Source organism: Streptomyces sp. NPDC053426 (assembly GCF_055585405.1).
In genome coordinates this window covers 393075-449043 of the sequence record NZ_JBVJKE010000004.1, presented here as the reverse complement: position 1 = coordinate 449043, position 55969 = coordinate 393075, and the positions used below count along the sequence as shown (strand labels likewise).

Below are 55969 nucleotides of genomic sequence, written 5' to 3'. Positions count from 1 at the left end.
TATGACGAACAGCACGGACTTCTCGGTGCGCAGGATGAGCCCGGTCGTGGAGTGGATGCGGTCCTTGGGGACGACCAGGTGGATGCCCTTCGAGGCCCGCACGTGGAACTGTCCGCGTTCGCCGACCATCGCCTGGGTGTCGTCGGTCCACACCCCGGTGGCGTTGACGACCTGCTTGGCGTGGATCTCGTACTCGCCGCCGCCCTCGACGTCCTGCACCCGGGCGCCCACGACGCGTTCGCCCTCGCGCAGGAACCCCGTGACCCGAGCGCGGTTGGCGGCTTTCGCGCCGTACGCCGCCGCCGTGCGCACCAGCGTCGCCACGAAGCGGGCGTCGTCCATCTGGGCGTCGTAGTACTGCAGGGCTCCGACCAGCGCGTCCTTCTTCAGACAGGGTGCCACCCGCAGCGCGTGACGGCGGCTCAGGTGGCGGTGTACGGGCAGGCCGCGCCCGTGTCCCCGGGCCATCGCCATGGTGTCGTACAGCGCGACGCCCGATCCGGCGTACCACCGCTCCCAGCCCTTGTGCCGCAGCGGGTACAGGAACGGCACCGGGCGCACCAGATGCGGAGCGAGCCGCTCCAGCAGCAGGCCGCGCTCCTTCAACGCCTCCCGTACGAGCACGAAGTCGAGCATCTCCAGATAGCGCAGGCCACCGTGGATCAGCTTGCTGGACCGGCTGGAGGTGCCCGACGCCCAGTCACGCGCCTCGACCAGGCCCGTGGACAGGCCGCGCGTCGCGGCGTCGAGCGCCGTACCCGCGCCGACCACGCCGCCGCCCACCACCAGCACGTCCAGCTCGTGCTCGGCCATGGACGCGAGTGATTCGGCGCGCTGCGCCGGCCCCAGTGTCGCTGTCCTCACCGCTGCCTCCCGCTCATCGGTCGCATCGGCCGCACCCGTCGGGCGAAGCCCGGTCCCCCACCCTCATGCCCAAATTCTGACCGGCTTGCCCGACTCCGGCCACCACGGACCCCGGCCTGTGGACAACCCTGCGGAACGACTCACCGAAACTCAGCCGACCAATCCCGCATATCGGTCATATTTACTCCTAGTCTGACATTGCGCTCGCCTGTCCAGTCCACAGGGCTTGCGCACCTGTCGCACTCCGGTTATCGGGAAGGACGGCCCACCCATGCCCGCAGATCTCGCCGTCATCGGACTCGGCCCGTACGGCCTGCCCCTGGCCCAGGCCGCCGTCGCCGCCGGCATCTCCACCATCGGTTACCGGACCGGCCCCGAGCCGGGCTCCCTCAGCGCCGCCGAACAGCGCCGCATGCTCGCGCAGGGCTTCCGCACGACCGCCAACGCCGCCGAGCTCGGCCGGGTGCGCACCGCCGTCATCTGCGCGCCCACTCCGCGCGGTGCGGACGGCGGGCTGGATCTGGGCCAGGTGGAGACGGCCGCCCGCACCCTCGCCGCGCGGCTGCGCCCGCACACCACGGTGATCCTCGAGTCCCCGGTGCCCCCCGGGACGACGGAGGGGCCCCTGCTGCGCCTGCTCGAATCGGGTTCGGGCCTGCGCGCGGGGCACGATTTCCACCTCGCCTACTCCCCGAGCCGGGTCGACCCCGGCAACCGCGACCACACCCCCGCCAACACCCCGAAGGTCATCGGCGGCCTCACCTCCGCCTGCACGGAGTCGGCCGCCGCCTTCTACGGACGCATCACCGACAAGGTGGTACGCGCGCGTGGCCTGCGCGAGGCGGAGACCGTGCAGCTCCTGGAGACCAACTTCCGGCACGTCAACATCGCCCTCGTCAACGAGATGGCCGCCCTCTGCCACGACCTGGGCATCGACCTGTGGGACGTCCTCAGATGCGCGGAGACCAAGCCCTTCGGCTTCCAGGCGTTCCGCCCCGGCCCCGGCGTCGGCGGCCACGCCGTCCCCCAGGACCTGACCGCCCACGCGGGCCGCACCCTGCGCATGGCGGAACTGGCCGGGGAGGTCAACGGCCGTATGCCGCGCTACGTCGTGCAGCGCGCCGCCGCGCTCCTCAACGAGCACGGCAAGTCCGCGCGCGGCGCGCGCGTGCTGCTTCTCGGCGTCACCTACAAGCCCGATCTCGCCGACCAGCAGGGTTCCCCGGCCCAGGAGATCGCGGCCCGGCTGATGGAGCTGGGCGCCTCCGTCAGCTACCACGACCCGCACGTACCGTCCTGGAACGTCCTCGACCACCCCGTCCCCCGCGCGGACTCCCTCTACGAGGCCGCCGCCGACGCCGACCTGACGATCCTGCTCCAGCAGCACCGCACGTACGACCTCCAGGGCCTGTCGGTGAAGGCCCAGCTGATGCTGGACACGCGGGGGGCCACACCTACGGGGGCGGCGCATCGGTTGTGAGAGGGGGCGCGCGGGCACCGTCCGTGCCACAGGGGTTGGTGGTGGGCGGGCTGCCGCGTGGGTACGGTAGAAACAGGGTGGAGCCCACCGCAGAGGGCACTGCGGCAGGCTCCTGAGAAGTGAACGGAGTGTCCACCCCTACTTCTCTTAGGGGTGGCCGCTCACTTCCCGTAAATCCACAAGATGCACCTCCTCCGGAACTTCACCATCCGCAGACGGATCCGGTCCCAGGCGGTGGGCTTGCGGTGACGGCCCATGGCGCGCCCCCTTCCACGATGCCGCCATTAGCCCGGTAGGCGGTCCGTCTGGAATTCGGGCCGGGCCCCGAGGGCCGGGGTCCGGAGACGATCTCCTTGGAAGGGGGCGCCCCAGAGAACTGGGTCGCCGGGCACAGACATTACCGACCCGGAACCGCCCCGCCGGCGCAGATTCGCCCCGATGACAACCGCGCGCCCCCTGAGCACCACGCGCGCCCTGCCTGGACACGCAAAAGGCCGGTCACCCCCGTCAGGGTGACCGGCCTCCTCAATGCCGTCGAACGGCTACCGCCGGTGCTGCGAGTCCGCCACCGTCACCTCGACGCGCTGGAACTCCTTCAGCTCGCTGTAGCCGGTCGTGGCCATCGCGCGGCGCAGGGCGCCGAAGAGGTTCATCGAGCCGTCGGGGGTGTGGGACGGGCCGGTGAGGATCTCCTCCAGCGTGCCCACCGTGCCGAGGTCGACCTTCTGGCCGCGCGGCAGCTCCTCGTTGACGGCCTCCATGCCCCAGTGGTTGCCCTTGCCCGGACCGTCCGTCGCGCGGGCCAGGGGGGAGCCCATCATCACGGAGTCGGCGCCGCAGGCGATCGCCTTGGGCAGGTCGCCGGACCAGCCGACGCCGCCGTCCGCGATGACGTGCACGTACCGGCCGCCGGACTCGTCCATGTAGTCGCGGCGGGCGGCGGCCACGTCGGCGACCGCGGTGGCCATGGGCACCTGGATGCCGAGCACGTTGCGCGTGGTGTGCGCGGCGCCGCCGCCGAAGCCGACGAGGACGCCCGCCGCGCCGGTGCGCATCAGGTGCAGGGCGGCCGTGTACGTGGCACAGCCGCCGACGATCACCGGGACGTCGAGCTCGTAGATGAACTGCTTCAGGTTCAGCGGCTCGTGCGCGCCGGAGACGTGCTCCGCCGACACCGTCGTACCGCGGATGACGAAGATGTCCACGCCCGCGTCGACGACGGCCTTGGAGAACTGGGCGGTGCGCTGCGGGGAGAGCGCGGCGGCGGTGACCACGCCCGAGTCGCGCACCTCCTTGATGCGCTGCCCGATCAGCTCCTCCTTGATGGGGGCGGCGTAGATCTCCTGGAGGCGGCGGGTGGCCGTCTCGGCGGGCAGGCCGACGATCTCGTCCAGCAGCGGCTGCGGGTCCTCGTAGCGCGTCCACAGGCCCTCGAGGTTCAGCACGCCGAGGCCGCCGAGCTCGCCGATGCGGATCGCGGTGGCCGGGGAGACGACCGAGTCCATGGGAGCGGCCAGGAACGGCAGCTCGAAGCGGTAGGCGTCGATCTGCCAGGCGATCGAGACCTCCTTCGGGTCCCGCGTACGGCGGCTGGGGACGACGGCGATGTCGTCGAAGGCGTACGCCCGGCGGCCGCGCTTGCCGCGCCCGATCTCGATCTCAGTCACGTCTGTGGCCTTTCCCTGATGCGTTGCAGCGCCTTCCAGTATCCCCGACGGACACGCCGAGGGCGGCCCCGGATGCTCCGGGACCGCCCTGGAAGGCCTTCTGTCTACTTGCGGCTGTAGTTCGGTGCCTCGACCGTCATCTGGATGTCGTGCGGGTGGCTCTCCTTGAGGCCCGCGGAGGTGATCCGCACGAAGCGGCCGTTGTCCTGGAGCTCGGGCACGGTGCGGCCGCCGACGTAGAACATCGACTGGCGCAGGCCGCCGACCAGCTGGTGGACGACCGAGGAGAGCGGGCCGCGGTAGGGCACCTGGCCCTCGATGCCCTCGGGCACGAGCTGCTCGTCGGAGGCGACGCCCTCCTGGAAGTAGCGGTCCTTGGAGAACGACTTGCGGTCGCCGCGCGTCTGCATGGCGCCCAGCGAGCCCATGCCGCGGTACGACTTGAACTGCTTGCCGTTGATGAACAGCAGCTCGCCCGGGGACTCCTCGCAGCCCGCGAGCAGCGAGCCCAGCATCACCGTGTCGGCGCCCGCGACGAGGGCCTTGGCGATGTCGCCGGAGTACTGCAGACCGCCGTCGCCGATGACCGGGACACCGGCCTCCTTGGCGGCGAGCGCGGCCTCGTAGATCGCCGTGACCTGCGGGACGCCGACGCCGGCGACGACACGCGTGGTGCAGATGGAACCGGGGCCGACACCGACCTTGATGCCGTCGCAGCCCGCGTCGACGAGGGCCTTGGCGCCGTCGCGCGTGGCGATGTTGCCGCCGATGACGTCGACGCCGGAGGAGTTCGACTTGATCTTGGCGACCATGTCGCCGACCAGGCGGGAGTGGCCGTGCGCGGTGTCGACGACGATGAAGTCGACGCCGGCCTCGATCAGGCCCTGGGCGCGCTCGAAGGCGTCACCGGCGACACCGACCGCGGCACCGACCAGCAGGCGGCCCTCGGCGTCCTTGGCGGCGTTGGGGTACTTCTCGGCCTTCACGAAGTCCTTGACCGTGATCAGGCCCTTGAGGACGCCACTGTCGTCGACCAGCGGAAGCTTCTCGATCTTGTGGCGGCGCAGCAGCTCCATGGCGTCCGGGCCGGAGATGCCGACCTTGCCGGTGACCAGCGGCATCGGCGTCATGACCTCGCGCACCTGACGGGAGCGGTCGGTCTCGAAGGCCATGTCGCGGTTGGTGACGATGCCGAGCAGCTTCTTGTTGCCGTCGGTGACCGGGACGCCGCTGATGCGGAACTTGGCGCACAAGGCGTCGGCCTCGGCGAGCGTGGCGTCCGGGTGGATGGTGATCGGGTCGGTCACCATGCCGGACTCGGAGCGCTTCACCAGGTCGACCTGGTTGGCCTGGTCCTCGATGGACAGGTTGCGGTGCAGGACGCCGACGCCGCCCTGGCGGGCCATCGCGATCGCCATGCGCGACTCGGTGACCTTGTCCATGGCGGCGGACAGCAGCGGGATGTTGACCCGCACGTTCTTGGAGACGTACGAGGCGGTGTCGATCTGGTCGGGCGCCATGTCCGACGCGCCCGGCAGCAGCAGCACGTCGTCGTAGGTCAGCCCGAGTGTCGCGAATTTACCGGGCACTCCGTCGACGTTTGCAGTCATGACACCTTCCCCAAATGGCCTTGATCGGTGCGGATGTCCATGCTAACGGGAAGCGCGGGTGTCTCATTCCACGGTTTCGCACGGCTCCAGGCTTCGTATGTTCGTACGGGAACGGCTGATCTTCCGTTCATATTCCGTTCGTGTGCCGAAGGGGCGGCGCGGTGGCGGGGGTTACTGCTCCGCCAGGGCGCGCAGCCGGCTCAGCGCGCGGTGCTGGGCCACCCGGACGGCGCCGGGTGACATTCCCAACATCTGTCCAGTCTCCTCCGCCGTGAGGCCCACGGCGATCCGCAGCAGGAGCAGCTCGCGCTGGTTCTCGGGCAGGTTGGCCAGCAGTTTCTTGGCCCATTCCGCGTCGCTGCTGAGCAGGGCGCGCTCCTCCGGGCCGAGGGAGTCGTCGGGGCGTTCGGGCATCTCGTCGGAGGGCACGGCCGTCGAACCGGGGTGCCGCATCGCCGCGCGCTGCAGGTCTGCGACCTTGTGGGAGGCGATGGCGAAGATGAACGCCTCGAAGGGCCGGCCGGTGTCCTTGTAGCGGGGCAGCGCGAGGAGCACCGCGACGCAGACTTCCTGGGCGAGGTCCTCGACGAAGTGCCGGGCGTCGCCGGGCAGCCGCGACAGACGGGTGCGGCAGTAGCGCAGTGCCAGGGGGTGGACATGGGCGAGCAGATCGTGTGTGGCCTGCTCGTCTCCGTCGACCGCGCGATGGACGAGCGCACCGATCGCCCCTTGGGCAGTGCCCGCCTCGTCGTCGCGCATCGGTCCATGGTGCCTTGCGGACGTCTGGTCCGCGGCACCGTGTCCCTGGTTGTGCACCGAAGCGTTATGAGCAGGTGCGCCGGAACTCATCCCTTGCGCCCTCCCCTTCCGCTCGACCGACTCGTCCCCGAGGAACTCCACACCTCAAGGATGCGGCATCCGCGGCGAAACGAGCAGTGGGCACCGGGCGGCTGCCGCCGAGGCACTGGTGGGCGGGGGTTTTCGCACCCCGGGCGCGGCGGACGACGGGGTTTCCGCACCCCGGGCGCGGCGGACGACGGGGTTTCCGCACCCCGGGCGCGGTGGACTGCGGGGCTTCTCCACGCCCCGCGCGACGGACGACGGGCAAGCCCGCACCCGAGCGCAGCCGACGGCGGAGGCCCCCGCACCCCAGGCCCGGCGATCACAGGGTTCCCACACCCCGCACGACGGGCAACGGGCAAGCCCACACCCCGAGCACGACCGACGACGGAGCCCCCGCACCCCAGGCCCGGCGACCACGGGGTTCCCACACCCCGCACGACGGACAACGGGCAAGCCCACACCCCGAGCACGACCGACGACGAAGGCCCCGGGCCCGGCGGATCCAGCCGACTGTGTCGACTTGGCGTGCTCCGGGGCCGGCGCGGCCTGCCCCGGGGTCCGCCCGGTCGGCCCCATGGTCTGCCGTGCGGTTCGGTTCGGGTCCACGAGGCCGCGTTGCGCCGCGCAGCCGCAGGCTCCGTGCCCGCCGGAACCACGTCCCACCAGTGCACGGGACCTCGCGGCCGGCTGGTTTCGCTCGGGCCCGGTGCGCGCGCGGCCCGTCGCACGGGTGCGTTGTGCCGGTCCCCGTGGCCGGGGACCGGGCAGGGGCGTTCACAGGCGCCGCTCGGCAAGGCGGGCCGGTCCGGGCGGAAGGGGCCCAGGGCCTCTCGTTCGGACCGTGTCGAACCCGGGGCTCCCGGTTCCACGTCGGCCGCGCCCCGGCCGCCCCGCCGATCCACGTCGCCGGGCACGTGGCCCCGGATCCCCGCCAGGCCGCACACGCCCGGGCACCAGGGCCCACCGCCGTCCCGCGGCGCAGGGCCCGGGGCCCTGCTCGCCACCCGGCGTGATCCCGACGCGAGGCCGCCCTAGCGCACCAGGCCCCACCGGAAGCCGAGCGCCACCGCGTGAGCCCGGTCCGACGCGCCGAGCTTCTTGAAGAGCCGCCGCGCGTGCGTCTTGACGGTGTCCTCGGAGAGGAACAGCTCGCGGCCGATCTCGGCGTTGGAGCGGCCGTGGCTCATGCCTTCGAGGACCTGGATCTCCCGCGCGGTGAGCGTGGGCGCCGCGCCCATCTCGGCGGAGCGCAGCCGACGCGGGGCGAGCCGCCAGGTCGGGTCGGCGAGCGCCTGCGTGACCGTGGCCCGCAGTTCCGCGCGGGAGGCGTCCTTGTGCAGATAGCCACGCGCGCCGGCCGCCACCGCGAGCGCCACACCGTCGAGGTCCTCGGCGACCGTGAGCATGATGATGCGCGCTCCGGGGTCGGCGGACAGCAGTCGCCGGACCGTCTCGACGCCGCCCAGTCCGGGCATGCGTACGTCCATCAGAATCAGGTCCGAGCGGTCGGCACCCCAGCGGCGGAGGACTTCCTCGCCGTTGGCAGCCGTCGTCACGCGCTCGACGCCGGGCACGGTCGCAACCGCGCGGCGGAGCGCCTCTCGGGCAAGCGGGGAGTCGTCGCAGACGAGGACGGAAGTCATGGCCGCCCTCCGCAGCTGATGCGCGTCACCTTGAGCCTCCAGGCTGGTACGAAATCGTCACCTGTGCGGTCGACCGTCTCGGACGCCCGCCCGAGCGCTTGTCCCTTCAACCGCCTCGCACTCTCAACGACGGTCACTCGAAAGAGTTACGGGGCCGTCTGCCACCTTCGGCACTCTACGTGAGGAGGCGGACACGATGGAGATACGCGCGACGGACCTCCGAACTTTCATCACAAGCCGTGCCCCATTCAGCCCCTTTTCTTCCCCTTTGTTGGTGTCCGGGGCTAGATTCGCAATGAGTCATATTTTCATCTCCTTGGATCGTAGTTGTACGGTCGTGGACACCGGATCCGCCCAGAACGGCTACAAGGGGTCACGTAATGGCAGATTTCTCCCGCCTTCCCGGACCGAACGCGGACCTGTGGGACTGGCAACTCCTGGCTGCCTGCCGCGGGGTGGACAGCTCGCTCTTCTTCCACCCGGAGGGCGAGCGTGGTGCGGCTCGAAGCGCTCGCGAGAACTCGGCCAAAGAGGTCTGCATGAGGTGCCCGGTGCGCGCCGAGTGCGCCGCACACGCGCTGGCGGTACGCGAACCGTACGGCGTGTGGGGCGGACTGACCGAGGACGAGCGCGAAGAGCTGATGGGGCGGGCGCGCAACCGGCTGGTGTCGGCATCGGCCGCCGGCGGGCACGCCGCTTCGAACAACTGAAGGAACGTTTCTCCAAGAACATCGGGAACGCCGAGAACACCGAGCACGCACGCGTGCCCCCGCTTCGTCACTGGGGGTGATCAACCACTCCTCACGCACGGTGACCACGCATCCGGATGCTCCCCTTACCGGGCGGCCGCCCCGGCCAGCTTCTCCAGCGTCGCGGTGACCGCCGGCACCTGGGCGAGGTCCGGGAGGGTGAGCGCGACGATCTCCCGGCGCACGGCGGGCTCCAGCGCCACGGTGCGCACCCCCCTGGGCCGTACCGACTCGATGGCGAGCTGGGGCAGCACCGCCACCCCGAGTCCGGCGCCGACCAGTCCGGCGACGGCCGGGTAGTCGTCGGTCGCGAAGTCGATGCGCGGGGTGAAGCCGGCCGTCTCGCACACCTCGACCAGCTGGCCCCGGCAGCGCGGGCAGCCGGCGATCCAGGGCTCGTCGGCGAGTTCGCCGATGGCGACGGACTCCGCGCGGGCGAGCCGGTGCCGTTCGGGCACGAGCCCCACCAGCCGGTCCGACAGCAGCGGCCGTACGACGAGGTCGTCCCACTCCTCGGCGCCCGCCGCCCCCTCGTACCGGAAGGCGAGGGCCACGTCGCAGTCGCCCTCGCGCAGCATCTCCACGGAGCGGGGCGGTTCGGCCTCCTCCAGGGAGACCCGGGTGCCGGGGTGGGCGGCGCGCAGGGCGGCGAGGGCCGTGGGGACGAGTGTGGAGCTGCCGCTGGGGAAGGAGACGAGCCGGACCCGGCCCGCGCGGAGCCCGGCGATGGCGGCGACCTCCTCCTCTGCGGCGGTCAGTCCGGCGATGATCCCGGCCGCGTGCCGCACCAGCGCCTCCCCGGCCTGCGTCAGGCGCATCTCACGGCCGCTGCGTATGAGCAGGGGCGTCCCCACGGACGCCTCCAGGGCCTTCATCTGCTGGCTGACGGCGGGCTGGGTGCAGCCCAGTTCGCGGGCCGCCGCGGAGAAGGAACCGGAGGTGGCCACGGCGCGCAGTACACGGAGATGACGGGCTTCGATCACACCTCAAGGATAAGCCGACCTTTGACACGGCGCCGGATAATGCGTCGACGCTTTGACGTTCATCGCTTACCGTGCGACTCATGAAGCTTCTGTCTGTGAACCTGGGGCGACCCAAGGCCGTGCCCTACACGGACCACCGCGAGGGCGTGACCGGTATCGACAAGCAGCCCGTGGACGGGCCGGTGCGGGTGGCCGCGCCGGGGCCGAAGGGGATCGGCGCGAGCGGCCTGGCCGGGGACGCCGTGTGCGAGACCCGGCATCACGGCGGGGACGACCAGGCGGTGTACGCCATGGCCCGCGAGGACCTCGACGAGTGGGAGCGCACGCTGGGGCGCCCGCTGACGAACGGCATGTTCGGCGAGAACCTCACCACCGAGGGGATCGACGTGTCCGGCGCCCTGATCGGTGAGCGCTGGGCCGTCGGTCCCGAGGTGGTGCTGGAGGTCACCTCCGGGCGTATCCCCTGCCGCACCTTCCAGGGCCATCTGGGTGAGACGGGCTGGGTGAAGCGGTTCACGCGGCGGGGCGCGCCGGGGGCGTACTTCCGGGTGATCCGGCCCGGCGAGATACGCGCGGGTGACGCCGTACGGATCGTGCACCGGCCGGAGCACGAGGTGACGGTCGCGCTGCAGTTCCGCGCGGTGACGACCGAGCGGACGCTGCTGCCCCGGCTGCTGGCGGCGGGCGAAGCGCTGCATCCGGAGGCGCTGGCGACGGCGCGGACGTACGTGGAGAAGTACGGGACGGAGCCGACGGCCTGACGGCATGTCCATGGAATGACACGAAGCGGACGCCCCTCCTCCGGGTAACTACTCTTGCGCCATGACAACGGCTCTGATTACGGGATCGACGGCTGGGATCGGTGCCGCGTTCGCGCGGCGGCTGGCGGCCGACGGACACGATCTGGTGCTGGTCGCCCGCGACACCGTCCGGCTGCGCGAACAGGCGACCGAGCTGCACGACCGCCACGGCATCGAGGCGGAGGTGCTGACCGCCGACCTGGCCGAGGACAAGGGCATCGAGGCGGTGGCCGACCGTCTCGGCGACCGCAAGAACCCCGTCGACCTGCTGGTCAACAACGCCGGCTTCGGCCACCGGGGCCGTTACCTCGAGGTCCCCATGGCCGACGAGCTGATGATGCTCAAGGTGCACTGCGAGGCGGTGCTCCGGCTGACGTCGGCGGCGGCGGAGGCGATGCGCGAGCGCGGACGCGGAGGTGTCGTGAACGTCGCCTCGACCGCCGCGTTCGTGCCGCGCGGGACCTACGGGGCGTCCAAAGCGTGGGTCGTGCAGTTCACCCAGGGCGCGGCGCAGGACCTGGCGGGCCACGGCGTGCGGCTGATGGCGCTGTGCCCCGGTTTCGTGCGCACCGAGTTCCACGCGCGGGCCGGGATGGGCACGGACAACATCCCGAACTGGATGTGGCTGGACGCGGACAAGGTCGCCGCGGCGGCGCTCGCGGACCTGGCCCGGGGCAAGACGCTGTCGATCCCGGATCCGCGCTACAAGGCGCTGATGGGGGCGGCGAAACTGGTCCCGCGCGGGCTGCTGGGCGGGCTCTCGTCGCGGACGGGACGGAAGTACGGGCCCCGGTAGGCCCCCGGCAGGCCTCGGTACGGATGTACGGGTGACCCGACGGCCACTCCGCCACGGCGGGACGGAGCCCGCTCCCCGGGAGAAAATGGGTGCTGACGGAACCGACCCGGACGCAGGGGGGACCGGAGGCGAGAGCCATGACCTTCCTACAGCTCATCGACTGCAGGACCAGCCGGCTCGAGGAGATGGACCGGCTCCTGGACCAGTGGGCCGAGCAGACCAGGGGGAAGCGGACGGCGACGCACGCGGTGGTCGGCAAGGACCGCGCGGACACGTCGCACGTCGTCGAGATCGTGGAGTTCCCGTCGTACGAGGAGGCGATGCGGAACTCCAAGCTGCCGGAGACCGACCGGATCTTCCGGGAGATGGTGGCCCTGTGTGACGGCATGCCGACCTTCACGGACCTGGACGTGGTGCGCGACGCGCGGCTGAACACGGACTCCGCGCGGCGCTTCTTCGAGATCCTGGCCACCGAGGACGACCTCTCCCCGATGACGGGCCTGATCGAGGAGCACTACCACGACCACGATCCGGCCAACGAGCAGGACGTCATCGGCCTCGACCACTTCCGGCGCGAGATGGACGTGTGGCGCGGCGGCTTCGACTTCGCGTTCCGGATCGAGGACCAGCTCGCCGAGGGGGACCGGGTGTGCACCCGGTGGAGCTGGGAGGGCACCCACAAGGGCGACTTCCTCGGCATCCCGGCGACGGGGAGGAAGGCCGCCATGACGGGCACGACCATCTTCCGCTTCGGCGACAACGGGAAGATCGTCGAGGGCTGGTGGCAGTACGACCGGCTGGGGCTGATGGCGCGGCTGGGGGCGCTGGAGCCGACGGATCTCTGAACCGACGCCGCCCCGCCGCATGCAGCCCGTCGACGAACGAGCCGGCGTCGCCGGAAGGCCCGCCGCCCGACCCGGTAAAGAAACGTAGCCACCTGTTGATCACTCCAGGCGCCGCTCGGCAGGGAAAACAGCACGAATCACGCGCCTCCGAGAGTTCCTTCCGCCGCCGCGCCGGGCATCGTTCCCCGTCGCCGTCTTCGCCTGGTGCCCATGGACCACGCACCCGTCCGGGCCTGGTCCGTACGCACCAGGCCGACGCGTACACGGTCGTCCTACCGACGTAGCGGCCCGGGCGACAAGAAACTCCAGGTCATACAGCTGACCTGGAGTTTCGGTGGAGTCGCCCGTCGAGTCCGGGGCCGGTTACGGAGTCATCGGCTTCCGGCGATCGCACCACCGCGCTGCAGGGCCCGGAAATCCTCGATCCACGCGTAGCCGCGTCCGGTGGTGCCGTTGCGCCACGGCTGGACGGTGCGCGGGGCGAAGACGGCGTTGAGCAGCCACGGCGGCTTGGCCGGGCCCCAGTTCCGGATCATCGACTCCCCTTGGCGGTAGCCGTACGTGGCGACGGCCAGGCGGCCGGTCGCCCGGAACTTCTCCACCTGATCGCGCAGGAAGTGCCGCTGGCTCTCGTACCAGGGGCTCGACGAGAGGAAGTCGTCCCACTGCCTCTGGGGGAAGGGCCGTTCGATCGCGGCCTGGATCACTTCCCAGACGAAGCTGGTCGGGGCGAACCCGTAGCGGTCGGCGAACTCCGCCGGAATACGGTCGTCCATGTGGGCCTGCCAGTACCAGACGAGTGAGAACTCGGTGGCCAGGAAGGTCTGTTCGGGTCGCATCCGCGGCAGGATGTAGTCAAGGAAAGGCTGTACGGCGTCCGGTGAGGGAACGTGCGGATGGATGTCCACGCCGTCGATCTCGGGGGTCTGCCGGACGAACGTCATCCAGCGTTCGGTGGCCGCGGTCCGTCGGCCCGGGAGGTCCAGCCGGTTGAGCGCGCCCATGTAGAGGCGGGTGCGGCAGCGACGTCCGTGGTGCACGCGTCGGTACGTGATCACATGACGTGCGACGGTCTCGTAGAAGGCGTTCAGTGTGTCGCCGCGTTCCTCCGGCAGGCTCTCGATGAAGGGCTCGTTGCCTATCTGAAGAATGTCGACGCGGTCCAGAACCTCCGCCAGAACCTTGTCCACTTGGACGAGCAGGGTCTCCATCGCCGGGCTGCCCGGCGTCGGCATGGCCGAGTCGCCGTAGGGGAATTTCAGGGTCAGGAGGGTCCGGTAGCCGCGAGCGCCGACACCCAGGATCGTACGCAGGGTGACGTTGTCGGCGAGCTCGCCCTGACCGGCCTCCGGCATCGGGAAGAAGCACCGGACCCACTCGGTCCCCCCGATCTGGAGCTCGCGGATGTCCAGATCGGCCACGTACTCGTTGTAGTTCGCCCCGAGGGCACCATGGGCTCCGGCTCGCGTGTACGGGGTGGCCGCCCGGTCCCGGCCGGGTTCGGCCTCCGCGGCGAGCGCCGCGCCCGGTGACCCGAGAACCGCGGACATGCCGGCCACGCCCGCCGCCCCGACGAAGCGGCGCCGTGATGTTCTGCGCATGTCAGTCATCTTCCCTCTTCCCGTGGACATGGTGAGGCGCGGCGTTCGCACCGCGTCTCGAGTCGAGAGTGTTCTGTCGTTAAGTGGGGCACGTCAAGGGAATGCGCGACGTATTCTGTTGCTTTCTGTTTGGCATGGGTTCCTTTTGCCGCGTTCACCATCCTTTGGGCATGTGGATTGTTGAGCGGCCTGCCGTCCGGTTTCCGGTGGCGCCGTGATGCCGCGCATGCCCGCCTCGATGCCGGGTACGACCCCTCCCGTACGGGGTGTCGCGGAAGCGGCCGAAGAGCGAGGGGCGCCGGAAGTGATTCGAAAGCTGCAGATGGTCGCGCTGGACTGCGCCGATCCGGTACGGCTCGCGCAGTTCTACGCGGAGCTGCTCGGTGGCCGGGTGGTCGCGGACCCGGACACTCCCGAGTGGGTCGAGGTGCACGGGTTCGAGGGAATTCCGCTGGCCTGCCAGCGGGCCGACGGCTACCGGCCGCCCGAATGGCCCGGCCAGGACCGTCCGCAGCAGCTCCACCTGGACTTCGACGTGGACGACCTCGACGGAGAGGAGGAGCGGGCGCTCTCCCTCGGCGCGACCGTGCTGGAGCGGACGGACCAGCTCCGCCCGGAGGCCAACTGGCGGGTCTACGCGGACCCGGCCGGCCATCCGTTCTGCCTCTGCCTCCACTGAGCCGAGCACGTCCCGGCCTTCGCCGGCGCCCTCGTCCGCTGCCGCCGCCACACCAACACCGTTCGGGCCAGGCTCCACGACGACGTGGGCAACGCCTCGCGGGCCGAAAGCGGGCCGTGGCGGCCGATCACGCCAGGGCCGGCGAACAGTCCAAGTGGTGCGGCGCGTCAGCCTGTGGCCAGGCCGGCGAAGATCGCGGTCAACTCCTGTACGCGCGCCGCGTAATCGGGCTGATCGTCCACATGCGCGTACCTCAGCATGAGAAGCACGGTCCCGGTGCGCACCACCGAGACCGCGGTGGTGTTGTCCTCGGCGGACTTGTAGTAGACGAGCGCAGTGCTCTCGTCGCCGAAGCGCGGCATGGAGATCGCGTTCGTCTCGTCGTAACCCTGCTGCTGACGGATCAGCTCCTCATAACCGGTACCGGCCGAGTCGACACCGGGGCAGGCGTAGACGGTGAATTCCGCAACCAGGAACCCGACGTCCGGCTCCGTCGATTCGTACTCCACCCGGCCCTGGTGGCACTGTCCGGGCTCTTCCGCCGGGGCGACGCCCGCGTCTCCGTACGGCGTCCAGTTCGGCGGCATGTCCTGCAGGGTGGGCAGTATCTGCCCGGCCTCGCCCGCCGACAGGGATCTGCTCGTGTCCACCGTCGTGTCACCGCCCCGGTCGGGCGGGCTCTCGCCGTCCTCAGCCGGTCGGGGGTCGCTCCGAGCCGTCCCCCGTGGCGTTGCCCCCGGAGAGTCGTCGGCTCCGAACAACTGGACCCCGCCGTAGGCGGCAAGGACGACGAGCGCCACGAGCAGGGCCGCCGCAGCGGCGAACCACCCCCGTGCCTGAAGCGTGTTGTTGATCGTCAGCGGACCGATCGCGATCGGGCTGCGGGTGACCCGGCTGCCCGTGATCACCACGGAGGAGTGCGCCGTGGTCCCGGACAGGTGCTGCTCCAAGCGGTTCCGGAGCTCGGCATCCGCCTCGATCTCCTCGCGCAGAACGCCCGCGGCCTCGGACCGGGCCGGCGCGGCATTCGCATCCGCGTCGAGACCTTCCAGGGCCCGCTGCCCTCGCTCCGTCGACGCGAGGCGGGCGCGAACCACCTCGACGACCGCCGTGCCCGCCCCTTCCCCGACGCCGGTGGCCGCCCCGGCCGCCACCGCGGCCACCACGCCTACGGCTAAGCCCGCCAATTCTCCTGTGTCCACGCAGAGCCCCCCGTGCCCGGATACATCAACGGTTCATTGTTCCCCTCGCGGCACAGGGGGACAACCCGGCGGAGCGGCCGAGCCGTCGACGCGGTTCGTCACCTCGTCCCCGGGTCCGCCCGGGTCCAGCGGTGGAGCGTCTCGCTCTCGTCGTCGTACGTGAGCCAGGTCCCGTCGCCGAGCGGGCATACGTAGCTGTCGACGGGGCCCGTCGGGTACGTGACCACCCCGCGTATACGCAGGGTGCGGGCGTCGAGCAGCCAGTGGCGGGCCTGCTCCAGATCCTCGTCGGCGTCGACCGTCGAGGCGATGACGGTGTCGGCGTCGACGAAGCCGCAGCCGTAGTCCCAGTAGGCCTCGTCGTCGTCCTCGTCGTCGGCCGGCTCGGGCTCCTGCTCGGCGATCACCGTGCCGTCCAGGGCGTGCAGGCGCAGGTCCGCCCCGTAGTGCTCGACCGTCAGGAAGCCGGGGTGTCCCGGGTGGACGTCCGTCAGGATGCGGTCCAGTCCCTCGTTCACCTCCCAGCCGGTCGGCTTCTCGCCGTCCCAGCGCGCCCAGTGCAGCAGGATGCCGTCCTGGCCCATGCCGATGCCCAGCCCCATGTGGACACCGTCCGGGTGGGAGAGGTGGTTCGATCCGGCTGCCGCGCTGTCCAGCGGCAGCCACCCCAACTCCCGTCCGTTGCGAGCGTCCAGGACCACCCAGCGCTCCTGCCAGTCGCCCTGCTCCGGTCCGGCCACGACATGGGCCCACACGAGCCGGCCGTCGTCCGAGACCCGGCAGGAGCCGTGCTCCAGGCCCCGGCACACCTCCTGCTCGTCACCCGTGTGCGGGTGATCCAGCTCGGGGCCCCAGCAGCCGTGCCGGTACTCCCACAGCGTCTTCCCGTCCGTCCCCATGGCCCGTACCGCGCGCTGCCCCGAGAAGACCGCGAACGTGCCGTCCGGGCTCACCGAATGGACGCCGTACTCCCACCGGGGCCAGGGAAAGGGGAAGACGGCCGTCGGCGCGCGCTCCCCCGCGAACAGCTCCCGGAGGTCGTAGACCTCCAGCTCGTGCCCGTTCCGGAGCAGGGCACGGCGGGGACCGTCCCTACGGCTTTCCAGCGCGAAGCCGTTGACCAGTGCGCGCCCACCCGGCAGCCTCACCGAGTCGCGCAGTTGTGCGGTGATCGACATGGCCCGAAGGTAACGGGCCCCACTGACAGGACGGACCGCCCTTCGCGCTCACCGAGGACCGTGGTGTGTCCCGCGGCTCCGCATCACCTTCACAACCCTCTTGCCTCGGAGCTCGGTTCATGAAATCTTGCGGCCGATGCCTCCATGATCCCGTGGAGGCGAGTACCGATCTCCCTGCACGAGGTGTAAGGGGGTCTTCGTTCCACAGGAGGCCCTTGTGCACGCCATCGGCGCACCCGGCACGCCCCGTAACTGGGATCTCTACCGGACGGCGGTCGTCGACATCCGGTTCGGGGAGCGGGCCGTGCGAGTCGCACCACGTCCTCGGGACACGGCCGAGGGTTTCTTCCCAGTACCGGCCGGCAGCGGCGCCACCGTCCATGTGATCACCGCCTGGAACCCCCGTGGCCGTACCGCGTCGGACGACGCCAACGCCCGTGACCAGCGTCTGCTGCTCGACGAGGTCCGTCGCCGTGGTCTCACCTCGTGGCCCGCGGTGGGTGGCGACGTGAGCGGTACGCACCGGGAGGAGAGTGTCGCCGTCGTCGGACTGGGCGATGCGGCGGCGCGTGCCCTGGGGCGCCGCTTCGGCCAGGACGCGGTGTTCGCCTGGTCCCCCGACGCCTGGCGGGTCCTGGCATGCGGAAGCGGCGCCGTGGCGGTGAGCGGATGGGCGGCGTCCGGACGGGCGTCGGCGTAGGCAGGAGCAGAGCGATGGGCATGTATCCCATGCGTACCCCGGATCGCTGTCCGCGCTGCGGCAGGCGTCTCTCCGATCCGCCGGCCGAGCGGGTCGCGGTCGACGGCTTCCCGGCCGAGGTGACCTACGCGACGGACCCCGTGTGCGGTGCGCGCTGGCACGTGTGGGACAGGACGTCTCCGCTGCGCCGCCTGGCCCGCCCTCATGTGGACGGCACGGGATGACGTCACCACCGGGGTGCCACGGGCGGAACGGTGCCGAGGCCGTTCCGGGCGAGGACTGACGGCCTTCCGCGCCCACGGTTCTCGTCCTGTGGTGGCTCCGTCAGCCCGGGCCCGGGGGGCTGGCCTGGGTCCGGGAGCCGACCTGGGCCCGGGTGTTCCGCCGTTCCGCGGTGGACGGTCGCTCAGTCGTTCTTCAACGGCCGCCGCACGGGTCGCCGCCCTCGGGCACCGGCTCGGTGTCGGCCGCCAGGCAGGAGGAGTACACCCGCGGCGGTGTGGGCGACGGCTCCGGTTCCGCTGTGGCGCTCACGGCAATGATCGCCACGGCACCGACGCAGATCAGTCCTGCCGTCGCGGCGAGCCGTGCACCGCGGCTCACCGATCACCCCGGAGGTGGTCGCGAAGCTCGTCGCGGCAGTCGTCCCCGGTGCCGGCCTGGACCCGGGAGAAGGCCAGCACTCCGTCTCCCTCGCCTTCCTGCTCGGCCTTGGCCTCGGCCAACTGCGTCTCGATGTCCGCGACGTACTCGGCGCACTCGGCGCTGACGGACCTCTCGGGCTGCGGGTCCGGTGCCGAGGAGGCGTTCAGTCCGGCGGTGGCGGCGAGACCGGCCGCGCACAGCACCACCCACGCGGCACCCCACGCACGGCGGCTCGTCCGTATCGGCTTGGGCATCCAGGCATCCTACGAGCGCCACGGCAGGCTGTCGCCGAATCGCGGCTTCCTTGTCGACGAGGCCGGCGCCTCGAGCTCCGTCATGCTCCTGGTGATCACCGGGGTGTCGGCGGCCTTGTCCGCGGCGACGGCCGCCATGAGGTGGGCGACGTCGGCCGGCGAACGCGGCAGGTAGACGGTCTCCTGCCAGGAACGGAAGTCGTCGGCCGACATCAGTACGGCGTTGCCGCCCCTGGAGGTGATCTCCACCGGCTCATGGTCGTCGTTGACCTGCTGGATCAGCGGGAAAGCCTGGCCCGAGCCTCGTTGGCGGTGATGGACACAACCCCTCCTCCAACAGAACCGGTACAGGGAAGCCGTACCGGTTCGACGGTACGGGGATCCGGTACGAGTCGCATGGCCCACCGGCAGGAAGGGCTCCCCGTGAGGAAGCGGACACACCCTGTCCTGTACGTCACCGAGACTCGTGCCCCCGGCGGTTGCAAGGACCGCTCGTTGCGCAAGGAGCCCGCGCGTGTTCTCCGTTCTCGCCGACATCAACTGGGCGGCCGTCGCCGTCGCGGCCGTCGCCTCGGTCCTGCTGGCCGGTGTGTGGTTCGCGGTCGTGATCGCCAAGCCGTACGCCGTGGCCCTCGGCCGCGAGGGCGCGCCGGCGCCCGCGCAGACGGCGGTCACCATGGCGGGGCCGCCGGTGTGTCTCCTCGTCACCGTCCTGACCAGCGCCGTGCTCGTCGAGACGCTCGACATCACCGGCATGGGTGACGCCGTGATATTCGGGCTCCTCGTCGGCGTCGGTTATCTCGGCGCGATGACCTTCCAGATCGCCATCAACCCGAACTTCCCGCGCCCGCTGTACTACGGCGTCCTCAACGCGCCGTTCTTCGTGATCACGAGTGTGCTCAACAGCGTCGTCCTGGTCGCGATGCGCTGAGTCCCCGCCGGTCAGTCGCCGCCTCCGCCTCCGCCTCCGCCCCCGTCACCACCACCGCCGTCACCACCACCGCCGTCGCCGCCGTCTCCTCCGTCGCTGCCCCAGCCGTCGCCGCCGCCGGGTTCGTTGTCGTCGCGGCCGGTGCCGAGGTTGCTGAACCAGGGGAGGTCCCAGGTGCCGGCTTCCGCCTCTCCTCGGGAGCGGGGGCGGAACCTGGCCAGGCCCGTCGTGTCCCCGAGGCCGAAGGACACGGCGACCGCGTGGGCCATGACGGCGTCCAGGGGGTCGGGGCTCTCGTGGTGCACGGCGGCCAGCGGCAGCAGCACCGTGCCTGGTACGGGGTCCGGCCGGCGTGGCGGACGGGTCAGCAGCGCGACCCGGCGGTCGTCGCGCAGCAGCCACGAGCTCCCGGCGTTCTCGCGCCGCAGTGTCCAGTGCCGGTCGGGCAGGCGTATCTCCACGCTGCTCCTGGACTTGCGGAACTTCTTCTGGAGGACGAGCCGGGCCGTTGTGTCACCGACGGTCATGACCAGGCCGCCGTCCGGGACGGTGGAGTCGCCGCGGAAGCCGTACGGTGCCCGCAGCCGTACGGCCGGGGCGTGCGGGCCCCACACGTCCACGCGGACCAGGCGCCGGTCCACGGCGACGGTGACCGGTCCGGCGGGGCCGTGCGCGTGGCGCCGCGCGATCCACAGCGGTACGCCCTCCGCGTGCGCCCGCGCGGCGAGCGCGGCCACCTGGTCCGCCCCGCCGCACCTGTGGACCGCCCATGTGCCCAGGGCGCGGGCGAAGTCGGCGGCTCGGCGCACCTTCAGGAGCGTGGTCGTCCCGGTCACGCGGGTGACCGGGACGGCGCCGGGGCCCTGCGCCAGCGAGGCCAGGGGGCGTTCCGTGCCGGCGCCGCCGAGCCAGCACCCCCGTAGAAACGCTTCCGCCATGGCGCCGAGGTTCAACTCGGCCGGCGGTGTCGTCCGGCCGCCTCTGCGCAGCCCGTCCTCGGTGAGTTCCACGGTCCGCGCCAGCGGGTTCCGGGACCGTTCCCCGTAGAGCACCTGGCTCATCACATCCCCCTCCTGCTTCCCGGCCTCACGCGCCGGGCCGTCGTCAAAAAAATATCGCGGACGTGCGGCAACCCCCTGACGTGCGGCGGCGACTACAGGGCGGTGGACAACGAGGGCCATCGCACATCGAACGAAAGCCGTGACATGCGCAGTACTGGTAACACCGCCCCGCACACGGGGCACCGGAGAAGGAACGGCCGGCGCCGCACCGTCCTGATCGGCGCTCTCACCACGTCGCTCGTGGGCGGCGCCGTGGTCGGCGGCGTACTGATGTCGGCGTCCGCGGCGGAACCGGGCGCGGGTACCTACCGCCTGGTGAACGCGGCGAGCGACACCTGTCTGGAGGTTCCGTCGGGAAGCACGGGCGCCGGTGCGCAGCTGGCCCTGGCGGACTGTGACGGGGGCGCGGACCAGAGCTGGGAACTGGCCGACTCCGGCGACGGTTTCACCGTGACGTCGTCCGCCACCGGGCTGTGCGCGGGCGTCAAGGGCGACTCGACCTCCGCCGGGAAGGCCGTGCAGCAGCAGGACTGCGGCGAGGGCTCCTCCCAGGTGTGGAAGGTGAGCGCCGTCGGTGACGCCTACCACCTGGTCAACGCGCACAGCGAGAAGTGCCTGAACCCCAAGAACGGCCTGGTGCAGCAGAACTCCTGCGACAACGCCGCCGGCAAGACCTGGACCCTGCGGGAGGCGGACGGATCGACGCCCCCGCCGTCCACTCCGACGGCGAGCGCCCCCGCCTCCCCCTCCCCCTCCCCCTCCCCCTCCGCCGACGACGAGCCGGCCGGTGACACCGCGTTCGCCTCCTGGCCCACCGCCACCGACGAGCAGCCCGTCTCCTCGACCATCGAGGTGAGCGGCGTGTACGACGGTTCCCTGAAGCGCTTCCACGGCTCGGGCGACCTCGGCGGCAGCGGTCAGGACGAGGGCCAGGACCCGATGTTCAAGCTCGCCGACGGCGCGACGCTGAAGAACGTGATCCTGGGTTCGCCCGCCGCCGACGGAGTGCACTGCTCGGGCAGCTGCACCCTGGTCAACGTGTGGTGGGAGGACGTCGGCGAGGACGCCGCCAGCTTCAAGGGCAAGTCCGCCTCGGCGGCCTACGTCGTCGACGGCGGCGGTGCCCGCAAGGCCGACGACAAGGTCTTCCAGCACAACGGCGCCGGCACCCTGACCGTCAAGAACTTCCAGGTGTCCGACTTCGGCAAGCTCTACCGCTCCTGCGGCAACTGCGGGACCCAGTACGAGCGCCACGTCGTGATCGACAACGTCCTGGTCACGAGCCCCGGCAAGGTCATCGCCGGTGTCAACGCCAACTACGGTGACACCGCGACCCTCTCCGACGTGACGATCGTCGGCGACGGCAAGAAGAAGATCGTCGTCTGCGAGCGCTTCGAGGGCAACGACAGCGGCGACGAGCCGACCGCGCTCGGCAGCGGTCCCGACGGCAAGTCCTGCGTCTACGAGCCCTCCGAGGTCACGTACGAGTAGGGCACACCGCACGGGGCGAGGGCCCGGCACCGCCGAACTGCGGCGGTACCGGGCCCTCGTGGCGTTCTGCGAGCGGGTCGCTCAGTGGGCGTGGCCGTGGCCGTGACCACCGGCGGCGGCCGGCTCTTCCTCTTCCTTCTTCTCGACGACCAGGGTCTCGGTCGTCAGGAGCAGGGAGGCGATGGAGGCGGCGTTCTCCAGGGCGGAGCGGGTCACCTTGACCGGGTCGATGACGCCGGCCTTGACCAGGTCGCCGTACTCGCCGGTGGCGGCGTTGTAGCCGCTGCCCTTCTCCAGCTCGGCGACCTTGGAGACGATGACGTAGCCCTCGAGGCCGGCGTTCTCGGCGATCCAGCGCAGCGGCTCGACGGCGGCCTTGCGGACCACGGAGACACCGGTGGCCTCGTCGCCGGTCTTGTCGAGGTTGCCCTCGAGGACCTTGACGGCGTGGACCAGCGCGGAGCCACCACCGGAGACGATGCCCTCCTCGACCGCGGCGCGGGTCGCGGAGATGGCGTCCTCCAGACGGTGCTTCTTCTCCTTCAGCTCCACCTCGGTGGCGGCGCCGACCTTGATGACGCACACGCCGCCGGCGAGCTTCGCGAGGCGCTCCTGGAGCTTCTCGCGGTCCCAGTCGGAGTCGGTGGTCTCGATCTCGGCCTTGATCTGGCCGACGCGACCGGTCACGTCCTCCTTGTTGCCGCCGCCGTCGACGATCGTGGTGTCGTCCTTGGTGACGGTGACGCGGCGGGCGGAGCCCAGCACGTCCAGGCCGACCTGGTCGAGCTTGAGGCCGACCTCCTCGGAGACGACCGTGGCGCCGGTGAGGACGGCCATGTCCTGCAGCATCGCCTTGCGACGGTCACCGAAGCCGGGGGCCTTGACGGCGACCGCGTTGAAGGTGCCGCGGATCTTGTTGACGACCAGGGTCGACAGGGCCTCGCCCTCGACGTCCTCGGCGATGATCAGCAGCGGCTTGGAGGCGTTGGCCTGGATGACCTTCTCCAGCAGCGGCAGCAGCTCCGCGATGGAGGCGATCTTGCCCTGGGTGATCAGGATGTACGGGTCGTCGAGGACGGCCTCCATGCGCTCCTGGTCCGTGACGAAGTACGGCGACAGGTAGCCCTTGTCGAAGGCCATGCCCTCGGTGAAGTCCAGCTCCAGACCGAAGGTGTTGGACTCCTCGACGGTGATGACACCGTCCTTGCCGACCTTGTCCATCGCCTCGGCGATGAGCTCGCCGACCTGCTGGTCCTGGGCGGACAGCGCGGCGACGGCGGCGATGTCGGACTTCTCGTCGATCGGGCGGGCCGAGGCGAGCAGGTCCTCGGAGACCGCGGCGACGGCGGCGTCGATGCCCCTCTTCAGCAGCGCGGGGGAGGCACCGGCGGCGACGTTCTTCAGACCCTCACGGACCAGCGCCTGGGCCAGCACGGTGGCGGTGGTCGTACCGTCACCCGCGATGTCGTTGGTCTTGGTCGCCACCTCCTTCACCAGCTGCGCGCCGAGGTTCTCGTACGGGTCCTCGATCTCGACCTCGCGGGCGATCGTGACACCGTCGTTGGTGATGGTGGGGGCGCCGAACTTCTTGTCGATGACGACGTTGCGGCCCTTCGGACCGATCGTCACCTTCACCGTGTCGGCAAGCTTGTTGACGCCGCGCTCGAGGGCGCGACGGGCGTCCTCGTCGAACTTCAGGATCTTCGCCATGGCAGCGGGAGCCCTCTCGGAAATCTAGGTGAGATCACTGCGCCCCCGGTCACCCGGCTCCTTGTCGGATGCTGGGGCCAGGGGCGCGGTGTTCGAGCAAAAGTGCTTGCTTCGAGGTCGGGTTGTCCGGGGGGTCAGCCCCGGGTTCCCCTTACTTCTCGACGATCGCGAGGACGTCGCGGGCCGAGAGGACGAGGTACTCCTCGCCGTTGTACTTGACCTCGGTGCCGCCGTACTTGCTGTACAGAACGACGTCGCCGACCTTCACGTCGAGCTCGACGCGCTTGCCGTCCTCGATGCGGCCCGGACCGATGGCCAGGACGACGCCCTCCTGGGGCTTCTCCTTGGCGGTGTCCGGAATGACCAGGCCCGAAGCCGTGGTCTGCTCGGCGTCGAGCGGCTGGACCACGATGCGGTCCTCGAGCGGCTTGATGGCAACCTTGGAGCTGGCGGTCGTCACGATCCGACCTCCCCCTTCGGAGATCTCACGGGGTTAACTGTCTGAGGTGGCGACCAGGTGGATCCGTCGTCGCGGGTGCCGGACCTGCCCGTCGCGTGTGTTGGCACTCTCCTGGGGGGAGTGCCAGAGCTGAGACTATGACTGCGGTTAGCACTCGGTCAAGCGGAGTGCCAATTGCCTGCGGCGCGTCGTGGGGTGGGGGCGTTGCAATCACCCTTGCGGGCAGCTTGCCGGTGGTGTGGTGACCGTCCCCTGGGGGCTGCCGCCCCCAGGCCCCCGCTTCGGCCCTGAACGGGCCTCGTCCTCAAACGCCGGACGGGCTGAGAGGTGAGCGGCGCTCGCCAGGGACCGGCGACGGACTGAGAGGTGAGCGGCGCACGTCAGGGGCCGGCGACGGGCCGATTCGGCCTGCGTAGTCCTCCAGACGGCCCACCTTCAGCCCTTGCTCCTCCAGCTCCCCCAGCAGCCGTGTCGTCCGTTCCGTCAACGACAACGACGGGGCCTCGCCCGACGGTACGGCGATGATGTCGCCGGGGGTCAGGTGGCGGGGGCCCTCGGTGTACGTCAGGTGGCCGTCGGGTTCCAGGGTGGCCCGCCACAGGACCACCGTCTCGATGCCGCAGTCGGCGGCGGCTCGCAGGGTGGTGGTGTCGTACGTGCCGTAGGGCGGGCGGAAGAGGCGGGGGCGGACGCCGAAGCGGGACTTGAGTTTGCGCTGCTGGCCGCAGATCTCGGCGCGCTGCCCCGCGTACGGCAGACCGCGCAGGGCGGGATGGTCGAGGGTGTGGTTCTGCAGGCTCGCGCCGACCGAGCGCAGGCGGGCGAAGTGCGCGTATCCGGGGCCGGCCACCGTGTCCGTGAGGAACAGGCTGACGGGGAGCCGGCGCTCGCGCACCAGGTCGATGAAGCGGGGGTCGCGTTCGGCGCCGTCGTCGTAGGTGAGGAAGACGACCTCGTCGCGGGTGGGGATGCGGTCGACGACGGACGGGAGGGCGCCGGCCTCCGGTGCCGGACCGGCTCCGGGGGGCCGTCCCGCCCCTGCTCCCGGGGACCGGCCCGCTCCGTCCCCCGCGCCCTCCCCCGTCCCGCCCGACGGACCGCATCCGGCGATCACGGCCAGCAGGGCGGCGGCGCCCGCCAGGAGACGGAGCCTCACAGGTAGTCCTCCAGGCGGGCCACCGCGTACCCCTCCGCCGTGACCTTGTCCAGGAAGCGGCGGATCATGTCCGGCATCGTGCCTTCCCAGTCCTCGCGGCCCCGGAAGTGGGTGAGGACGATGTCGCCGGGGTGCAGGTCGCGGTCCCACTCGCGGTACTCCCAGTGGTCGACGAAGACCTCCTCGTTCCAGAGGGGGACGTGGGTGATCCCGCAGGCCTTCGCGGCGCGCAGGGTGGCCTTGTCGTAGTTGCCGTAGGGCGGGCGGAAGAGGACGGGGCGCTCGCCGTAGCGCTCCTCGATGACCTTCTGCATGCCGCAGATCTCGCGCTTCTGGCGGACGTAGGACAGGGCCGGCAGGTAGGGGTGGTGGAGGGTGTGGTTGTGCAGGGCGACGTCCCGGTCCTGCATCTCCTTGAAGTAGCCGTAGTCCTCCTTGACGAGGTAGTCGCTGAGGAAGGCGCTGTACGGGATCTTCAGCTCGCTCATCATCCGCAGGAACGCCGGGTCCTTCTCGGCGCCGTCGTCGATGGTGAGGAAGAGGATCTTCTCGTCGGTGGGGACGGTGGTGAAGACCGGGGGGAGTTCCAGGCGGCGGTGGCCGTCGACCTCGAAGCCGTCGCGGGTGGTGATCCTCGGTTTCTCCGCCGGGGGCGGCGGGGCGGTCAGGGGCACCTTCTTCAGTCCCCAGCGCTTCGCGGCGGCGACCCGCGCGGTGTGCGCCGCGCGCAGTCGGGTGGCGTAGGCGTCGAGCGCGCGGGCCGGAGGCGCCTTCAGGGGCTGCTGGCCGCCCGCCGGTTCGACCCGGGCGCCACCGCCGCCCGCTCCGCAGCCCGAGGCGATGGAGGCGAGAGCGAGTACCGCGAGGCCGATCCGCACACCACCGAACGGCAGCTTTTTATCGTTTTGTCCTACTCGTCCTACTGCTCGCATGGTGCCGGATCCTCGCAGTCCGCCACCGGGAACCCGGCCCGACACCGCGGCCGGAGGCACACGGTCCACCGACTGGCCCACAATGACCCGGTGAACGACCTCGCTCCCCTCCTCACCCCCGAAGGCCGCGCCCTCCTCGACGAGGTGCGCGACACCGATCCGGCGCACGAACTCGCCGTCGCGACCCGGCTGCGCCGCGAGCACCCCGCCGAACTGGTGTCGGCGGCGCTGGGCCAGGCGCGGCTGCGGCAGCGGGCGGTGGCCAAGTTCGGGGCGGAGGACGCGCGGCGGATGTTCTTCACGCCCGACGGGGTGGAGCAGTCGACGCGGGCGAGTGTGGCGGCGTACCGGGCCGAGTGCCTCCGGGCGCTCGGGGTGCGGTCCGTCGCCGACCTGTGCTGCGGGATCGGCGGCGACGCGATCGCGTTCGCCCGCGCCGGGATCCGGGTCCTTGCCGTCGATCGAGACCCACTGACCTGCGAGGCGGCCCGCGCCAACGCCGACGCGCTCGGTCTCGCCGGCCTGATCGAGGTGCGCGAGGCCGACGTGACCGAGGTGGACACGGCCGGGTACGACGCCGTGTTCGTCGACCCCGCCCGGCGTTCCTCCAGACGCGGCCGGATCTTCGATCCGGAGGCCTACTCCCCTCCCCTGTCCTGGGCCGTGTCCGCCGCGCTCGGGGCGCCGCTCGGGCTGCTGAAGATCGCGCCCGGCATTCCGCACGAGGCGATCCCCGCGGAGGCGACGGCCGAGTGGGTCTCGGACGGCGGGGACGTCAAGGAGGCCATGCTGTGGTTCGGCCCGGACGTGACACCGGGAGCGCGGCGGGCGACGCTGCTGCCCGCCGTCGCCGGCATCTACGTGACGCCCGAGACCATGCTCCCGGACCCCGAGGTCCGGCCGGTCGGGAAGTACCTGTACGAGCCGGACGGCGCCGTCATCCGCGCCCACCTGGTCGCCGAGGTGGCCGAGGAGGTGGAGGGCGGGCTGATCGACCCGACCATCGCCTACGTCACCGCCGACGAAGCGCACCGCACGCCGTACGCCACCGCCTACGAGATCACCGACCGGCTCCCCTTCAACGTCAAGAAGCTGAAGGCGCTGCTGCGCGAGCGCCGGGTCGGCGTCCTGACCGTCAAGAAGCGCGGTTCGGCGGTGGAACCGGAGGAGCTGCGCCGCAAGGTCCTGCCCAAGCCGCACGGCCCCGAGTCCGTCACGGTCTTCCTGACCCGCGTCGCCGGCGCCCCGACGATGCTGCTGGGGCACCCGGTGCGGTGAGGTCCGCCGGGACGCTCACTTCAGGGACGCCCACAGCTCCCCGGCCTCCGGCTCGTCCGCGATCACGCGGTTGCGGTCCCAGGGGGCCGGGACGACCGGCATGGTGAGGGTCGTGACGCCGTCGGACGGGAGGTCCCGCAGGCTCTGGGCGAGGCGGGTGAGTTCGCCGAGCGAGTCCAGGCCGGTGTCGGTGGTGAGGCTGTCGGTGACGGTGTCGGCGATCCGGTACAGCCGGGCGGGGCCGGCCAGCAGGTCCTCCTCCGCGACCTGCTCCAGCAGCGCCTTCACCAGCTGGTGCTGGAGCCCGATGCGGCCGAGGTCGCTGCCGTCGCCGATGTCGTACCGGGTGCGGGCCAGGGCGAGGGCGTCCTCGCCGTCGAGGTGGTGGGTGCCGGCGTCCAGGGTGAGGTGGCTGCGGTCGTCGTCGATGTCCTCCTCGGTGGTGACGGTGACCCCGCCGAGCGCGTCGACCAGGCGGGCGAAGCCGGAGAAGTCGATCTCGACGTAGTGGTCCATGCGGACGTCCGTGAGCGACTCGACGGTCTTCACGGCGCACACCGGCCCGCCCACCTCGTACGCGGTGTTGAACATCACCCCGGAGGCCGGACGGGTCGACTCCCCGTCCTGAAGCGGGCAGGAGGGCCGGTCGACGAGGGTGTCGCGGGGGATGCTGACCACCGTCGCGGCGGTCCGGCCGGCGTCGAGGTGGACGACCATGGCGGTGTCGGAGCGGGCGCCGCCGCTGTCACCGCCGCCGAGCGCCTGGTTCTCCTCGCCGCTGCGCGAGTCGGAGCCGAGCACCAGGATGTTCAGGGACCCGGTCGGCAGGGGCGTGGCCGTGGCGGACGCGTCCGGGGACGGTGCGGTCACGGCCCTGGCGGGGCGGTCGTCGCCCAGGGCGCTGTCGATGTCGACGCTGTCGATGTTGTCGTTGAGCTGCCAGTACGCCCAGCCGGCCGCTCCGGCGCCCAGGACCAGCAGGCCGGCCAGCGTCAGCCCCGCGATCCTCAGTGCTCTCGCCCGCCGGCCCGTCCGTATGCCCGGGCCCCCGGCCTCGCCCCCGGCTTCGTCCCCGTCGCCCCCGGCCCCGCCGCTCTTCTCGTGTCCCCTCACGGACAGGAACATAAGTCCGAATTATGTCGAGCGGCGATCCCCGGACAGTTTTCTTGTGAAATTCTCAGACTTCCGGTGCGGCGTCCGACGGCCCGAAACTTTCGGACCGGCTCACGCCCCCGCCGGTGCCGCCGTACTGCTCCGCACCACCAGGCTCGTCGCCAGTTCCACCCGGGTCGCCGCCGCCGAGTCCTCGTCCCTGCCCAGATCGAGGACCAGCTTGGCCGCCGCCTCGGCCATCTCCGTCAGCGGCTGCCGTACGGTCGTCAGCGGCGGCCCCACCCAGCGGGCCACCGGCAGATCGTCGAACCCGACCACGCTCAGGTCCTCCGGGATCCGCAGCCCCAGCTCGCGCGCGGCCTCGTACAGCCCGAGGGCCTGGAGGTCGTTGCCGGCGAAGACCGCGGTGGGCCGGTCCTCGCGGCGCAGCAGGGCGAGACCCTGCCGGTAGCCGGCCTCGTGGTGGAAGTCCCCGGTCATGATCAGCCCCGGGTCGACCGGCAGCCCGGCGGTCTCCAGGGCGGCCCGGTAGCCGTCGACGCGGGCGCGGCTGCACATCATCTGCGTGGGTCCGCTGATCGCGCCGATCCGGGTGTGGCCCAGGTCCACCAGGTGCCGGGTCGCGGCGAGCCCGCCCTGCCAGTTGGTCGCCCCGATGGAGGGCACGTCGGTGCCCGGGTCGCCGGCCGGGTCCATCACCACGAACGGGATGGAGCGGCTGGTCAGCAGCGCCCGCCCGGACTCGTCGAGGCCGGACAGCACGAGGATCACGCCGTGCGGGCGGCGCGCGGCGACCTGGTCGGCCCAGGTGCGTCCGGGCGTGAGCCGGCCCGCGCTCTCGGAGAGGACGACGCTCAGCCCCTCGTCCCGGGCCACGTTCTCCACGCCCCGGATGACCTCCATCGCCCAGGCGCTCTCCAGTTCGTGGAAGACCAGGTCGATCAGGGGCGAGCGGGTGGCCTCGGCGCGACGGCGCCGGTAGCCGTGGGCGCGCAGCAGCCCCTCGACCCGGCTCCGGGTGCCGGGGGCGACGTCGGCACGGCCGTTGAGGACCTTCGAAACAGTCGGGGCGGAGACGCCGGCCTCGCGGGCGATCTCGGCGAGGGTCGCCGTCTGGGCTCTGCGCCCTTGCGTCCGTGTTTCAGCGGGCTGCGGGGAAGTCATGGCCGCGATCGTAACCCTGCGGGCCCTCTTGACGAACCCTCACGGGAGCCATAAGTTCCCGGAACATTCGGCCTTGAAGTCGAAACATTCGCCGAGAACCGTACATGTGAGGGCCGTCCGTCCACCCGACAGGAGCTCCATGACCACCGCGCCCTGGCGTGACCCCGACCTGCCCGCCGCCGCCCGCGTCGACGACCTGCTCTCCCGGATGACCCTGGAGGAGAAGACCGCCCAGTTGTACGGGGTGTGGGTGGGCGCCGACACCGGCGGCGAGGGCGTCGCCCCGCACCAGCACGACATGACCGCCACCTACGACTGGGACGAGCTGATCGTCCTCGGCCTCGGCCAGATCACCCGCTCCTACGGCACCGCCCCCGTCGACCCCGGACTCGGCGCGCGGGCGCTGGCCCGCGCGCAGCGGCAGATCGCCGCGGCCGGCCGCTTCGGCATCCCCGCGGTCGCGCACGAGGAGTGCCTGGCCGGGTTCACCGCCTGGCGGGCCACCGCCTACCCCGTCCCCCTGGCCTGGGGCGCGAGCTTCGACCCCGGTCTGGTGGAGGACATGGCCCGCCGCATCGGCCACGACCTGCGCGCGGCGGGCGTCCACCAGGGACTCGCGCCCGTCCTGGACGTCGTACGCGATCTGCGCTGGGGCCGGGTGGAGGAGACCATCGGCGAGGACCCGTACCTGGTCGGCACGGTCGGCGCCGCCTACGTACGCGGGCTGGAGTCCGCCGGGGTCGTCGCCACGCTCAAGCACTTCGCCGGGTACGCCGCCTCCGCCGGGGCGCGCAACCTCGCGCCGGTACGGGCCGGGACGCGGGAGTTCGCGGACATCACCCTGCCGCCGTTCGAGATGGCGCTGCGCGAGGGCGGGGCGCGCTCGGTGATGGCCGCGTACACCGAGACCGACGGCGTGCCCGCGTCGGCCGACCCGGCGCTGCTGACCCGGCTCCTGCGCGACGAATGGGGCTTCACCGGCACCGTCGTCTCCGACTACTTCGGCATCGGCTTCCTGGAGAACCTGCACCGGGTGGCGGGCACCCCGGCGCAGGCGGCGCACGCGGCACTGCTGGCCGGCGTCGACGTCGAACTGCCCACGCTCAAGTGCTACGGCGAACCGCTCCGGGACGCGGTCCGGGCCGGCGAGGTCCCGGAGGAACTGGTCGACCGCGCGGCCCGCCGGGTCCTGCTCCAGAAGTGCGAACTGGGCCTCCTCGACGAGGACTGGGCCCCGGAGCCGGTCGCACCGATCGACCTCGACTCCGCCGGGAACCGCGCCCTGGCCCGCCGCCTGGCCGAGGAGTCCGTGGTCCTCCTCGACAACCCCGACGGTCTGCTCCCCCTCTCCCCCGACACCCGGATCGCGGTCGTCGGCCCCCGCGCGGACGACGCCCTCGCCATGCTGGGCTGCTACTCCTTCCCCTCCCACGTCCTCCCCCACCACCCCGGCGTCCCGACGGGCGTCGGGATCCCGACCGTGCTGGAGTCGCTGCGCGCCGAACTCCCCGACGCCAAGGTGATGTTCGCGCCGGGCTGCGACACCTCCGGCCCGGACACGGCGGGCTTCGCGGAGGCGGTCGCGCGGACGGCGGAGGCGGACGTGTGCGTGGCGGTGCTCGGCGACCGGGCGGGCCTGTTCGGCCGCGGCACGTCCGGCGAGGGCTGCGACGCCGCGGACCTGAACCTGCCCGGCGTCCAGGCGGAGCTGCTGGACGCGCTCGTCGCGACCGGCGTACCGGTCGTCCTGGTGCTGCTCACCGGCCGCCCGTACGCGCTCGGCCGCTGGCACGGCCGCCTGGGCGCCGTCGTCCAGGCCTTCTTCCCGGGGGAGGAGGGCGGCCCGGCGGTGGCGGGAGCGCTGTCGGGCCGCGTCAACCCCTCCGGCCGCCTCCCGGTCAGCGTCCCGCGCCTGCCCGGCGGCCAGCCCTGGACCTACCTCCAGCCCCCGCTGGGCCTGGCCGGCGAGGTCAGCAACCTCGACCCGACCCCGCTGTACCCCTTCGGCCACGGCGGCTCGTACACGACGTTCGAGTGGGTCCCCGACGACCGCGCGGCGGACGGGGAGATCGGCACGGACGGCTCGTACGACGTCTCCCTGACCGTCCGCAACACCGGTGACCGGTCCGGCGCCGAGGTCGTCCAGCTCTACCTGCACGACCCGGTGGCGTCGGTGACCCGCCCCGACGTCCGCCTGATCGGCTACCAGCGGGTCGAACTGGCGCCGGGCGAGGCGTCCCGGGTGACGTTCCGCTTCCACCCGGACCTGTCGTCGTTCACCGACCGCTCCGGACGCCGGGTGGTCGAACCGGGCGCGCTGGAGCTACGCCTGGCGGCCTCCAGCGCGGACGTCCGCCACACGGCCCGGCTGCGCCTCACGGGCCCGGTCCGCGAACTCGGCCCGGACCGACGGCTGCGCTGCGGGACGGAGGTGTCACCGGCGGGGGCGTGAAGGCGCCCGGTCAGACGCCCCCGAGCGACTCGAACCGCCAGCGGTGCACCGGGCGGGCGGTCAAGTCGTCGGCCGGTTCCGGGAGTTCGGGGAGGTCCGCGTCGTACGGGGCGTCCCACCAGGTGATGACCAGGACGCGGTCCTGCGGGGCGCGGAAGGTCTCGCGGCGCAGGGGGCGCTCCGTCAGCTCCCGTGCCCGCTCCTCCGTCCAGGCCAGCAGCTCCGCTGCCCGGCCGGGCAGCGCCCGCGCCTCCCACATCAGTGCGACCGTCATGAGTACAGGTTGTCCTTGGCGGTCTCGTGCACGTGGTCGTGGGAGTGGGCGGTGCCCGGGACGTGCGGGTCCGTCACCGGGAGGGAGGAGTCGGCCGACAGGTCCCAGTCGGAGGCGGGGCGGCCCCGGGCGACCATCTCCGCGCCCAGCGCGGCGACCATCGCGCCGTTGTCCGTGCACAGCTTGGGGCGCGGCACGCGCAGCCGGATGCCGGCCGCCTCGCAGCGTTCCTGGGCCAGGGCCCGCAGGCGGGAGTTGGCGGCCACGCCGCCGCCGATCATCAGGTGGTCGACGCCCTCGTCCTTGCAGGCCCGTACGGCCTTTCGGGTGAGCACGTCCACGACCGCCTCCTGGAAGGACGCCGACACGTCGCGCACCGGCACCTCCTCCCCCGCGGCCCGCTTCGCCTCGATCCAGCGGGCCACGGCCGTCTTCAGCCCGGAGAAGGAGAAGTCGTACGCCGGGTCGCGCGGGCCGGTCAGTCCGCGCGGGAACGCGATCGCCTCCGGGTCGCCCTCGCGCGCGTACCGGTCGATGACCGGGCCGCCGGGGAAACCGAGGTTCAGCACACGGGCGATCTTGTCGAAGGCCTCGCCGGCCGCGTCGTCGATGGTCGCGCCGAGGGGGCGGACGTCGGAGGTGATGTCCGTGGAGAGCAGGAGCGAGGAGTGGCCGCCGGAGACCAGCAGCGCCATCGTCGGCTCGGGCAGCGCGCCGTGCTCCAACTGGTCGACGCAGATGTGCGAGGCGAGGTGGTTGACGCCGTAGAGCGGCTTGCCGAGGGCGTAGGCGTACGCCTTGGCCGCCGACACGCCGACCAGCAGCGCGCCCGCGAGTCCGGGCCCGGCGGTGACGGCGATGCCGTCGAGGTCGCGGGCGCTGACGCCCGCCTCCTTCAGCGCGCGTTCGATGGTGGGGACCATCGCCTCCAGGTGGGCGCGGCTCGCCACCTCCGGGACGACGCCGCCGAAGCGGGCGTGCTCGTCGACGCTGGAGGCGACGGCGTCCGCCAGCAGGGTGGTCCCGCGCACGACGCCGACACCGGTCTCGTCGCAGGAGGTCTCGATCCCCAGGACCAGGGGTTCGTCAGCCATTGGTTTCGGTTCCTTGTACGCCGTTCCCGTCGACGGGACTCGCCGGGTTCACAGAGGTGGACGGATCGGTCAGTCGCATCACCAGGGCGTCCACGTTCCCCGGCTGGTAGTAGCCGCGCCGGACGCCGATGGTCTCGAAGCCGAAGCGCTCGTAGAGCTTCTGGGCGCGCACGTTGTCGACCCGGCACTCCAGCAGCACCTCGGCGCACTCGAAGGCGGTCGCCGCCCGCAGCAGCTCGGTCAGCAGCCGCGAGCCGAGGCCGGTGCCCCAGTGGTCCCGGGTGACGGCGATGGTCTGCACGTCGGCCGCCTGGACGCTGTCGCCGTCGCCGGCCTCGCCGCCCTCGGACTCCGCGCCGGAGACGGTGAGGCCCGCGTAGCCGACGATCCGGTCGCCCTCCTGGGCGACGACATAGCTCCGCGTCGCCCCGGGTCCGCGCGCGTGGGCCAGTTCGGACCAGAACATCCCGCGCGACCAGGCGTCCTCGGGGAACAGGTCCCGCTCCAGCTCCAGTACGGAGTCGATGTCCCACCAGCGCATCTCGCGCAGCACGGCAGTGTCGGTTCCCGTCACTTGGGGGTGACCACCTTGTAGTTCTTGGGGACCTGGGCATCGGGCCGGCGCAGGTACAGCGGCCGGGGCGCGGGCAGTTCCCCGCCCGCCGCCAGCCGCTCGGCGGCCAGCCGGGCCAGCGCGGCGGCGGACACGTGCTCGGGCTCGTGCGCCTTGGGGAAGGTGTCCGGGTAGAGCAGCGCGCCCGCGCCGACGGCCGGGAGCCCGGCCACCCGGTCCGCGATGTCGGCGGGCCGGTCCACGGCGGGCTCGGTGAGGCGGGTGCGGGAGTCGGCGTAGCGCGCCCAGTAGACCTCCTTGCGGCGGGCGTCGGTCGCCACGACGAAGGGGCCCTCCAGGTCGGCCGCGTAGGCGAGGCCGTCCAGCGTGCACACACCGTGCACGGGCACGCCGAGCGCGAGCCCGAAGGTGTCCGCGGTCATCAGGCCGACGCGCAGCCCGGTGTACGGGCCGGGGCCGACGCCGACGACGATCCCGGTGACGGCGTCCAGCCGGGAGCCCGCCTCGGCGAGCACCCGGTCGACCGCCGGGAGCAGCAGCTCGCCGTGGCGGCGGGCGTCCACCTGGCTCGACGAGGCGATGACGTCGCGGCCGTCGTGCAGCGCGACGGTGACGGCGGGGGTGGCGGTATCCAGAGCGAGCAAGAGCACGCAAACAGCCTACGGCTCCCGAGCCCCGGCCACGGCCGCACGGGTCGGCCGGTCACGTACTGCTACGGTCACGACGGCGTACGCACATAACAGGGCAGAGCGGGACAGGGGTGACGGCACGGTGGCAGGCACCAGCTCGGCGGTCGTGGCGGGGCTGACCGCGGCGGCCCTCGCGACGATCGGCTACCTCGGCCACCGGGCGGCGGTGACCGCCCCGGCCGAGCTGCGCCGTCCGGCGCCCGGCACCGTGGCGGCCGTCCAGAAGACCCTCCGGGACACCGGCCACCCCGCCGCCCTGCCCGCACGGTCGGGGACGGGCGAACGGGTCGTGTACGCGCTGGACAGGGACCGGGTGTGGCTGGTCGAGGAGAGCGGCAAGGTGTGGCGCACCTACGGGGTCAGCCCCAGCACGGTGGACCCGGAGCCGGGCACCTACCGGGTCACGTCCCGGTCCAAGGCGGTCACCGGATCGGATGGCGTTCCGGTCGAGCACGTGGTGCGGTTCGCGTCCGTCGAGGGCACGGCGATCGGGTTCAGCGCGGCGCTCGACGGCTCGGCGCCGCGGCTCGACCCGGAGCAGCGGACGGGCGGCATCCGGGAGACGCGCGCGGACGGCGAGGCGATGTGGAGGTTCGCGACGATCGGGCAGGAGGTCGTCGTCGTTCGGTGAGCCCCGGAGCGCACCGAGGAGTCCCGGTGTGCCGGTGGGTCCCGGGGCGCGGTGTGCGCGTTCCGGCCGGATCGTGTGAACGGGGCCGTACATTCCGACAAGACGTCGGCAAGATGTTGCGTTCGGTGTCCCGGGCGTGGTCACATGGTATCCAGCTCGTGGTTAGGTCTACCTAACCACGCCCGCCCCCGTCCTTCAGGAGGCGTCCATGCCGGCCCACCAGAGCGCCCGCCGAACCACGGCGCAGTCGCGGCCACAGCCGGTCCCCGGCCTCTCCGGAATCCCGATGCGCGACCTGCTGGCGTCCTGCGCCGCGGCCGCCGCGGTCTCCACCCCGCCCCGCGCGCCGGAACCCCGGCCCTGCGAACCGGCGAAGGACCACCGCGAGGCCGCGTAGGCGTACGTGTAGGCGCGCGTAGGCGTACGTACGGAACCGGTCAGGCCGACAGCACGGTCAGGTCGGTCGTCGCCCAGCGTCCGCCCAGGCCGGTCACGGTCACCTGGCGCACCTCGTCGGTGGTGTCGCCGACCGCCCGGTGGATGACGACCTGGAGACGGTCCTCGGTCAGCTCCTCGACCTTGCCCTCGCCCCACTCCACGACGATCACCGACTCCGGCAGCGAGACGTCGAGGTCGAGGTCCTCCATCTCGTCCAGACCGCCGGAGAGCCGGTACGCGTCGACGTGGACCAGCGGCGGACCGTCCCCCAGGGACGGGTGCACCCGGGCGATCACGAACGTCGGCGAGGTGACCGCGCCCCGCACGCCGAGCCCTTCGCCCAGGCCCCGGGTCAGGGTCGTCTTGCCCGCGCCCAGCTCGCCCGAGAGCAGCACCAGGTCGCCGGCGCGCAGCAGCTTGGCGAGCCTGCGTCCCAGTTCGCGCATCTGCTCGGGGGAGGTGACGGTCAGCCCGACGGAGTTCGCGGTCGGTGTCGGCTCAGCCGGGTCGTGCGGTGCTGCTGCTTCCATAGCGACCAACGGTAGCCCCTGCGGGCACCGCACCCGCGCGGACGAGCAGGTCGGCGAGGCGGTCGGTGACCGCCTCCGGGTGCTCCAGCATCACCAGGTGCCCCGCGTCCGGGACGAGCACCAGTTCCGCGTCGGGCAGCAGATCGGCGATCGCCTCGCTGTGCTCGCTGGGCGTGACCAGGTCGTCCACCCCGGCCAGCACCAGCACCGGCAGACCGGCGAAGTGGGCGAGGGCCTCGGTCTTGTCGTGGTCGTTGAACGCCGGGTAGTACTCGGCGACCACGTCGATCGGCGTGCCCTCGATCATCCGCTCGGCGAACCGGGTGACCGCCGGGTCCACGTCCCGCGACGCGAACGAGTACCGCTTGATGATCCCCGCGAACAGATCCGCGGTGGCCCGGCGCCCCCGCTCCACCAGCTCGGCCCGCTGCCCCAGCGCCTTCAGCACCCCCGGCAGCACCCGCCGCACCGCGTTGACACCGGCCACCGGCAGCCCGAAGTTGACCTCCCCGAGCCGCCCCGACGACGTACCGACCAGGGCGACGCCCACCACCCGCTCCCGGATCAGCTCCGGGTACTGGTCGGCGAGGGCCATCACCGTCATCCCGCCCATGGAGTGACCGACCAGCACCAGCGGCCCCTCGGGCGCCGCCGCGTCGATGACGGCCTTCAGGTCCCGCCCCAGCTGCTCGATGGTGACCGGCTCGCCCCGCTCCACCTGCGCCGCGCCCCGCGCCGACCGGCCGTGGCTGCGCTGGTCCCAGTGCACGGTCCGTACGACGCCCCGCAGCGCGGCCCGCTGGAAGTGCCAGGAGTCCTGGTTGAGGCAGTAGCCGTGGCTGAAGACGACGGTGACCGGGGCGGGGGCCCTGCGCCCGAACAGCCGGCGCCGGCGCTCGGGGGTCGGGGCGGGGTCGAGGTCGTCGGCCTCGTAGTACAGCTCGGTGCCGTCATCGGCGTACGCCTTGCCGGGCGTGCCGCGCAGCGCGCCGTACGGTCCCGCGGAGTCGAGGGCGAGCCGGGCCTTCCTGCGCATGCCCCGGCCGACCGTCATCCGCTCTATCGCGACGCCCGCGGCGGCCCCGGTGGCGAGCACGCCTATCGCGACGCCCGCGACACCGGTGGCCCGGCGCCAGCCCCCGCCGGACGCGGAGGCGACGGCCGCGACGGCCTCCGCGCCGCCCTCGCTCACGTACCGCTCCCCTCGTCGACGTAGACGCGCGGGACGCGGGTTCCGATCCGGGTGACGATCTCGTACGCGATGGTCCCGGCCGCCTGTGCCCAGTCCTCGGCGGTGGGCTCGCCGCGGTCGCCGGGCCCGAAGAGGACGGCCTCGGCGCCCGGCCCCGGCTCGTCCCCGCCCAGGTCGACGACGAACTGGTCCATCGCGACCCGCCCGGCGACCGTGCGCCACTTGCCCTCGACCAGCACAGGACCGGTGGAGGAGGCGTGGCGCGGGATGCCGTCCGCGTAGCCGAGCGGGACGAGGCCGAGGGTGGTGGCGCCCGGGGTGACGTAGTGGTGGCCGTAGCTGACGCCGTGGCCGCCGGGGACGTGCTTCACCAGGGCCATCGAGGCGGACAGGGTCATCGCCGGGCGCAGTCCCAGGTCGGCGGGGGTGCCGATCTCGGGGCTGGGCGAGACGCCGTACATCGCGATGCCGGGGCGGACGAGGTCGAAGTGGCTCTCGGGGAGGGTGAGGGCGGCGGGCGAGTTGGCGATGTGCCGCACCTCGGGGTCGACGCCCTGTCCCTCCGCGTACGCGACCATCTCCCGGAACCGGGTGAGCTGGGCGGCGATGGAGGGGTGGCCCGGCTCGTCGGCGCAGGCGAAGTGCGACCACAGGCCGGTGACCTCGAGCAGCCCCTCGGCCTCGGCGCGCAGCGCGGCGGCGACCAGTTCCGTCCAGTCGTCGCCGGGCTGGCAGCCGCCCCGCCCGAGCCCGGTGTCGGCCTTGAGCTGCACCCGCGCGGGCCGCCCGGCGAGGCGGGCCGCCCTGGTCACCTCGTCCAACGCCCACATGCCGCTCAGGGACACGTCGAGGCCGGCCTCGACCGCCTCCCGCCAGGGCCCGCCGGGCGTCCACAGCCAGCACATGATCCGTACGCCGTCCGGCACCCCGGCACCGGGCGCGCGCAGCGCGAGCGCCTCCTGCGGGGTGGCGGTGCCCAGCCAGGTCGCCCCGGCCTCGACAGCCGCCCGCGCGCAGGGGGCCGCGCCGTGCCCGTATCCGTCGGCCTTGACCACGGCCATGAAGGCGGCACCGGGCGCCCGCTCACGCAGGGCCCGCACATTGGCCCGCACGGCGGCAAGGTCGATCTCGGCACGGGCCCGCAGCTCCGCACCTCCGGGGGCGACTGTCTCGTTCATCCGCCCCAGTCTCTCAGAGCCCCGTTCCTGGGGGCTGCCCCCGGATCCCCCGCAGACCGCGGGCAGTCGTGCCTCCCCCAGTGCCTCAAGGGTCTGGGAGGTGCCCCCAGCGGCACGGGTGGGCGATGGGGGCACCTCCCGCGTGAGCGGAGCCGAGCGTGGGGGAGGCACCCCGCAAGCGCCGGGCTGCGCAACCCACCCCCGCCCCACCCCCACGCCGAGCCCTCGCTCACCCCCGTACGACGTCCCGCCACGCCCCCGCGATCCCCTCCGCCACATCGTGCGCCCCCATCGGCGCCCCGTCCGCCGCGAACCGCCCCGCCAGCCCGTGCAGATACGCCCCCGCACTCGCCGCGTCCACCGCCGACAGCCCCGCCGCCAGCAGCGACCCGGCCAGCCCCGACAACACATCCCCGCTGCCGGCCGTGGCCAGCCACGACGTCCCCGTCGGATTCACCCGCACCACCCCGCCCCCCGAGGACGCGATCAGGGTCGTGGACCCCTTCAACAACACCGTCGCCCCGTACCGCCCCGCCAGCTCCCGCACAGCCGCCAGCCGGCCTCCCTCGACCTCCTCCCGCTCGACCCCGAGCAGCGCCGCCGCCTCCCCCGCGTGCGGAGTCATCAACGTCGGCGCCCGCCGCCCCCGCACCGCCGACGCCTCCGCCAGCCGCAGCCCGTCCGCGTCGATCAGCACCGGCACGTCCGCCGCCAGCACCTCCGCGACCGTCCCCGCGTCGTCCCCGGCCCCCGGTCCGACCACCCACGCCTGCACCCGCCCCGCGCGCCTCGGCCCCCCGTCCGACACCAGCGTCTCGGGAAAGCGGGCGATCACGGCCTGCCCGGCGGGGCCGGCGTACCGTACGGCCCCCGCCCCGCCCCGCAGCGCCCCCGCCACCGCGAGCACCGCCGCCCCCGGATACCGGGCGGACCCGGCGGCGATCCCGACGACACCCCGCCGGTACTTGTCGCTCTCGACGGCCGGCACCGGCAGCAGCCGGGCCACGTCCGCGTGCTGCAGCGCCTCCAGTTCCGGCTCCGCCGGGAGCGACAGCCCGATGTCGACCAGCCGCACCGACCCCGCGTACTCCCGCGCCGGATCGATCAGCAGCCCCGGTTTGTGCGTCCCGAAGGTCACCGTGAGGTCGGCCCGGACCGCCGCCCCCCGCACCTCCCCGGTGTCGGCGTCGACCCCGCTCGGCAGATCGACGGCGACCACGGCCGCCCGCGCCCGCCCGGCCGCGTCGGCGAGCGGCACCGCCTCCGGGCGCAGTCCGCCCTTGCCGCCGATCCCGACGATGCCGTCGACGACGAGATCGGCCCGTTCGATCAGCCCTTCGGCGCCGTCCGTGCCCGTGGTCCGCCCGCCCGCCCGGCGCAACGCCGCGAGCCCCCCGCCATGGGCGCGCTCCGGCGCGAGCAGCACCGCGCTCACGCCCGCCCCGCGCCGGGCGAGCCGGGCACCGGCGTACAGGGCGTCACCGCCGTTGTCCCCGCTGCCGACCAGCAGGACGACCCTGCTGCCGTACACCCGCCCCAGCACATCCGCGCAGGCAGCGGCGAGACCGGCGGCGGCGCGCTGCATCAGCGCCCCCTCCGGCAGCCGTGCCATCAGTTCCCGTTCCGTCGTCCTGACCGTCTCCACGCTGTACGCAGTACGCATGCGTCCGAGTCTCCCGCAGACGGCCCGTCGACTCCCGCAACGGAGAGGCGGACCGCTTGACTCCTTGCCATGCCCTTGCCAAACTCTCGGCCCCCCACAGGATGAATCGATTCAGTCGAATCGGTTCGACGACGGAAGCAGAGGCCCCATGGCACGCAGAGCCGCACTTCTCGCCGCAGCCGGCGCCACCGCACTCCTCACCGCAGCCGGCGTCATGACGGCCCCGGCGACCGCCGCCACCTCCCCCACGACCACCGCGTCCCCGGCCCCCGCCCGCGCCGCGGCCTGCGGCGACGGCTCCTACCAGGCCGAGGCCGTACTGAACGGCGGCACCTGGACCGCCAGGCGCGGCGGCAGCACGGTCTACACCGGCGGCGACATGCGCGCGGCCGTGCAGGCGGCGATCAGCAGCCTGTCCTCCGGCCGCACCAGCAAGGAACGGGTGGTGGTCCGCGGCTCGGGCTCCATCTCCGCCGGTTCCCGCATCTCGCTGCCGAGCTACACGGCCCTCGACGTCTGCGGCACCATCGACGTCACCGGCAGCGGCTCCGGCGACCAGGCCCCGGTCTACTCCCGCGGCACCCGCGACATCGAGGTGCAGCACCTCAACGTCACCGGCGCCCCGCTGTACGGCATCTTCATGCGCAACGTGCAGAACGTCGTCCTCGGCCAGATCGACATGCGCCTGACGCGCGGCCTCGGCGTCCGCATCGACAACCGCGGCGACACCAGCCAGTGGACGCGCAACGTGCGCATCGACGACGTGTACGTCTCCGGCGCGTCCAGCCACGCCGTGGAGACGTACGGCGTCGACGGCCTCACCATCGGCACGGTGACCGCCCGCAACGTCGGCGAGTCGGGGCTGCTGCTGAACCAGACCATCAACGCCACCGTCTCCAGGGTGGACGCGGAGAACGCGGGCACCGGCACCGGGTACGCCGCCTTCCGCATGGCCAACCGCAACGGCCGGATCGGCGGCTCCTACCCCACCAACATCCGCGTCGGCGAGGTCGTCGCGCGCGGCGGCGGACGGGGCGTGTTCTGCGTCTCGGAGAGCGGCGGCGCGACGATCGACAGGATCACGCTCTCGGACACGGGCAACAACGCGATCCTCATCGAGAACTGCTACAACGTGAACCTCGCCGCCCAGAGCGGCACGGTCACCGGCGGCGGCGAGATCCGCCTGGCCGCGCGCTCGGAGTTCCCGAACAACCGGGACATCACCGTCCAGAACCTCACGGTGACGAACTCGTCGATCCGCGAGAGCCCCTGCGGCGAGAACACGACGTTCCGCAACAACCGTCTGGTGAACAGCAGCCAGTCGGTCTGCTGACGAAAAGGGCGCGGGGTGCGGCCCGGTGAGCCGCACCCCGTCCCCGTCCGTCCGGTCTCAGTTCGTGGTGAGCATCCCCGCCCGCAGCCGCTTCAGCGTGCGGGACAGCAGCCGCGAGACGTGCATCTGGGAGCAGCCGAGCCGCTCGCCGATCTCCGCCTGCGTCAGTTCCTCCACGAACCGCCAGTGCACGATCTTGCGCTCGCGCTCGTCGAGGTCGGCGATCATCGGGGCGAGCGCGTGGAAGTCCTCGACCAGTTCCAGCGCGGCGTCCTCGGTGCCGATGAAGTCCGCGAGCACGCTCTCGCCGTCCGGCTCGCTGCCGATGGCGGCGTCCAGGGAGGCGGAGTTGTAGCCGTTGGAGGCGATCCGGGCCTCGTTGACCTCTTCCTCGGTCAGGCTCATCAGCTGCGCGAGTTCGGCGGTCGTGGGCGTGCGGCCCAGCCGGCTGCGCAGTTCCTCGGTGGCGCGGGCGAGCTGCACCCGGGCCTCCTGGAGCCGGCGCGGCACGTGCACGGACCACGAGGTGTCCCGGAAGAACCGCTTGATCTCGCCGACGATGTAGGGGATCGCGAAGGAGGTGAACTCCACCTCGCGGGAGAGCTCGAACCGGTCGATCGCCTTGATCAGCCCGATCATGCCGACCTGGACGATGTCCTCCATCTCCTCCGGCCCGCGGCTGCGGAACCGGCCGGCCGCGAAGCGGACCAGGGACATGTTCATCTCGATCAGCGTGTTGCGCGCGTACTGGTACTCGTGCGTGCCCTCCTCCAGCTCCGTGAGCCGGCGGAAGAACTGCTTGGACAGCTCCCGTGCGTCCTTCGGCGCGACCTGACCGGGATCGGCGACCTCCGGCAGCTCGGTCACCGTCTGAGCTCGGTCGGTCCGCGCCATCGTCGACGTCACTGTTCGCCCTCCCTGTTCGTTCGGCCCGGCTCGGGCACCGGCTCCACGCGTCTACCCCGGTCCATCCGAAGCACGCATCCGGGTCAACGACGGCGGTGGCGCAGCAGCCGTACGAGGGCGAACACGACGGTGAGCACGGCGGCGGCGACGAGGAGCGCGTCGCCCCAGAGAGGCAGGTCGACCCCGGTCCCGGGGAAGGAGAGCACGGGCCTCACCCCTCCGCGATCACGACCGCCGAGGCCACCCCGGCGTCATGGCTGAGCGAGACGTGCCAGGACCGTACGCCCAGCTCGGCGGCGCGCGCGGCCACCGTCCCCTTCACCCGCAGCCGCGGCTGCCCGCTGTCCTCGCACCACACCTCGGCATCGGTCCAGTACAGCCCCGCGGGCGCGCCGAGCGCCTTGGCGAGCGCCTCCTTGGCCGCGAACCGCGCGGCGAGCGAGGCGACACCGCGCCGCTCGCCGCTGGGCAGCAGCAGCTCGCTCTCCAGGAAGAGCCGCTGGGCCAGCGCGGGCGTCCGCTCCAACGACTCCGCGAACCGCTCGATCTCGGCCACGTCGATCCCGACTCCGATGATGCTCATGCGGGCACTTTATTGCGGTGGGGCGGGTGTGGGCGGGGTGAGCCCCCGGGAGATCGCGTCATGCCGGACGGTGCGGCCGGTCATGTACGCGGAAGGCGTGGGCCACCGGCACGTCCGACGCCTTCGTCAGGACCCCTGACCCGGCGACGGCGCGGTTCGGCGGCGGTAGTAGGCGATCCCGAGAGCGACGGTGACGGGTCCCCATGCGGCGATCGGGGTGAGGCACACCGTCGCAAGCGCCTGCCAGGCGTCGCTGGTGTATCCGGCGCTGTCGGCGATGCCGTACAGGGTGAGCCTGCGACCGTCGCCGATCGGGACGCTGGTGAACAGCAGGGTGAGGATCAGGCCGCCGAGGACGGCGGGGACGACGGCCGCCATCGGTCGGACGCGTCTGCCGCCGATGACCGGGATCCAGGTGGGCGCCACCTCTCCCCAGCCCCGGACCAGCCCGATGGTCAAGAACGCGATCGCTTCCGATAACACGCTGAGCCCGAGGACGTACGGGATGCTCACCCAATAGGGCGGCAGGCCGAGATCCTGGACCTGCCCCATCTCGAAGTGCACGGCGAAGGGCAGCCGCCACAGGCACGACGGCAGCAGAAGCAGCGGAAGCGCGTAGGCCAGGCGCATGGCCCAGCGGGGAACGGGCCGCTCGGTGTCACCGACGGACGGGGGCGTGTGAAGGATCTTCAGCTTCATGGCTTCATCCTCGTGAAGCAGGCACAACCAGGGATCACCCCCGTGGGCGGAACCGCTCCCCCCTGCGGCGGACGCTGCACCGGGCAGCGTCCGCCGCAGGGGGGACACTCGCCGTGTCGGCCTCGAGGTGCTTCACGAGCGGACACAGGGGGGTGCCTGCCGGCGCCGTCCGGCAGGCACGGCCCGATGAACTACCGCTCCGCGTCCGTCAGTCTCACTCGCGCCACGGAAGAAGCTCTGCCGGTCCAGGCCGCACCGCGAGGGCGAATCGACAGATCGGTCACGACCCGACGCGCTCCCCGGGGTTTGTCCGGCAGGTCCGGTCGCCCTCAAAACGGCCAGGAGCCCCTGTGGCCCCGTTCAGCGGCCTGGGTGGCCCTGGCTCACCTCGTACAGGAAGCCCAGGGTCCGGAGGAAGGCCTCCCGGTCGGCGGCGGGGACCTGTTCGAGCAGGCGCTCCTCACCCTCCCGGACGGCGGTCCGGACGGTGTCCCGGAGTCGGCGGCCCTCGGGAGTGAGGGAGAGCAGGCGCACCCGGCGGTCCTCGGGGTCGGGCCGGCGGGTCAGCAGCTCGCGGGACTCCAAGTCGTCGAGCACGGCGATGATCCGGGTCTTGTCGGCGTGGATGGCCTCGGCCAGTGCGGCCTGGGTGCGAAGTGGTGTCTCGTCGAGGTGGGACAGCACCGCGTACGCCCACATGGTCAGGCCGTGCGCGTCGAGAACCGGCCGTTCGGCGGCCATGAGGGCACGCCCCAGAGGGACGACCATGGCGGCGAGGTCGGGGCGGGGCGTGTTCCCGGGAGCTGCGTTCATCCGAGGAAGGTACCCGTTGACAGACCATACGCTCACACAGATCATAAGCACATGCATATGAAGTTGTTGAGATCGTCCTGGACACCCGGGCCGGACCACGGCCGGGACGGCTCCGTCCTGGTCAGCGTCACCGACTTCAGACTCGACCGGGTGATGGACCTGCCCGGTGTCCACCGCGCGGCCCGACAGCTCGCGAACGGCTGGCCGGAGCTGGAAGGGGCGTACGGGATGTGGCTCTGGGCGCGTCCCGTCGCCCGGCGCTGCGGTGCCGTGGCCGTCTGGCGGAACGAGGCCGCCCTGAACCGTTTCATCGCCTGGCGGCCGCACGTGGAGATCATGCGCGCGTACCGGGGGAGGGGTGCCCTGACCTCCACCACCTGGCGCTCGGACGTGTTCGACCCGGCGGAGACCTGGGCCCGCGCCCGCGCCTGTCTCCTCACCTGAGTCCGTCCGGTCGGGGACCGACGGGGAGACTCGCGCTACGGCGCACGGGCGCGCAGGCACCATGACCCACGTGGGGGCGGTCCCGTTGCCGAGCCGGACACGGTCGTGCGCGACGTACCCCACGGCTCGGCCCTCGTCGACTCCGTCGAGATCACGACCCGCCCCGACCGCACGGCTGTCCGCGACTCGAAAGCCCCGGCCAGGGCGACCCTCGCCTTCCCGGCCGGAGCGTTCGCCGCCTTCCTGGACGGCGCGAAGACCTACTCCACCGTCACCGACTTCGCCAGGTTCCGCGGCTGATCCACCTCGTTCCCCCGCGCCGTCGCCAGCTCGCACGCGAAGACCTGGAGCGGCACCGTCGCCACCAGGGGCTGGAGCAGTGTCGGGGTGGCCGGGATGCGGATGAGGTGGTCGGCGTACTCGGCGACCGCCTCGTCGCCCTCCTCCGCGATGACGATCGTGCGCGCACCCCGTGCGCGGATCTCCTGGATGTTGGAGACGATCTTGTCGTGGAGGACGGAGCGGCCGCGTGGCGACGGGACGACCACGACCACCGGCAGGTCGTCCTCGATCAGCGCGATCGGGCCGTGCTTCAGCTCGCCCGCCGCGAAACCCTCCGCGTGCATGTACGCGAGTTCCTTCAGCTTCAGCGCGCCCTCCAGCGCGACCGGGTAGCCGACGTGCCGGCCCAGGAACAGCACCGTGTTCTTCGCGGCCAGCGATCGCGCCAGTTCCCGTACCGGCTCCATCGTCTCCAGGACGCGCTCCACCGCACCGGAGATCGACGACAGGTCCCGTACCACCGCACGGATCTCGTCCGCCCACTTGGTGCCCCGCACCTGGCCCAGGTACAGCGCGACCAGGTAGCAGGCGACGAGCTGGGTCAGGAACGCCTTGGTCGAGGCGACCGCGACCTCCGGGCCGGCGTGCGTGTACAGCACGGCGTCGGACTCGCGCGGGATCGTGGAACCGTTGGTGTTGCAGATCGCCAGCACGTGCGCGCCCTGCTCGCGGGCGTGGCGCAGGGCCATCAGCGTGTCCATGGTCTCGCCGGACTGGGAGATGGCGACGACGAGGGTCTGCTGGTCGAGGATCGGGTCCCGGTAGCGGAACTCGCTCGCGAGTTCCACCTCGCAGGGGATCCTGGTCCAGTGCTCGATGGCGTACTTGGCGATCAGCCCAGCGTGGAAGGCCGTACCGCAGGCGACGATGACGACCTTGTCGATCTCGCGCAGGACGTTCGCCGGGATGCGGACCTCGTCCAGGGTCAGTGAGCCCGACCCGTCGATACGGCCCAGCAGGGTGTCGGCGACCGCCTTCGGCTGCTCGGCGATCTCCTTGAGCATGAAGTAGTCGTAGCCGCCCTTCTCTGCGGCGGAGGCGTCCCAGTCGACGTGGTACTCGCGGACGTCGGCCGCGCCCCCGTCGAAGTCGGTGACCGTCACCGCGTCCCGGCGCAGCTCGACCACCTGGTCCTGCCCCAGCTCGACGGCGTCCCGCGTGTGCGCGATGAACGCCGCCACGTCCGAGGCGAGGAAGGCCTCCCCCTCCCCCACGCCCACCACCAGCGGGGAGTTGCGGCGCGCGCCGACCACCACGTCCGGCTCGTCCGCGTGGACGGCGACCAGGGTGAACGCGCCCTCCAGGCGCCGGCAGACCAGCCGCATCGCCTCCGCGAGGTCGGCACAGGCGGAGAACTCCTCGGCGAGGAGGTGGGCGACGACCTCGGTGTCCGTCTCGGAGACGAGGTCGTGGCCGCGCTCGGCCAGCTCGGCGCGCAGGGCGGCGAAGTTCTCGATGATGCCGTTGTGGACGACGGCGACCCGGCCCGCGTTGTCGAGGTGCGGGTGGGCGTTGGCGTCCGTCGGGCCGCCGTGGGTGGCCCAGCGGGTGTGCCCGATGCCGGTGGTCCCGGTCGGCAGCGGCCGTTCGGCCAGCTCCTTCTCCAGGTTGACGAGTTTCCCGGCCCGCTTGGCGGTGGCCAGCCCGCCGTCGGCCAGCACGGCGACGCCCGCCGAGTCGTATCCCCGGTACTCCAGCCGCTTCAGTCCGGCCGTCACGACGCTCAGCGCCGACTGCGGCCCCACATAGCCCACGATTCCGCACATGCCCGGCAGCCTACGGTCCGTCAGTCGCCGGAAAAGGCCTTCGCCTGCCCGAAATCGGAAATTCCCACCGGTGCACGAAGGCGTCCGGGCACCGGCGGGAACGGAACGCGGGAACCGGGATGCGTCAGGCGAGCTTGCCGAGCTGGGCGTCGGAGACCGCCGTCGGGAAGTCGAAGTCCTCGCCGGTGACGGCGGAGGCGAAGTTGGTGACGGTGAAGGAGGCGACGGTGGCGCCCTTGCGCGCGACGACCAGCTTCATGGGCGTCTTCACGTCCTCGTCCGCGGCCAGGAGCGCCGTGACCGCGACCGCCTCGTCGGCACCGCCGGGCGCCTCGGTCTTCTCGACCGACAGGATCTTGAACGGCTCGCCCATGGCGTCGTAGGTGAAGCCTCCGGCGCACTTGCCGGCGGCGGCGTCCACGTCCTTGATGACCTGCTCGGCGCCGCCGTCCTCGTAGGAGGCGAGCGTGACGACCATCTTCTCCGCGCCGAGTCCGGCGAGCAGGGCCTCGTCGGGGCCGGCGTCCGCGGCCGGCTTCTCCGGCTCGCCCGTCCAGGAACGCTTCACCGTGGCGGCCGGCGAGCCGGCGGGCACGCCCATCTGCAGGTGGGCGAGCGGCTGGCAGGCCGCGTCCTGCGCCTTGACCTTGTCGGCGGCGATGTCGTCCGTGGCGGGCACCTCCGTCACCTTGCCGTCCTTGACGTCCGCCTGCGCCAGCGCGGCCTTCTCCAGCTCGGCGGCGGTCAGCGCCTTGGCCGCCGGCGCGGCGGAGGCGGAGGCGCTCGACTCCGTCTTGCCCTTGCCGTCGCCGGCCTTGTCCTCGTCGCCGGAGCCACCGCAGGCGGTGGCGAGCAGGGCGAGCGCGGCGGCGGAGGCGGCGAGCACGGTACGGCGGACGGCGATGGTTCTCACGGGGGACTCTTTCTCGAAGGCGCGGAGGAATCCGCAGCGCATTGCGCGCACTTTAAACGGATCTCACACACAGCCGCCGCACAGATGATCATCAGGCGATCACCCGGTATGCGACCGTGACAACCGCGTGACCTCGGAGGACTGCGGGCGACCGCCGCACGTGACACAGCCCGCCTGCCGCCGGCGGATCCGGTGTCAGCCGAGCTTGGCGACCTGTGCGTCGACGACGTCCGCGGGGACCTCGAAGTCCGCGCCGGTCATCATGGCGGAGAGGTTGACGGCGCTGAAGGAAGCGAGCGTGGAGCCCTTGCGGACCACGACGATCTTCATGGGACCGTTGGCGTCCTTGCCGATGTCCACGCCGAGCGTGACGGCGACCGCCTCGTCCCCGCCCTCGGGCGCGGCGGTCGTGGCGGCTTCGGCGACCTTCAGTTCGTCGCCTCCCATGGACGCCGTGAAACCGCCGGCGCACTTCTCGGCGGCCGCCTTCAGTTCCGCGAGCGCCTTCTCGGCGCCTCCGTCCTCGTAGGAGGCGAGGTTCAGCATGATCTTGTCCACGCCGATGGTGGTCATGTCCTGCCCGTCCGGACCCGAACCCTCGGACGGCGTCTCCGTCTGACCCGTCCAGGAGCGCTTCACGTTCGCCGCCGGCTCGCCCTGGGCCACCGCGGCCTGGGCGTGGACGAGCGGCAGGCAGGCCTCGTCGTCCGCCGAGACCTGGTCCTTGGCGACGTCGTCCTCCGCCGGGACCTTGGTGGTGACCTCGCCGTTCTTGACGTCGGCCTGGGCGAGGGCGACCTTCTCCAGCTCGGCGGCGGTCAGCGCCCCGCCCGCCGGGGCGGCCTCGTCGGTCTTGTCCGCCGGGGCGGACCGGTCCGCCCCGGCCTTGGCGTCACCGGCCGCGCCGTCGTCGTCGGACGACCCGCCGCAGGCGGTGGCGAGCAGGGTCAGCACGGCGGCGGAGGCCGCGAGGGCGGTGCGGCGGACAACGGTCGATTTCACGTCGGCACTCTTTCGTCGTATCGCGTCGGAGTCTGTTGAGGCATGTCGGGACCGGAGCACGGCTCCGTTCGATCTTGAACGCACCGTACACACGGCAATCGCACAGACGATCGAAAACCGGCGGCCCGAGACCCGACCGTGACCTCGACGGGGCCGTCGGCCACGGCGGGCCGGCCGGCGTGACACACCCCACCTGCCGCCCTGTTCGAACTCCGTTAACAATGGACTGTGATCTCTCCGGTCTCCTCGATACCCCGGAGCGCCCACCGGCAGCGGCCGGAGGCGACTCCCTACGTGGACCTCACCCGCGCCGAGTGGAGCGCGCTGCGCGACAAGACTCCGCTGCCCCTGTCGGCGGCGGAGGTCGAACAGCTGCGCGGCCTCGGTGACGTCATCGACCTCGACGAGGTGCGGGACATCTACCTCCCGCTGTCCCGGCTGCTCAACCTCTACGTCGGCGCCACCGACGGCCTGCGGGGCGCGCTGAACACGTTCCTCGGCGAGCAGGGCTCCCAGTCCGGCACCCCGTTCGTCATAGGGGTCGCCGGTTCGGTGGCGGTCGGCAAGTCCACGGTCGCCCGTCTCCTGCGCGCCCTGCTCTCCCGCTGGCCCGAGCACCCGCGCGTGGAACTGGTGACGACGGACGGGTTCCTGCTGCCGACGAAGGAGCTCCAGGAGCGGGGCCTGATGTCGCGGAAAGGTTTCCCCGAGTCGTACGACCGCCGCGCGCTGACCCGTTTCGTCGCCGACGTCAAGGCGGGCAAGGAGGAGGTCTCCGCCCCCGTCTACTCCCACCTGATCTACGACATCGTGCCCGGCGAGAAGCTCACCGTGCGCCGCCCGGACATCCTGATCGTCGAGGGACTCAACGTCCTCCAGCCGGCCCTGCCCGGCCAGGACGGCCGCACGCGCGTGGGCCTCGCCGACTACTTCGACTTCAGCGTGTACGTCGACGCCCGCGCGGAGGACATCGAGCGCTGGTACCTCAACCGCTTCAAGCGGCTGCGCGAGACCGCGTTCCAGGACCCGTCGTCGTACTTCCGCAAGTACACCCAGGTCTCCGAGGAGGAGGCCCTCGACTACGCCCGCACGATGTGGCGCACCATCAACAAGCCCAACCTCGTGGAGAACATCGCCCCGACCCGGGGCCGGGCCACGCTGGTGCTGCGCAAGGGCCCCGACCACAAGGTGCAGCGCCTCAGCCTGCGCAAACTCTGACCGCTACGCTGCCGTCATGCTGCACCTGCGACTGATCGCACCGGCCGAGAAGACCGATGACGTGGTCCGACTGATCGAGGGGACGATCGGCACCGCGCATCTGTGCGTGCTGCCGGGTGCGGCCCGCGATCCCGCGGGGGACGTGGTGATGTGCGACGTGGCGCGGGAGGCCGGTGAGACCCTGCTCGGCGGGCTGCGGCGGCTGGGGCTGGACACGAGCGGTTCCATCGCCGTGGAGAACATCGACCTGGCGCTGTCGAAGCGGGCCGAGAAGGCGGAGGAGGAAGCGCCGGGCGAGCCCGCGGACGCGGTGCTGTGGGAGGAACTGACCGAGGCCACCCACGAGGAGTCGACGCTCTCGGTCACCTACCTCGCGTTCCTCACGCTGGCCACGATGATCGCGGCCTGTGGCGTGGTGCTGGACAACTCGATCCTGATCGTGGGCGCGATGGCGGTGGGCCCGGAGTTCGGACCGCTGGCCGGCATCTCCACCGCGGCCGTACAGCGGCAGCCCCGTCTCGCGCTGCGCTCGGTGATCGCCCTGCTGGTGGGCTTCGTGGTGGCGATGGCGGTGACGGTGGCCTTCAGCCTCTTCATGGACGCGGTCGGGCTGTTCACCAAGGAGCAGCTGGAGGGCGAGCGGCCGCAGACCGGCTTCGTGTACGCCCCCGACTGGTTCTCGTTCGTGGTGGCGGTACTGGCGGGCGCGGCCGGCACGCTCTCGCTGACGTCCGCGAAGTCCGGCGCGCTGGTCGGTGTCGCCATCTCGGTGACGACGGTGCCGGCCGCCGCGAACGCCGCGGTGGCGTTGAGCTACGGGGACACGGTGCAGACCTGGGGGTCGACCGAGCAGTTGCTGCTCAACCTCTTCGGCATCGTCCTGGCGGGCACCGCCACCCTGCTGGCGCAGAAGTACTTCTGGGCCAGACAGCACGAGCGGCTGCGCAGGCGGGCGCGCGCCTGACGGACCCCGGGCAACCATTGCCCAATATCGGCCAACTTCGGTCAACATCCGCCCGCTTCGATCACCACTCGAACACCGGAACTTCACATGCGCCCCTTGAGGCGTGCCGAAACGGAGAACAAGGAAGGCTACCGGCCGGTAGCCGAGATCCCGCCAACCTTCTCCGGCGGCGGAACCGTCCGCTCTTCCCCGTAGCCGGGCCGCTGCCTAGTGTTACGCCCGCGCGGCCGGACCCGACCAGTCCGCTCCGCGCACAGCCATCAGCGACCGGGGGAACAGCGCCGCCACGGGGAGGGGCGTGTCGCATGCCACATCATCTGCCATCCGTGCATCCCGTACCGGAGGACCGTAGCCGTTCCTGACTCCACGAGAGTCCGGGCGCCCTCACCGGCGCCTTCCCGGCCGTCTCCTGCCACCCGAAGGGGATGCGCCCTTGCGCTCCAGACCACCCGTCTTCCCGATGGTGACATCGGCGAGACACCGAGCACTCACCCGTATCGTCCTCCTGCTGACCGCCGTCGCCGTGCTGGCCGCACTCGTCGTACGGCCCGGACCCATGGGCCTGCCCGCCGGGGCCCAGTCGAGCGACCGGCCGGACGACTGGTACGAGACCACCGCCGACGAGCAACTGCGGTTCGACCAGTGCCTGATGAACGACGCGCTGCGCCTGGGCGGGCCGGGCATGTACGGCTTCGCGCAGAACGCCCTCAACCAGACCCCGGAGAAGCTGCGCGAGCTGGCCGACCTGGACGGAGCCTTCGACGGCCCGCTACGCGAGGCGCACGACAAGGACCAGGACGACTGGGACGCCACCTGGGACCGTCTCCACTCGCGCCGGGACGCGTGGGAGAGGCCCCTCGACGGCCTCGAGGTCCCCGGCGGATTCACCGTCACCGGGTTCCAGTGGGTGCCGGGCGTCCACGAGGGCGACGACTTCTACGACCAGACCGGGCTCGGCAAGTGGGCCGGCGGCCCCGACTGGAACGCCGAGTTCGACTTCTACGACCCGACCCCGGAGGCGGACGAGAAGGTCGTCAAGGCCGTCACCGACCTCGGGGCCCCGCTCTACGGCGAGAAGCCGTACGACCCGACCCTGCCCTCCGACGAGCGGGAACGGCAGTACTACGAAACCCAGGCGTTCGAGCACCTGACGGACGGTTTCGACCCGACGGGTGCGGACGACGCCCGGCTGTTCCTGGCCTCCGGCGGCTTCCCCCGCACCGCTCCCGAGCCGGGCACGGCGGAGTACCGGATCGCCGTCGAGGACCTGAAGGCACGGTTCGCGTCCTGCGCCTGGCAGGACCCGATCGACCCGAACAAGGTCCTGCGCGGGATGGAGGACGTCGCCGCGCAGGAGTGGCAGCAGGAGATCGGCTCCCAGTCGGTCCAGCGCAACCAGATCCTCGACGCCAACCGCGAGGCCACCACCGCCCTGACCAAGGGCTCCGAGGCGATGGCCGACATGCTCGGCCAGTCCTGGATCGCCGACCACCTCGCCCGCTGGCAGGACTACTGGTCCGCCGGCGGGGTGGGCTGGATCGGTGACAGCACCGTGACGATCGAGGTGCCGGGCGCGAAGGGCAGCTGCCTGGACGTCGCCGGCGGCGGCAAGACCAACGGCACGCCCGTCCAGATCTACACCTGCAACGGCGGCGCGGCCCAGCAGTGGACCCTGGAGGGCAGCGAGGACGACCTCCACCTGCGCAACGTCGGCTCGCAGAAGTGCCTGGACGTCGCCGGGAACGCCTCGGCGAACGGCACCAAGATCCAGATCTCGGACTGCTACAAGTCCAAGGGGCAGTCGTGGAAGGGCGACGCCCGCGCCACCGCTCCCCTGCAGAGCCTGACCACCGGCAAGTGCCTGGACCTGAGCTCGTTCACCAAGAGCACGGACGCGCGGCTGTGGGACTGCAAGAACGCGTCCTCGCAGAAGTTCCTGATCAAGCCGTCCGGCCACAAGGGCACCGACAGCCTGTCGTACCCGGACACGGCCCAGTTCGCCAAGGCGAAGAAGGGCATCACCGACGCCCAGACGCAGGCCAAGAAGCAGCTCGCCGTCGTCAAGGCCCAGTTCGAGGCGGCGAAGAAGGCCGGCACCTCGTCGGACGCGGCCACGCAGGCCGCCTACGCCATCGCCGACGCCAACGGGGCGCCGCGCGGCCGGGGTCTGCTGGCGGGCCAGCAGAAGGCACAGGTCACCAAGGGTGCGGTGGCCGCGCTGGAAGCGCTGGTGAAGGCCGCGGAGACGGCCGAGGCCGCCACCCGGGCGTCCGCCGGTGACGGCGAGACCATCGCCCAGCGGGCGCTCGCCCAGGCCGCCCAGTCCAAGGCGGAGTTCCGCCGGGAGGCCGCCCACGCCGCCGAACTGCAGGCGAAGGCGTCCGCCGACGCGGCCAAGGTGCACCGGGACAACGCCAAGAAGGACAAGGAGACCGCGGAGGCGAAGCTCGCCGAGGCGGTGAAGGCCGAGGGCGAGGCCAAGACGGCCGCCGCCGACGCGCACGCCAAGCGCCTGGCCGCCGAGGCCGAGGAGAAGACGGCCGAGGCGGAGAAGAAGACGGCCGCCGCCAAGCAGGCGGAGGCCGCCGAGCACCGCAGTACCGCCGAGAGCGAGGCCACGAAGGCCAAGGACGCCAAGGACAAGGCGGAGGCGGCCGAGGGCACGGCGTCCGACAAGAGGGACGCCGCGGTCAAGGCCAGGGACAAGGCCCGCGACCTGCGCGACGACGCCTGGGACGCGGAGCAGAAGGCCGACGCCGCCCGCGCGAAGGCGGACGCGAAGGAGGCGTACGCCCAGGCGCACGAGGCCGACAGCAACGCCCAGGAGTCCAGGGCGGCGGCCGACGCGGCCGCCGGGCACGCCGACGACGCCGAAGCCGCCGCGACGAAGGCCCGCTCCGCGGCCGACGCCGCGACCGAGGCGGCCGCCGACGCGGACGCCGCGGCGACCCGTGCCGAGGCGGCCGCCAAGCGGGCCCGCGCGCACGCGGACGGCGCCCAGGCGGCGAAGCTGAAGGCCGACGCCGCGGTGAGGACCGCGACGAGTGCCGCGGCGGACGCCATCCAGGCGTCGAAGCACGCCGCGGCCGAGGCGAAGGCGGCCGTCGAACTGGCCGACGAGGCGGAACAGGAGGCCAAGACCGCCAAGACCCACGCGGACGAGGCGAGCAAGGAGGCCGGCAAGGCCGTCGCCGCGTCGGCGAAGGCGGCGGGCTTCGCCCACGTCACCGCGCAGGCCGCGGTGGACGCCGGCAACGCCGCCGCGCAGGTCGCCAAGCCCGCCAACGACGCGATCCAGCTCGGCTCCCCCTACGTCACCACGGACTCCGCCGCGAGCCTGGTGGTGCTGTCGGGGCAGGCGTCGAAGTCGATCGCCGAGCAGCAGAAGGCCGTCGCCGAGGCCCACGCCAAGAACGCGCAGGCGGAGGCCTCCGCCGCGCAGAACCTGGCCGACCAGGCGCAGGGCGACGCGAAGCAGGCCTACGTCCACGCCGCGAACGCCGCCGGCCATGCCGCCGACGCCCGCGGTTACGCCAAGGAGGCCCTGGGCTACGCCGCCGACGCCGCTCTCGCCGCGTCCAAGGCCGCCGCTTCCCTGGCCCGCACGGTGGAGTACGACCGCCAGGCCACCGAGGACGCGGAGGCCGCCGACAAGGCGGCGGGCCGCGCCGAAGGCCACGCCAAGGCCGCCCGCGACTCCGCCGACGAGGCCGCCCTCGACGCGGCGGCCGCCCGCGCGGCGGCCACGGAGGCCGAGGAGGCCGCCAGGGACGCCCGTGCGGCGGCCACCCGCGCGGACGCCGCCGCCACCGAGGCGGAGGAGGCCGCGAAGGACGCCCTGAAGTACGCGGAGGAGGCCCAGGAGGCGGCGGAATCCGCCGAACGCAAGGAGGCCAACCAGCAGGTCTCCTCGGGCGCCGGCACCGGCATCGGCGGCGTCTTCTACGTGGCCGACGAGGACACCGTCGAGGTCACCGACGCCCAGCAGAAGAACGACTGCGTCATCGAGATCGGCTTCGAGGGCTGCACGGTCACGTTCGCGGTGACCTTCGACGTGAAGGTCGACTTCTACCTCTGCACCAACCCGGACGTGCCCGCCACCGCCACCGGCTGCCCGGCCGGGGACACGCTGTACCTCGGCACCCAGCCGTTCAGCGGGCTGAAGAAGGACGTCACCCAGTACTTCAGCAAGCTCGACCTGATCAAGCAGACCGTCGTCTACCAGATCCTGAAGGCCGCCCTGGTCCAGGACTTCGTGGACTGCTGGCACGGCAGCGTCGGCGGCTGCGCCTGGGCGGCGAGCAACTTCATCCCGGGCAAGGCGTTCGCGAAGATCGGCGACGCGCTCCACGCGCTCAACGCCGCGATGCACACGGGCGTCGGCGTCACCGACGCCCTGAAGGCGCTGAAGGCCCTGGACGGCATCGACCCCGCGA

At 72.1% G+C, this 55969-nt stretch carries 54 protein-coding genes and 2 pseudogenes (2 of these 56 only partly in view); 22 read left to right on the top strand and 34 right to left on the bottom strand.

The window, feature by feature from the left end; genetic code table 11:
• Window positions 1-864: the 5' portion of a glycerol-3-phosphate dehydrogenase/oxidase gene (locus ACZ62B_RS11610; protein WP_344557820.1), read on the bottom strand. 843 nt of this gene lie to the left of the window's left edge; only the first 864 of its 1707 coding nucleotides appear in the window; it begins with the start codon at window positions 862-864; its stop codon lies off the left edge, out of view.
• Between the two features lie 271 nt (window positions 865-1135).
• Here ACZ62B_RS11610 and ACZ62B_RS11605 point away from each other — a divergent pair, with 271 nt between their 5' ends.
• Window positions 1136-2344: a nucleotide sugar dehydrogenase gene (locus ACZ62B_RS11605; protein WP_344557828.1), complete on the top strand. Its 1209-nt coding sequence runs from the start codon at window positions 1136-1138 to the stop codon at window positions 2342-2344.
• Between the two features lie 542 nt (window positions 2345-2886).
• Here the strand turns inward: ACZ62B_RS11605 and ACZ62B_RS11600 are convergent.
• The 4 genes from ACZ62B_RS11600 to ACZ62B_RS11585 form a co-directional block, all read right to left on the bottom strand.
• The gene (locus ACZ62B_RS11600; RefSeq protein ID WP_344557830.1) at window positions 2887-4011 is read right to left on the bottom strand and encodes a GuaB3 family IMP dehydrogenase-related protein; all 1125 of its coding nucleotides are present in this window, start codon (window positions 4009-4011) and stop codon (window positions 2887-2889) included.
• 104 nt (window positions 4012-4115) lie between these two features.
• Window positions 4116-5621 (bottom strand): IMP dehydrogenase, encoded by a 1506-nt coding sequence (guaB, locus tag ACZ62B_RS11595; protein ID WP_344557832.1) that lies wholly within the window; start codon window positions 5619-5621, stop codon window positions 4116-4118.
• 171 nt (window positions 5622-5792) lie between these two features.
• The gene (locus ACZ62B_RS11590; protein WP_030829597.1) at window positions 5793-6380 is read right to left on the bottom strand and encodes a sigma-70 family RNA polymerase sigma factor; all 588 of its coding nucleotides are present in this window, start codon (window positions 6378-6380) and stop codon (window positions 5793-5795) included.
• 1115 nt (window positions 6381-7495) lie between these two features.
• Complete coding sequence (locus ACZ62B_RS11585) at window positions 7496-8107, bottom strand: response regulator transcription factor (protein ID WP_003948568.1); 612 nt, start codon at window positions 8105-8107, stop codon at window positions 7496-7498.
• Window positions 8108-8487: 380 nt separating this feature from the next.
• Here ACZ62B_RS11585 and ACZ62B_RS11580 point away from each other — a divergent pair, with 380 nt between their 5' ends.
• Window positions 8488-8817, top strand: coding sequence for a WhiB family transcriptional regulator (locus tag ACZ62B_RS11580; RefSeq protein ID WP_344557836.1), 330 nt, complete (start codon window positions 8488-8490; stop codon window positions 8815-8817).
• Window positions 8818-8942: 125 nt separating this feature from the next.
• Here ACZ62B_RS11580 and ACZ62B_RS11575 read toward each other — a convergent pair whose 3' ends face one another.
• Entirely contained in the window at window positions 8943-9839 is an 897-nt protein-coding gene (locus ACZ62B_RS11575; protein WP_073932703.1) for a LysR family transcriptional regulator, read from the bottom strand.
• An 80-nt stretch (window positions 9840-9919) separates the two neighbouring features.
• Here ACZ62B_RS11575 and ACZ62B_RS11570 point away from each other — a divergent pair, with 80 nt between their 5' ends.
• The 3 genes from ACZ62B_RS11570 (at window position 9920) to ACZ62B_RS11560 (ending at window position 12280) form a co-directional block, all read left to right on the top strand.
• A complete protein-coding gene (locus tag ACZ62B_RS11570; protein ID WP_468886547.1) occupies window positions 9920-10600 on the top strand; it encodes an MOSC domain-containing protein in 681 nt (226 codons plus the stop codon).
• 61 nt (window positions 10601-10661) lie between these two features.
• A complete protein-coding gene (locus ACZ62B_RS11565) occupies window positions 10662-11435 on the top strand; it encodes an SDR family NAD(P)-dependent oxidoreductase (RefSeq protein ID WP_469689999.1) in 774 nt (257 codons plus the stop codon).
• Between the two features lie 137 nt (window positions 11436-11572).
• Window positions 11573-12280 carry an ester cyclase gene (locus tag ACZ62B_RS11560; protein WP_344557842.1) on the top strand — a complete coding sequence of 236 codons (708 nt, stop codon included), beginning with the start codon at window positions 11573-11575 and terminating at the stop codon, window positions 12278-12280.
• A 371-nt stretch (window positions 12281-12651) separates the two neighbouring features.
• Here the strand turns inward: ACZ62B_RS11560 and ACZ62B_RS11555 are convergent, their stop codons facing one another.
• A complete protein-coding gene (locus ACZ62B_RS11555) occupies window positions 12652-13881 on the bottom strand; it encodes a hypothetical protein (RefSeq protein WP_469689996.1) in 1230 nt (409 codons plus the stop codon).
• 304 nt (window positions 13882-14185) lie between these two features.
• Between ACZ62B_RS11555 and ACZ62B_RS11550 the strand changes: the two genes are divergently transcribed.
• Window positions 14186-14560: a VOC family protein gene (locus ACZ62B_RS11550; RefSeq protein WP_344557845.1), complete on the top strand. Its 375-nt coding sequence runs from the start codon at window positions 14186-14188 to the stop codon at window positions 14558-14560.
• A gap of 167 nt (window positions 14561-14727) precedes the next feature.
• On the opposite strand, the gene ACZ62B_RS11545 is transcribed toward ACZ62B_RS11550, so the two are convergent.
• Window positions 14728-15510 (bottom strand): hypothetical protein, encoded by a 783-nt coding sequence (locus ACZ62B_RS11545; protein ID WP_469689994.1) that lies wholly within the window; start codon window positions 15508-15510, stop codon window positions 14728-14730.
• Here ACZ62B_RS11545 and ACZ62B_RS11540 point away from each other — a divergent pair.
• Window positions 15499-15738: a hypothetical protein gene (locus ACZ62B_RS11540; protein WP_468884627.1), complete on the top strand. Its 240-nt coding sequence runs from the start codon at window positions 15499-15501 to the stop codon at window positions 15736-15738. The genes ACZ62B_RS11545 and ACZ62B_RS11540 overlap by 12 nt on opposite strands.
• 122 nt (window positions 15739-15860) lie before the next feature.
• On the opposite strand, the gene ACZ62B_RS11535 is transcribed toward ACZ62B_RS11540, so the two are convergent.
• Entirely contained in the window at window positions 15861-16940 is a 1080-nt protein-coding gene (locus tag ACZ62B_RS11535; protein WP_344557848.1) for a hypothetical protein, read from the bottom strand.
• A gap of 217 nt (window positions 16941-17157) precedes the next feature.
• Here ACZ62B_RS11535 and ACZ62B_RS11530 point away from each other — a divergent pair, with 217 nt between their 5' ends.
• Window positions 17158-17640 (top strand): DUF3293 domain-containing protein, encoded by a 483-nt coding sequence (locus ACZ62B_RS11530; RefSeq protein ID WP_468722154.1) that lies wholly within the window; start codon window positions 17158-17160, stop codon window positions 17638-17640.
• A 14-nt stretch (window positions 17641-17654) separates the two neighbouring features.
• Window positions 17655-17864 carry a hypothetical protein gene (locus tag ACZ62B_RS11525; protein ID WP_344557852.1) on the top strand — a complete coding sequence of 70 codons (210 nt, stop codon included), beginning with the start codon at window positions 17655-17657 and terminating at the stop codon, window positions 17862-17864.
• Between the two features lie 375 nt (window positions 17865-18239).
• Here ACZ62B_RS11525 and ACZ62B_RS11520 read toward each other — a convergent pair whose 3' ends face one another.
• Entirely contained in the window at window positions 18240-18539 is a 300-nt protein-coding gene (locus ACZ62B_RS11520; protein ID WP_468722158.1) for a hypothetical protein, read from the bottom strand.
• A 9-nt stretch (window positions 18540-18548) separates the two neighbouring features.
• A pseudogene (locus ACZ62B_RS11515) lies at window positions 18549-18862 on the bottom strand (type II toxin-antitoxin system Phd/YefM family antitoxin).
• Between the two features lie 191 nt (window positions 18863-19053).
• Here ACZ62B_RS11515 and ACZ62B_RS11510 point away from each other — a divergent pair.
• Window positions 19054-19470, top strand: a complete 417-nt coding sequence (locus ACZ62B_RS11510; protein WP_344557856.1) for a DUF1761 domain-containing protein — start codon at window positions 19054-19056, stop codon at window positions 19468-19470.
• Between the two features lie 11 nt (window positions 19471-19481).
• Here ACZ62B_RS11510 and ACZ62B_RS11505 read toward each other — a convergent pair whose 3' ends face one another.
• The gene (locus tag ACZ62B_RS11505; RefSeq protein WP_468722162.1) at window positions 19482-20531 is read right to left on the bottom strand and encodes a hypothetical protein; all 1050 of its coding nucleotides are present in this window, start codon (window positions 20529-20531) and stop codon (window positions 19482-19484) included.
• 144 nt (window positions 20532-20675) lie between these two features.
• Between ACZ62B_RS11505 and ACZ62B_RS11500 the strand changes: the two are divergent.
• A pseudogene (locus ACZ62B_RS11500) lies at window positions 20676-21179 on the top strand (RICIN domain-containing protein); the annotation flags it as partial.
• Window positions 21180-21212: 33 nt separating this feature from the next.
• The gene (locus ACZ62B_RS11495) at window positions 21213-22022 is read left to right on the top strand and encodes a pectate lyase (protein ID WP_469690073.1); all 810 of its coding nucleotides are present in this window, start codon (window positions 21213-21215) and stop codon (window positions 22020-22022) included.
• An 81-nt stretch (window positions 22023-22103) separates the two neighbouring features.
• Here ACZ62B_RS11495 and groL read toward each other — a convergent pair whose 3' ends face one another.
• From groL to ACZ62B_RS11475, 4 genes are all read right to left on the bottom strand, one after another.
• Complete coding sequence (gene groL, locus ACZ62B_RS11490; RefSeq protein ID WP_344557860.1) at window positions 22104-23732, bottom strand: chaperonin GroEL; 1629 nt, start codon at window positions 23730-23732, stop codon at window positions 22104-22106.
• A gap of 151 nt (window positions 23733-23883) precedes the next feature.
• Window positions 23884-24192, bottom strand: a complete 309-nt coding sequence (gene groES / locus ACZ62B_RS11485) for a co-chaperone GroES (protein ID WP_073932713.1) — start codon at window positions 24190-24192, stop codon at window positions 23884-23886.
• Between the two features lie 304 nt (window positions 24193-24496).
• Window positions 24497-25348, bottom strand: coding sequence for a polysaccharide deacetylase family protein (locus ACZ62B_RS11480; protein ID WP_469689987.1), 852 nt, complete (start codon window positions 25346-25348; stop codon window positions 24497-24499).
• Window positions 25345-26226 (bottom strand): polysaccharide deacetylase family protein, encoded by an 882-nt coding sequence (locus ACZ62B_RS11475; protein WP_344557865.1) that lies wholly within the window; start codon window positions 26224-26226, stop codon window positions 25345-25347. Before ACZ62B_RS11475 ends, ACZ62B_RS11480 begins: the two co-directional genes overlap by 4 nt.
• 144 nt (window positions 26227-26370) lie before the next feature.
• On the opposite strand from ACZ62B_RS11475, the gene ACZ62B_RS11470 reads away from it, so the two are divergent.
• Window positions 26371-27558 carry a THUMP-like domain-containing protein gene (locus ACZ62B_RS11470; protein WP_468886534.1) on the top strand — a complete coding sequence of 396 codons (1188 nt, stop codon included), beginning with the start codon at window positions 26371-26373 and terminating at the stop codon, window positions 27556-27558.
• A 15-nt stretch (window positions 27559-27573) separates the two neighbouring features.
• Here ACZ62B_RS11470 and ACZ62B_RS11465 read toward each other — a convergent pair whose 3' ends face one another.
• Together ACZ62B_RS11465 and ACZ62B_RS11460 are read right to left on the bottom strand one after the other, a co-directional pair.
• The gene (locus tag ACZ62B_RS11465) at window positions 27574-28683 is read right to left on the bottom strand and encodes an LCP family protein (RefSeq protein WP_382052816.1); all 1110 of its coding nucleotides are present in this window, start codon (window positions 28681-28683) and stop codon (window positions 27574-27576) included.
• Between the two features lie 99 nt (window positions 28684-28782).
• A complete protein-coding gene (locus ACZ62B_RS11460) occupies window positions 28783-29835 on the bottom strand; it encodes a LacI family DNA-binding transcriptional regulator (RefSeq protein WP_073932720.1) in 1053 nt (350 codons plus the stop codon).
• A gap of 139 nt (window positions 29836-29974) precedes the next feature.
• Here ACZ62B_RS11460 and ACZ62B_RS11455 point away from each other — a divergent pair, with 139 nt between their 5' ends.
• Window positions 29975-32287 (top strand): beta-xylosidase/alpha-l-arabinosidase, encoded by a 2313-nt coding sequence (locus ACZ62B_RS11455; protein ID WP_469689985.1) that lies wholly within the window; start codon window positions 29975-29977, stop codon window positions 32285-32287.
• Window positions 32288-32297: 10 nt separating this feature from the next.
• Here the strand turns inward: ACZ62B_RS11455 and ACZ62B_RS11450 are convergent, their stop codons facing one another.
• From ACZ62B_RS11450 to tsaB, 4 genes are read right to left on the bottom strand one after another with little or no spacing between them, the layout of a single operon-like run.
• Window positions 32298-32561, bottom strand: a complete 264-nt coding sequence (locus tag ACZ62B_RS11450) for a hypothetical protein (protein WP_469689983.1) — start codon at window positions 32559-32561, stop codon at window positions 32298-32300.
• Window positions 32558-33655 (bottom strand): tRNA (adenosine(37)-N6)-threonylcarbamoyltransferase complex transferase subunit TsaD, encoded by a 1098-nt coding sequence (tsaD, locus tag ACZ62B_RS11445; RefSeq protein ID WP_469689981.1) that lies wholly within the window; start codon window positions 33653-33655, stop codon window positions 32558-32560. The genes ACZ62B_RS11450 and tsaD overlap by 4 nt, the downstream gene beginning before the upstream one ends.
• Window positions 33648-34229 (bottom strand): ribosomal protein S18-alanine N-acetyltransferase, encoded by a 582-nt coding sequence (rimI, locus tag ACZ62B_RS11440; RefSeq protein ID WP_344557888.1) that lies wholly within the window; start codon window positions 34227-34229, stop codon window positions 33648-33650. Before rimI ends, tsaD begins: the two co-directional genes overlap by 8 nt.
• The gene (gene tsaB, locus ACZ62B_RS11435) at window positions 34226-34879 is read right to left on the bottom strand and encodes a tRNA (adenosine(37)-N6)-threonylcarbamoyltransferase complex dimerization subunit type 1 TsaB (RefSeq protein ID WP_344557899.1); all 654 of its coding nucleotides are present in this window, start codon (window positions 34877-34879) and stop codon (window positions 34226-34228) included. Before tsaB ends, rimI begins: the two co-directional genes overlap by 4 nt.
• Window positions 34880-35000: 121 nt before the next feature.
• On the opposite strand from tsaB, the gene ACZ62B_RS11430 reads away from it, so the two are divergent.
• Both ACZ62B_RS11430 and ACZ62B_RS11425 read left to right on the top strand, forming a co-directional pair.
• Entirely contained in the window at window positions 35001-35549 is a 549-nt protein-coding gene (locus ACZ62B_RS11430; RefSeq protein ID WP_468722173.1) for a hypothetical protein, read from the top strand.
• A gap of 208 nt (window positions 35550-35757) precedes the next feature.
• Window positions 35758-35946: a hypothetical protein gene (locus tag ACZ62B_RS11425; protein ID WP_344557903.1), complete on the top strand. Its 189-nt coding sequence runs from the start codon at window positions 35758-35760 to the stop codon at window positions 35944-35946.
• A 40-nt stretch (window positions 35947-35986) separates the two neighbouring features.
• Here the strand turns inward: ACZ62B_RS11425 and tsaE are convergent, their stop codons facing one another.
• The 4 genes from tsaE to ACZ62B_RS11405 all read right to left on the bottom strand — a co-directional run bounded on the left by tsaE (window position 35987) and on the right by ACZ62B_RS11405 (window position 40550).
• Complete coding sequence (gene tsaE, locus ACZ62B_RS11420; protein WP_344557913.1) at window positions 35987-36517, bottom strand: tRNA (adenosine(37)-N6)-threonylcarbamoyltransferase complex ATPase subunit type 1 TsaE; 531 nt, start codon at window positions 36515-36517, stop codon at window positions 35987-35989.
• Window positions 36486-37709 carry an alpha/beta fold hydrolase gene (locus tag ACZ62B_RS11415; protein ID WP_469689977.1) on the bottom strand — a complete coding sequence of 408 codons (1224 nt, stop codon included), beginning with the start codon at window positions 37707-37709 and terminating at the stop codon, window positions 36486-36488. The genes tsaE and ACZ62B_RS11415 overlap by 32 nt, the downstream gene beginning before the upstream one ends.
• Complete coding sequence (gene alr / locus ACZ62B_RS11410) at window positions 37706-38887, bottom strand: alanine racemase (protein ID WP_468884647.1); 1182 nt, start codon at window positions 38885-38887, stop codon at window positions 37706-37708. Before alr ends, ACZ62B_RS11415 begins: the two co-directional genes overlap by 4 nt.
• Before the next feature lie 229 nt (window positions 38888-39116).
• On the bottom strand, window positions 39117-40550 hold the full coding sequence (locus ACZ62B_RS11405; RefSeq protein WP_469689974.1) for an NAD(P)H-hydrate dehydratase: 1434 nt from the start codon (window positions 40548-40550) through the stop codon (window positions 39117-39119).
• A 148-nt stretch (window positions 40551-40698) separates the two neighbouring features.
• Here ACZ62B_RS11405 and ACZ62B_RS11400 point away from each other — a divergent pair, with 148 nt between their 5' ends.
• Window positions 40699-41883 carry a hypothetical protein gene (locus tag ACZ62B_RS11400; RefSeq protein ID WP_469689972.1) on the top strand — a complete coding sequence of 395 codons (1185 nt, stop codon included), beginning with the start codon at window positions 40699-40701 and terminating at the stop codon, window positions 41881-41883.
• A 57-nt stretch (window positions 41884-41940) separates the two neighbouring features.
• Here ACZ62B_RS11400 and ACZ62B_RS11395 read toward each other — a convergent pair whose 3' ends face one another.
• From ACZ62B_RS11395 to ACZ62B_RS11375, 5 genes are all read right to left on the bottom strand, one after another.
• Window positions 41941-42777 carry an RNA polymerase sigma factor SigF gene (locus tag ACZ62B_RS11395; protein ID WP_344558071.1) on the bottom strand — a complete coding sequence of 279 codons (837 nt, stop codon included), beginning with the start codon at window positions 42775-42777 and terminating at the stop codon, window positions 41941-41943.
• Window positions 42778-42872: 95 nt separating this feature from the next.
• Entirely contained in the window at window positions 42873-42995 is a 123-nt protein-coding gene (locus ACZ62B_RS11390; RefSeq protein WP_469689971.1) for a hypothetical protein, read from the bottom strand.
• Between the two features lie 5 nt (window positions 42996-43000).
• Entirely contained in the window at window positions 43001-43372 is a 372-nt protein-coding gene (locus ACZ62B_RS11385) for a holo-ACP synthase (RefSeq protein ID WP_073932735.1), read from the bottom strand.
• A gap of 126 nt (window positions 43373-43498) precedes the next feature.
• The gene (locus ACZ62B_RS11380) at window positions 43499-44071 is read right to left on the bottom strand and encodes a hypothetical protein (protein WP_469689969.1); all 573 of its coding nucleotides are present in this window, start codon (window positions 44069-44071) and stop codon (window positions 43499-43501) included.
• Between the two features lie 360 nt (window positions 44072-44431).
• Window positions 44432-44884, bottom strand: a complete 453-nt coding sequence (locus ACZ62B_RS11375; protein WP_344557924.1) for a MarR family winged helix-turn-helix transcriptional regulator — start codon at window positions 44882-44884, stop codon at window positions 44432-44434.
• A 57-nt stretch (window positions 44885-44941) separates the two neighbouring features.
• On the opposite strand from ACZ62B_RS11375, the gene ACZ62B_RS11370 reads away from it, so the two are divergent.
• Together ACZ62B_RS11370 and ACZ62B_RS11365 are read left to right on the top strand one after the other, a co-directional pair.
• A complete protein-coding gene (locus ACZ62B_RS11370; protein WP_468722184.1) occupies window positions 44942-45328 on the top strand; it encodes a hypothetical protein in 387 nt (128 codons plus the stop codon).
• Window positions 45329-45433: 105 nt separating this feature from the next.
• Entirely contained in the window at window positions 45434-45628 is a 195-nt protein-coding gene (locus ACZ62B_RS11365) for a DUF397 domain-containing protein (protein ID WP_469689967.1), read from the top strand.
• Here ACZ62B_RS11365 and glmS read toward each other — a convergent pair.
• From glmS to ACZ62B_RS11350, 3 genes are all read right to left on the bottom strand, one after another.
• The gene (gene glmS / locus ACZ62B_RS11360; RefSeq protein ID WP_344557929.1) at window positions 45589-47436 is read right to left on the bottom strand and encodes a glutamine--fructose-6-phosphate transaminase (isomerizing); all 1848 of its coding nucleotides are present in this window, start codon (window positions 47434-47436) and stop codon (window positions 45589-45591) included. The two genes, ACZ62B_RS11365 and glmS, sit on opposite strands and share 40 nt — an antisense overlap.
• Before the next feature lie 124 nt (window positions 47437-47560).
• A complete protein-coding gene (locus ACZ62B_RS11355; protein WP_344557931.1) occupies window positions 47561-48349 on the bottom strand; it encodes a hypothetical protein in 789 nt (262 codons plus the stop codon).
• A 195-nt stretch (window positions 48350-48544) separates the two neighbouring features.
• Window positions 48545-49351 carry a hypothetical protein gene (locus ACZ62B_RS11350; protein ID WP_469689964.1) on the bottom strand — a complete coding sequence of 269 codons (807 nt, stop codon included), beginning with the start codon at window positions 49349-49351 and terminating at the stop codon, window positions 48545-48547.
• 228 nt (window positions 49352-49579) lie between these two features.
• Here ACZ62B_RS11350 and coaA point away from each other — a divergent pair, with 228 nt between their 5' ends.
• From coaA to ACZ62B_RS11335, 3 genes are all read left to right on the top strand, one after another.
• Window positions 49580-50569, top strand: coding sequence for a type I pantothenate kinase (coaA, locus tag ACZ62B_RS11345; protein ID WP_344557935.1), 990 nt, complete (start codon window positions 49580-49582; stop codon window positions 50567-50569).
• Window positions 50570-50585: 16 nt separating this feature from the next.
• Window positions 50586-51533: a DUF389 domain-containing protein gene (locus ACZ62B_RS11340; RefSeq protein ID WP_468722188.1), complete on the top strand. Its 948-nt coding sequence runs from the start codon at window positions 50586-50588 to the stop codon at window positions 51531-51533.
• Window positions 51534-51993: 460 nt separating this feature from the next.
• Window positions 51994-55969 carry the 5' portion of a ricin-type beta-trefoil lectin domain protein gene (locus ACZ62B_RS11335; RefSeq protein ID WP_469690071.1) on the top strand. The gene runs 941 nt beyond the window's last position, so only the first 3976 of its 4917 coding nucleotides appear in the window; it begins with the start codon at window positions 51994-51996; its stop codon lies beyond the right edge, outside the window.

Excerpts from the sequence above, each read along its gene's own strand:
- ACZ62B_RS11605 (WP_344557828.1), top strand. The coding sequence starts at position 1,136 with ATGCCCGCAGATCTCGCCGTCATCGGACTCGGCCCGTACGGCCTGCCC.
- guaB (WP_344557832.1), bottom strand. The coding sequence starts at position 5,621 with ATGACTGCAAACGTCGACGGAGTGCCCGGTAAATTCGCGACACTCGGG.
- ACZ62B_RS11590 (WP_030829597.1), bottom strand. The coding sequence starts at position 6,380 with ATGCGCGACGACGAGGCGGGCACTGCCCAAGGGGCGATCGGTGCGCTC.
- ACZ62B_RS11585 (WP_003948568.1), bottom strand. The coding sequence starts at position 8,107 with ATGACTTCCGTCCTCGTCTGCGACGACTCCCCGCTTGCCCGAGAGGCG.
- ACZ62B_RS11580 (WP_344557836.1), top strand. The coding sequence starts at position 8,488 with ATGGCAGATTTCTCCCGCCTTCCCGGACCGAACGCGGACCTGTGGGAC.
- ACZ62B_RS11570 (WP_468886547.1), top strand. The coding sequence starts at position 9,920 with ATGAAGCTTCTGTCTGTGAACCTGGGGCGACCCAAGGCCGTGCCCTAC.
- ACZ62B_RS11565 (WP_469689999.1), top strand. The coding sequence starts at position 10,662 with ATGACAACGGCTCTGATTACGGGATCGACGGCTGGGATCGGTGCCGCG.
- ACZ62B_RS11560 (WP_344557842.1), top strand. The coding sequence starts at position 11,573 with ATGACCTTCCTACAGCTCATCGACTGCAGGACCAGCCGGCTCGAGGAG.
- ACZ62B_RS11555 (WP_469689996.1), bottom strand. The coding sequence starts at position 13,881 with ATGCGCAGAACATCACGGCGCCGCTTCGTCGGGGCGGCGGGCGTGGCC.
- ACZ62B_RS11535 (WP_344557848.1), bottom strand. The coding sequence starts at position 16,940 with ATGTCGATCACCGCACAACTGCGCGACTCGGTGAGGCTGCCGGGTGGG.
- ACZ62B_RS11525 (WP_344557852.1), top strand. The coding sequence starts at position 17,655 with ATGGGCATGTATCCCATGCGTACCCCGGATCGCTGTCCGCGCTGCGGC.
- ACZ62B_RS11520 (WP_468722158.1), bottom strand. The coding sequence starts at position 18,539 with ATGCCCAAGCCGATACGGACGAGCCGCCGTGCGTGGGGTGCCGCGTGG.
- ACZ62B_RS11505 (WP_468722162.1), bottom strand. The coding sequence starts at position 20,531 with ATGAGCCAGGTGCTCTACGGGGAACGGTCCCGGAACCCGCTGGCGCGG.
- groL (WP_344557860.1), bottom strand. The coding sequence starts at position 23,732 with ATGGCGAAGATCCTGAAGTTCGACGAGGACGCCCGTCGCGCCCTCGAG.
- ACZ62B_RS11465 (WP_382052816.1), bottom strand. The coding sequence starts at position 28,683 with ATGTTCCTGTCCGTGAGGGGACACGAGAAGAGCGGCGGGGCCGGGGGC.
- ACZ62B_RS11460 (WP_073932720.1), bottom strand. The coding sequence starts at position 29,835 with ATGACTTCCCCGCAGCCCGCTGAAACACGGACGCAAGGGCGCAGAGCC.
- ACZ62B_RS11455 (WP_469689985.1), top strand. The coding sequence starts at position 29,975 with ATGACCACCGCGCCCTGGCGTGACCCCGACCTGCCCGCCGCCGCCCGC.
- ACZ62B_RS11450 (WP_469689983.1), bottom strand. The coding sequence starts at position 32,561 with ATGACGGTCGCACTGATGTGGGAGGCGCGGGCGCTGCCCGGCCGGGCA.
- tsaD (WP_469689981.1), bottom strand. The coding sequence starts at position 33,655 with ATGGCTGACGAACCCCTGGTCCTGGGGATCGAGACCTCCTGCGACGAG.
- ACZ62B_RS11425 (WP_344557903.1), top strand. The coding sequence starts at position 35,758 with ATGCCGGCCCACCAGAGCGCCCGCCGAACCACGGCGCAGTCGCGGCCA.
- tsaE (WP_344557913.1), bottom strand. The coding sequence starts at position 36,517 with ATGGAAGCAGCAGCACCGCACGACCCGGCTGAGCCGACACCGACCGCG.
- alr (WP_468884647.1), bottom strand. The coding sequence starts at position 38,887 with ATGAACGAGACAGTCGCCCCCGGAGGTGCGGAGCTGCGGGCCCGTGCC.
- ACZ62B_RS11405 (WP_469689974.1), bottom strand. The coding sequence starts at position 40,550 with ATGCGTACTGCGTACAGCGTGGAGACGGTCAGGACGACGGAACGGGAA.
- ACZ62B_RS11400 (WP_469689972.1), top strand. The coding sequence starts at position 40,699 with ATGGCACGCAGAGCCGCACTTCTCGCCGCAGCCGGCGCCACCGCACTC.
- ACZ62B_RS11395 (WP_344558071.1), bottom strand. The coding sequence starts at position 42,777 with ATGGCGCGGACCGACCGAGCTCAGACGGTGACCGAGCTGCCGGAGGTC.
- ACZ62B_RS11385 (WP_073932735.1), bottom strand. The coding sequence starts at position 43,372 with ATGAGCATCATCGGAGTCGGGATCGACGTGGCCGAGATCGAGCGGTTC.
- ACZ62B_RS11380 (WP_469689969.1), bottom strand. The coding sequence starts at position 44,071 with ATGAAGCTGAAGATCCTTCACACGCCCCCGTCCGTCGGTGACACCGAG.
- ACZ62B_RS11375 (WP_344557924.1), bottom strand. The coding sequence starts at position 44,884 with ATGAACGCAGCTCCCGGGAACACGCCCCGCCCCGACCTCGCCGCCATG.
- ACZ62B_RS11370 (WP_468722184.1), top strand. The coding sequence starts at position 44,942 with ATGAAGTTGTTGAGATCGTCCTGGACACCCGGGCCGGACCACGGCCGG.
- glmS (WP_344557929.1), bottom strand. The coding sequence starts at position 47,436 with ATGTGCGGAATCGTGGGCTATGTGGGGCCGCAGTCGGCGCTGAGCGTC.
- ACZ62B_RS11340 (WP_468722188.1), top strand. The coding sequence starts at position 50,586 with ATGCTGCACCTGCGACTGATCGCACCGGCCGAGAAGACCGATGACGTG.